Here is a 57,671-nt window from a genome sequence, read left to right as displayed (position 1 = left end):
GACGAGCTGGTTTTATATTGTGACCACCGGTATCGAAGCAAATACCTTTGCCGACAATGGCAATATTTTTATTTTGGGAATCAGGCTTACAATTATGTTGTAAATGCACAATAGCGGCATCTTCTGTTTCGCTACCTTGCGCCACTGCGACGAAAGCACCAGCTCCCATTTCTTTTAATTTATTAAAATCAAATTCTTGGTACTTCCATCCTTCATTCTCAGCCAGCTTCTTAATTTGCTGTCGATAAGTCTTTGGCATTAATTCGCTTGCAGGAAGGGCAGTGAGTCCTCTTGCTAATAGATTCCCTTCTGCTAATGCACGCTGCAAGGAAAAGTTATTAGCGTCGTGATGGCCATATAGAAACATTTTAGTCAGTGGTTTTCGAATCGGTTTGCTTTTGCGTACCGGCAGTACAGCGCCATTGATCCAAACTGTGTAAACAGCCAGTTCGGCAAAGTTTCTTTTTTGTTGCAACGTGCCATAGACAGCAATATGTATCTCAGCTGGATTTTCTAAAAGCAGTAACTTTATTGCCTTGCGTAAACAGGTCTGTTGCTCGAAAATGGATTTGTTAGTATCAAGCATAACCCAAGCACATAATTCACCATTCTGGAGATCTGCACATACAGGTATTTCGTCAAGATCTGTTAATTGCATATTTCGACGCAATAGTAGTTTATCCAGAGACTCTTCACCGGGAATACTGTATTTCTTGGGTAATTTGTCCAGCTTGGGAAGTACTACGAGAATGTGAGGTGTTTTAATTGATTGATCAATAGGTGATATATTCTGGAAAAGAGATGCCAGCATTGAGAGCTTTCCTGTCAAATATTATTTTCTGTGTAACGATATCGAGAGTCATTGCAAAAAGAGTGATTGCAGATAATGCTGCTATTATATACGTGTTATGTACGCTGTGGCTGGGATAGCCCGTTGCAGATGGATTAAAAAAATCTGAATAGGGAGTTTCAAATAAGAATGCGTCAATATCTCGAATTAATGCAACATGTTATTGATCATGGTTTTCAAAAATCAGATCGAACGGGCATTGGTACATTATCAGTTTTTGGTCATCAAATGCGTTTTGATCTAAATAATGGTTTTCCATTAATAACAACCAAGAAGTGCCATTTAAAGTCAATTGTTCACGAATTGCTATGGTTTATTCAGGGCGATACCAATATACGCTATCTACATGAACACGGTGTTTCGATCTGGGATGAGTGGGCTGATGCAAATGGTGACTTGGGACCTATTTACGGTCATCAATGGCGTTCCTGGACGCGCGCAGATGGGCGCCAAATTGATCAGCTTCAACAAATAATTGAACAGATTGGAAATACACCTGATTCACGGCGCATGTTGGTTTCTTCATGGAATGTAGGTGAATTACACGAAATGCGATTGCCTCCGTGCCATGCTCTTTTTCAATTCTATGTGGCAGATAATAGACTGTCGTGTCAGCTCTACCAGCGAAGCGCGGATATTTTCTTGGGGGTGCCATTTAATATTGCTTCGTACGCATTACTAACGATGATGATTGCGCAAGTTTGTCATCTCGAGTTAGGAGATTTCGTCCATACGTTAGGCGATGCACATCTCTATCTGAATCATTTGGAACAAGCGCGTGAACAGTTATCGCGTGAGCCACGACCATTACCCATTATGAGGTTAAATCCAGAGATACAAAAAATCTTTGATTTTGAATATGAGGATTTTGTTTTGGAGAGCTATGATCCCCATCCCGCAATAAAAGCGCCTGTGGCCGTATGATTTCAACGCGTCTGTCTATTTTGGTTGCCATGGCTAAGAATCGAGTCATTGGCAGGAATAATCAATTACCTTGGCATTTACCGGCTGATCTTAAGCATTTTAAGTTCCTGACGATGGGGCAAATCATTGTGATGGGAAGAAAAACTTATGAGTCGATTGGCAGGTCATTGCCTGGGCGAGAAAATATTATTATTACCCGACAGTTGGGTTATGAAATACCGGGAGCGACTGTAGTGAATTCACTTCAAGATGCCCTATTGATATGCGAAGAAAGCAGTACAATCAGTCGTGAAAGCTTTATTATTGGTGGTGAAAATCTATATCGGCAAACGCTTGGTATTTGTCAAAGAATGTATATTACTGAAATACAGAGTGATTTTGAGGGTGACATATTTTTCCCGGAATTTGATCGTAGTGATTGGGAAGAAATACAGCGGCATAAGCATATTTCCGAGAATGGTGCGCATATCGAGTATCATTTCGTCATTCTCGATCGTAAATAAATCAGGATTCAGGCGTCTGACGGGGTAGATCGTCGATTCTTATAAAAATTAAACGTACAAATACGAATGGTGAAATGGACATCAAATGCCATCTCACCATTTATGAGGATCGTCGTTGTATGTGTGAGTAACTGTAATTGTTTAAATTACTTTCACATCAGGCAAAGGAAATCCATTGAAATTACTTGCATATGCGGTGGTGTAAGCGCCCGCATTCGGTATATAAATGAAATCTCCTTCCTGTATGTTGTTTGGCAACATTAATTCATGCATCAGAATATCGACTGAATCACAGGTCGGGCCTGCAATTGACCATGGAATGTGATTGCCTTTTCGGTCTGTTAGGATTTCATAGCGTAAGCCTTCAGTCATTTCGATGACGCCGCCAAACATGCCGGCATCCCAGTACATCCAACGTTTCCCGTTACGCGTTGCAGTACCTACCACGCGACATACAAAATAAGCAGAATCAGAGACTAAATAACGGCCTGGTTCTGCCATAACGCGGATATTTTCCGGTAAATCCGCAATGGCTTCGTTAATGACCTCGGCGATGATTTCGATTGAGGGAATCGGTTTAACATGCCGTACTGGATAACCTCCACCTACATTCAGTAATCGAGGGTTCAAGCCGACGCGTCGCATTTCAGCAAAGACTTTTTTCGCCCGTTCGATACCCACGCGCCAATTTTGCGGGTTACGGCATTGAGAGCCGACATGAAAGGTAACACCGGCCAAATCTGCTTTGAGTCTCACAGCCTCTTGAATGATTTCATTAATATCGGCAAGGTGTGTGCCAAATTTTCCAGCCAGAGGCCAATCGCTACCAATATTCGGTGTATCGATACGCAAGTACATTTTTGCATCTGGCTTGGTGCTAACTATTTTTTGCAACTCCTCAACACTATCGAGCACGTACCATTCAACTCCTTTCGCAGCAGCATATTCTACGTAAGCTCGGGATTTCATCGGGTTACTATAAAATATTTCAGCAGCCGGTACGCCTAATTTGAGAAGCAGGTCAAGCTCGGCAATAGAGGCGATTTCAAATCCAACGCCTTCCTCGATTAGGGTTTTGAGTACACGTTCATCAGGATTTGCTTTGACAGCATAATGTGGATGAACTCGGGGCATGGCAGCGATGAAACGTCGGGACTTCTGTCGGATAATGTTGCTGTCCACCAGTAAAAAAGGTCGTTGATAACCTTTCTTCAGGGCATCTTTAACGTGTTCAAAATTTAGACTAACTTCAGGATGGGTGTCGAATAGAGCTTCAGATTGATCGTGTTTCTGAAGTGAGGGCGAGAGTTTAGGCATGCGAGTGCTCCTTTAAATAACGCTACGTTTCAGGAATATGAACATTGACTAAATCAGCTGGAGCAATAAAGTTCTTTATACTTCTCATGATGACCTCCTCGGCGATAAGTTTACTGGTGAATAAAATGCACGCATTATAGTCTGCATTGCAAGCAAATCAAGTATTTTTTTCATATTAAAATATTTTTTAGTTGTAAAGAATAAGCTATTATAAACAATATGTTGTATTAAATAAAATTGCTATCGCGTTAGACGGTTGTTTTATAAAAAAGTTTAGATAAATTTTTTGGTTTTCTAATGATTTATTAATGCCATTGTATATTTAAATAACCATCTGTTTTATCACTAAATTTGAAGTGGAATCTATTTTCTCCCCGGCGAATGGTTTTTTGTCGCATAAACGGACTAAAAGGTCCGGCCGCAGAAAATGATTGTTCGATTTTCAATCGCCCGGCGCGTGGTGAAAAAAATTTCAGTACAAATTGCCCCGGGCTTACTTCCTTTAAATGTGGAGCAAAGGGTTTGGCTAATGGTTCGCCGATGAATACGCCTTGGCCCGGCCAAGCAACACTTTTCCAATAAGCCTCAAGCGCAGAAGCACCTAGTGTGTACTGAGACATGGCAACTTCTGGGGAAGGAAATTTTTGTGAAAAACTGCAAGGTTCAACAACGGTTCCATAACTTGCTGTAGCACCGGCTTCCAGCCAGCGCAAACTGCTCATTTGCAGAGAATCAGTCAACATACCACCTGCTGACGTTAAATGATCCGCTAAAGCGCCTGGAAGAAAGTGCAGTGTTTCCAGCATCGGCACTTCTTTCAGACCGGTAAAATAGAAAAGCACATCCTTGCGCTCAGAAATGTAATCACTCGCCAGTATTTGCATAGGAAATATGCTGGCTAATTTGTTTGCAGCTTGTGTAAAGTTAGCTGCACGACTGTTGCGTACTTTATCGGATGTATTCATTAAATAGGCCTGACCTTTAGGAAAGCTATAATCTGAACGTATGCCACGGTCAATCAATGCCTTGATGTATTCGAAGGAAGCCCCGGCTAACATCATTGCAGGACGCAGCTTGTAATCATTATATGGATAAACACTGGATGAATTGAAATAGGGGCTGGGCGCGGTTGATTCACAGGGCTTGGCGCAGTATTTTTTGTCGAAACCAAAAGCCAGAGCGGATGTTAACGACATGCAGCCAACTCGATACGGAGTAGTCCAGGCAACGGCAAATGCTTGCACATGCTCAGGAGTAAGCTGGTCAATAGTTGCCTTTAGTGGTTTGAATTCCTTTGGGGTTATGATGCTACGTTTAGATGAGAAGCGTAGTTTAATGATATTGGTTTCTGGTATTTGTCGAGCGTGCAGATAGTAATTGCCTATTTGCTGGGATAAAGGATCGTTTTCATTAATGATGACAGCGATATCATTGGGTTCCAGTCCTGTCCGCGGCAACGAAATACGATTTTGTGCTTCCACTGGAAAAATTGCGGAAAGAAAAATGAGTATCAATATAACGAAGAACAGTTGGATCAATGTTAAACTTTCTCGCGTCAAATAAAAGCGTTTTTACGCTGATTATAAAAATGCAACTTTAGATCTTCGGCAGCGTCACACCATGCTGCCCTTGATATTTTCCACCTCGATCTTTGTATGAAGTTTCACAGACTTCATCTGACTCAAAAAATATTACTTGTGCGACACCTTCATCAGCATAGATTTTCGCGGGGAGTGGTGTTGTATTAGAGAACTCCAATGTGACATAGCCTTCCCACTCCGGTTCAAAAGGAGTGACGTTAACAATGATGCCGCAGCGAGCGTAGGTTGATTTGCCCAGACAAATGGTTAATACATTGCGCGGAATACGAAAATATTCGACGGTGCGCGCCAGAGCAAAGGAATTGGGTGGAATAATGCATACATCATTTTTGACATCAACAAATGAATTGGAGTCGAAATTCTTCGGATCGACAATCGTTGAGTTGATGTTGGTGAATAATTTAAATTCATCCGAACAGCGGATATCGTATCCATAGCTTGATGTGCCATAGGAAACAATACGTTGATTATCCTTTTGGCGAATCTGGTCGGGTTCGAATGGCTCAATCATGCCATATTCCAGCGCCATGCGGCGTATCCATTTGTCTGATTTAATCGTCATGTTTTAAGTGTTCCTAGTCATTTTCCATGATGATTTTGGTAAACAATTCCGAATGATCTTCGGCGCATTCGGCAACTTTAACGGCAACGCGCCGTGCAATCAAACGGTAGATTCCAGCTATTTCCCCAGCCGGTTCGGCAACGACGCTGGGTTTTCCTGCATCCGTATGTTCGCGGATTTTGATATCGAGTGGCAAAGCACCGAGAAATTCAACATTGTAGTCCCGGCACATTTTTTCGCCTCCGCCAGTGCCGAAAATAGGTTCGGTGTGTCCGCACTGCGAACAGGTATGCGTGCTCATATTTTCGACAATACCCAAAATCGGGATGCCCACTTTCTCAAACATTTTTAGACCTTTGCGAGCATCTAGTAAGGCGATATCTTGCGGCGTAGTGACAATCACCGCGCCGGTTACCGGTATTTTTTGCGCCAGCGTCAATTGAATATCACCTGTACCCGGCGGCAAATCAACAATTAAATAATCCAAGTCTTTCCAGTTGGTGTCGTTCAATAATTGCTGTAAAGCTTGTGTAACCATCGGGCCGCGCCAAACCATCGGGGTCTCGACGTCAATCAGCAAACCGATTGATATCGCCTGAATTCCGTGCGCCTGCATGGGTTCCATGGTTTTGCCATCAAACGATTCCGGATGCCCGGTTATGCCTAGCATTTGAGGTTGTGACGGTCCATAGATATCTGCATCCAAAATACCCACGGACGCGCCTTCCGCTACTAGCGCCAGAGCCAGGTTAACCGCTGTCGCCGACTTCCCGACACCACCCTTGCCGGATGCGACTGCGATGATATTTTTAACGCCGGGAATTAGTTTGACACCGCGTTGCACGCCATGCGGAATAATTTTGCTGTTGACCGTTACCTGGATATTTCCAATTCCGGGTATTGATCGTAAAGCTTCGATGATCTGGCTTTGTACCGTATCTTTAACGCTATTGGCGGGATAACCTAATTCGATGTCAATCGCGACATTGTTTTGATCAATCGCAATCGAATGCAGTGTTTTTGCGGCGATGTAATCTTTACCCGTGGTTGGATCAATAACCTGAGAAAGAATAGTTTGTATTTGTGGTTCAGAAATAGTCACTACAAAACTCCTTAATACTACCGGCTAGCGGTTAACAATTTAATAAAGGGATGGTAACAAATATCGGGAATGGACACACAGTTTGTTACAATTGGCGTTTATTCAATCCGAGCTGTGAATAGCGAATGAGCAAGCGAAAAATTCTGGTTACTTCTGCACTTCCATACGCCAACGGCAGTATCCATTTAGGTCATCTGGTGGAATATATTCAAACTGATATCTGGGTGCGATTTCAGAAAATGCGCGGACATGAGGTCTATTATGTGTGCGCCGATGATACGCATGGTACGCCGATTATGTTGCGCGCGGAAAAAGAAGGCATTACCCCGGAAGCTCTGATCGCGCGCGTTCATTCAGAACATTTGGGAGATTTTAACGGATTTCACATTCAATTTGACAACTATTACAGCACGCACTCAGCGGAAACCCGGCATTTTTCCGAAGACATCTACGCTAAACTAAAAACCGCTGGTTTAATTACTGTGCGTAGTATTGAGCAGCTATACGATCCGGTCAAAAATATGTTCCTGCCGGATCGATTTGTCAAAGGTGAATGCCCGAAGTGCAGCGCCAAAGACCAATACGGCGATTCGTGCGAAGTATGCGGCGCAGCGTATACACCGACTGAACTAAAGAATCCTTATTCTGCAGTATCCGGCGCAAAGCCGATCAGCAAATCCTCCGAACATTACTTCTTTAATTTATCTGATTCGCGTTGCGTTGATTTTTTACGACGCTGGGCTTGTGAGGGCGATCATTTACAGCCCGAAGCTGCCAATAAAATGCGCGAATGGGTTGGTGAAGTGGGGGAGAACAAGCTTTCGGATTGGGATATTTCACGTGATGCCCCCTATTTCGGTTTTGAAATTCCCGATGCGCCCGGTAAATATTTTTATGTCTGGCTTGATGCACCGGTGGGTTACATGGGCAGCTTCAAGAATTTATGCGAACGGGAAAAGATTCAGTTCGATAAGTTTTGGCAACCGCAATCCGAAACGGAACTGTATCACTTCATCGGTAAGGACATTTTATATTTCCATGCCTTATTCTGGCCCGCGATGCTGCAAAATGCTGGATACCGCACACCGACGAAGATCTTCGCGCACGGTTTTCTGACGGTAAATGGTGAAAAAATGAGCAAGTCGCGCGGCACGTTCATCACTGCGGAAAGTTATTTGAGACAGAGTTTGAATCCCGAATGGCTGCGTTACTACTACGCAGCCAAACTGAACAGTACATTGGAAGATATCGACTTGAATCTGGAAGATTTTGTCGCTCGCGTCAACTCTGATTTGGTTGGTAAGTTTATTAACATTGCAAGTCGTTGTGCGGGCTTTATCAGCAAACGATTCGAGGGCGGACTGGTTGATGGTACGCAGTATCAAATTCTGCAGCAGATGGTGAATGAGCGTTTTGCCGCATGGAGACCGGATGTTATTGAACACGCATTTGAAGCACGTGAATATTCTGCCGCCATTCGCCAAATCATGAAATTTGCTGACGAAGCAAACGAAATGATTCACCAACTTGCACCATGGGAAATCGCCAAAAATCCCGATCGTAATGATGATTTGCAACGTACTTGCAGTCTTGGCGTTCAATTGTTTTATTTGCTATCGCGCTACCTGAAACCAATCCTGCCGGCCACTGCGCAACAAATAGAAGCTTTTCTTAATTGCGCACCTTTGACCTGGCCGCAGTTGCGCGACGATCAACCGGTTTCCGATTTATTGCTGCCTGCGGGCCATAAGATCAATACTTACCAGCATTTGATGATACGCATCGATACCAAGCAAATCGATGCATTAATTGCCGCCAACACGCAGAGTTTGGCGCCTACAGTGCAAGATGCACCGATAAAGCATGCGGAGAAGCAACAACATGCAGTTGCGCCGCTTGCCGAAATCATTTCCATCGATGACTTCAGTAAAATTGATTTGCGTATCGCTAAAATTGTCAATGCGGAACACGTGCCAGGCGCGGAAAAATTATTGAAGCTAACGCTCGATATTGGCGGCGAGCAACGTGTGGTTTTTGCCGGTATTAAATCCGCTTACGATCCGCAGCTGCTTAAAGGACGGCTCACCGTGATGGTGGCTAATCTCGCGCCGCGGCAAATGAAATTCGGTTTATCGGAAGGCATGGTGTTGGCTGCAGGCGGAGGTAACCCAGGAGAATTATTCATTTTATCACCTGATACCGGCGCACAACCGGGCATGCGGGTTAAGTAGTTGCATCGTGTATGGATTTGATTACTAAACAAATTAGACAGTTGGAACTTAAATTATTGCAAAGTGATCTGATAGCGCATCCTGGTTTGATCGACGAATTGCTGGCGGAGAGTTTTGAAGAAATTGATAGTAACGGAGAAACTCATACCAGGGATGATGTGATTGACTGGTTGTTGCACAAGGATAAACACATTCAATGGAGCTTCAAGGATTTTCGCATTAAAACATTGACCAACGATGTCGTGCTGGCGGTTTATTCGTTGCACAAACCGGATCAACCGAGCATCGATTACACAGGATCCATCAGAACTTCAATTTGGCAGTACCAGAAAAACCAATGGAAAATGGTTTTTCACCAAGCATCCCGAAGAAGTTAACTTCTCGAACGACAGGAGCAGTCCGTGGAACTCAACGCAGAGCAGCAATTCAACGACATCCAGAGCAATCTCACAACCGTCAAGCAACGTATCGTCGATGCTTGCAAGAAAGCGGGACGTGATCCCGCCAGCGTGCGGCTGCTGCCGGTTACCAAAACCGTGCCTGCTGAAAGGCTACGTATTGCCTACGCCGCAGGTTGCCATGAAATGGGTGAAAACAAAATTCAGGAAGCGCGCGAGAAATCCGAGGTACTAAGCGACTTAAACATCAAATGGGCGGTCATCGGTCACTTGCAAACCAATAAAGCCAAGTATTTGGCCCGCTTTGCTAATGAATTCCAAGCACTTGATAGTCTTAAAGTTGCCGAAGAACTCGACAAACGCTTACAAAATGAGGGACGGTCGATCGATGTTTATGTACAAGTCAACAGTTCCGGCGAGGCCAGTAAATTTGGCCTTTCTCCCGAAGGTGTGCGTGACTTCGTTCAACAACTGCCCAAATATTCGTCATTACGCATTAAAGGATTGATGACGCTGGCGATTTTTTCCTCGGATCATGACCGGGTGCGCGAGTGTTTCGTTAAAATGCGCGAAGTCCAGGCTATGCTGCGCCAGGAGGCGCCGGACGGATTGTCATTTGACGAATTGTCGATGGGCATGTCGGGAGATTATGAATTGGCGATTGAAGAAGGCGCGACTGTAGTACGGGTCGGGCAAGCGATATTCGGCAAGCGGCCGCTGCCTGATAGCCATTATTGGCCCGGGATGGGGTGACGTGAACAGACTCTAGCAGGTCATTGAAAAACTGATTGCATTGCCGCTTCTCACAAAATGGTGTTGATGTTGTGCAGCGGTGTGAGTAACAGCCCCGAAACACCATAAACCATCGGATACCCCATGTGCAGTAGAAGCCAGACATTTGGTCGACCACTGCCTAAGCGCCTCATGTGTAAACCCGCCACAGGCGTTAAGCACATAAAATGTGGCTTGCCTTTGTTGTTTGTCTGTATCGCTGCTACAAATGGCGTTTTACCTGCAGCGCCTCGGCCGCGCTTTCCTTGCTTCTTGCCTCCCAAATATGCATCATCAGTCTCTACGCGCCCATCCAGACAGCGTTGCTCTTCACGCAACAGCATGGTTTGCAACAACTTATGCTTGATCGACCACGCCGTTTGTAACTTACCCCCAACTGGCGCTAAAGTTTCAAAGCACTTACCGCATTCTTGCTTTGCGTCATCAAGTATAGTGCTCGCAATTGAGGAAAACTGATAGTCACGCTCAGGCATTCCCATAGCCTGCGACTATCTTGAAGCAAACAACGCTGACTTCATCGTTCCTCTCTGCCATATCGACGCAAAAAATCATGCAGTGACAGGTCAGCTTAAAACTGGATTTTATTCATCGCCATTGTGTTTTTCTTTGTATCTGTTGTACATTCCTCATAAGTTATAGATATCTCTGAGTAGTGTAACTGATCAGGTGATTCTTTGGTTTTATAGGGGGATCAAAACCCGTGTAACACATTGAAATTAATTATTTGTTCTATTTATAGACTTCTCAATAAAATCAAAATGGTTAAAACATCATTATTGTCCATAGTCATCCCTTGCTACAATGAGGAAGAAGTTATCGATGAGACAATAAAGCAATTAAAAGCTTTTTGCGCTGAACTCATTAATCTCGATGTCGAATTAATTTTTGTCGATGACGGTAGTCGCGATCACACTCGCGAGCTTCTTAAAAGCTATACTGCAAATGATTCTCGAATTAAGTTTATCGGTTTTGCACGTAACTTTGGCCATCAAATCGCAGTGACTGCCGGTATTGATGTAGCTAGTGGTGACGCAGTTGTGCTGATTGATGCCGATCTTCAAGACCCCCCGGAAGTGATTCACGAAATGATTACCAAGTGGCATGAAGGCTATGATGTAGTCTATGGTACACGTATCGAGCGTCCCGATGAATCTATCTTTAAGTTGGTGACCGCGCATGGCTTTTATCGTCTGTTGAATTGGCTCTCCGATACGCCAATACCTCTTGATACAGGTGATTTTAGATTGATGAGCCGAGCTGTTGCCGACACACTTCGAGCCATGCCGGAACAGGGGAGGTTTTTGCGTGGCATGGTAAGCTGGGTTGGTTTCAAACAGATTGCGCTACCTTACAAACGCGCCAAGCGATTTGCGGGTGAAACTAAATATTCGTTAAGGAAAATGCTTCATTTTGCTTCTGATGGAATTTTGTCATTCTCAACGAAGCCCTTGCAAATATCAATTGGATTAGGGTTATTCTCAGCGGGCCTTGCATTTTTAGGTATCCTATATGCTTTTACCGTTCGTATTTTTACCAATGCCTGGGTAGAGGGCTGGGCTGCATTGATGATTGCGATTCTTTTTATCGGTGGTGTACAACTCATTACTGTAGGCATTTTGGGTGAATATGTTGGTCGAATATATACCGAAATAAAGCAACGTCCTCTTTATATTATTTCAGAATATCAAGGCTTTGAAAAAGATGCTTTTAAGAAAAATCGTAGCCCAGTGATTCAGCATCGTTGACCTCGATGAAACCTGCTTCTGATGAGATTCTGCGTTACGCGACGGCAGGAATCATTAATACACTGGTTGGTTATGGCGTTTTTCTGTTAGCGTTGCGCTGGGTTGGCCTCAGCCCAGAACTATCTAATGCTATCGGATACGGTATTGGATTGTGCGTTGCTTTCACGCTAAATTGTTTATTTGTTTTCAAGAATGCGCAGCTATCTCTTGGAGCTGGTATCCGGTTCGCAATTGGTTTCGTTTTTGCTTTTGCGCTAAATCAGGCGATGCTATTTTATATGATGAGTGGATTCAAAGTCATTCCTGAGATAGCTCAGATTTTTGCAATGGCCACCTATACCTTGATTTTTTATCTGATAAATAAATACTTGGTTTGGAATTAACAGAAAGTTATATCCACTGGTTTGTACGTAAACAAGATTCCCGATGATGAAGAACATTTTATTTGATCAAGCACGATCAACCACTTTGCACTATCTAGATCGCTTACCGTCATTTATTAATCCACATACCACCCGTAATCTTGCGGCGATATTGTCGCTCATTCTATTATTTAGCGCTTATTACTTGCTGCCAGGCCTGAAAGTATTTGGACTTGATGAGGTTCATTATTATCCCAGTTTAAAATTTAAGCTAGTGGAAGAAGGTAGGTGGATAAATTTCATGCTGCACCATTGGTTACGGCAGATGCCACTAGTGACATACTCCCTGCTGTTCCTTTTTTGTTCGTGGGTAATACTATTTCGTATAGCAAGCAATTTTTCTCAAGACTCTCGATACGCGGTAATAATCGCATCCGTCTTGCTGATGGCCCCTTCTTTTGTACACCAAAGCCTTTGGCCAGCAACCCATTTCCCTACAGTCATCACGTTACTAATTTTGACTTGGCTGGCTGAAAGAGGAGTTTCCCATCGGGTAATCTATTTGCTGGGTGGTATTTTGTTATTTGGCATGATGCAGAATTATTACTTTATACTTCCTTTGCTTTTTTTGAGGAGGCTTGCTTCAGAGAACCAAGATATCGGAAAAATTGGAACATATTTATTCAGCCATTTCTTTTATTGGATTTTGGGTTCAATTGTAGGCTTTGTTCTAGCACTTGTTGCAATTTTCATTATTACAGGCCAGGTCGGAATTGCTCCAGCGGAATGGCGGCAAGCTATGCCTGTTCAGGATTTTCAGGGTCTCATTCGGAATGTGTTCTTTGTTATTCAGTGCCTCAAAGCTGAAGTTCTTCTGCTTCTCATGGATGGTACTAACAACAATCCCGTTTATCTCCTTGGATTGATGCTGCTCCTTGCTTTTCGTTTCCAATTCTGGCGTTCTGGCCTTCCTAAAGTCATCATTCTTTTAGCTGTAAGCATTTCTTTTTTTGTTTTTTCTATACCGCTGGCAGCGGCTATTGCTACTCGAAGCTTGGTGGCCCTGTCATCGGCGATGATTATTTTGCTGCTCGTATCAAGTCAGTTACGCCATAGAACTTATTGGTTGAGTGTCTTTTTGCTGCTATGGATGGGGAGTAATTTTTCGATCAATGCGCATTCGTATTTAAATGCGCATAAGACTGAAACAGAATTTATTTTGCAAAAAATTGTAAATGTGTTGCCCCAGCATCCTTCAAATTACAATGCATTGGCTATCTTTGGCAAGGTAGATGAAAAATATAAAGAAGCGAAGCTATTTAATGACGGGCCGTTTACGCGACCGATTGTTCTGGCTGCGGGTTTTGACAGTTTTTGGGAATGTAGAATGAGTGTTCCTAAGGAATGCGACGCACTCGGAGAAAAACTTAATATTTCATCGATAACCGCAAATAAAGCTGTTAAATTTGTTGGTATCAGTGAGGGCATTGCTGTAATTCTTCTTGGTAGCGAATAATTATCAGGATCAAATGTAATGGCAGCATAGATGATCAAAATAACTGTTTCAAGAAACGACAATACCGATTGACGATTATACCTCACTGCTGCCCCATTAATTTTCACAGCAAGGCCATCTTATTATTGTTGGGAGGATCACCTCGCATTAGAGCCATTAGATTACGTTATTTCAAATAAATCTCTTCGAGGCTCTTTATTGAAATTTTCTAATGTAAATCTGGGATCAATAGAACTATTGATTTATGATGAAGATTTATCCACAGACTGATACAGTTTACGGTGTTCTTCATTACAAAAAAATTGCTTTTTATCTTCGATTGCCTCATCCCGCGGTACAAGCAAGTTGCAGTGTGCGCACGGAACGAGTTCACCGGAATCGGAAGCTATAATTTTGTTATCCGATGTGGAGGACTGTTGTTTTGTTTTAGCCTCGTTCTTCTGTGATTCTTCAGTGGTATCAGTCCAGCTGGCTTGTTGATAATCTTGCCCCGATTCGTTATTTTTGAATCGAAGCGGTTCACCCAGGAAAATGTCTTTATAACTAACATAAATGGAAGTAAAAATGGTAGGGATCAAAATCACGAGTCCCACACCGTAAGGCATTATGCTGAGAATGGTAAGAAGGATGAGTGTAATGCCATACAATTGGAAAGGTATAAAGTTTCTTAGGCAAGCAAAAAAGCTTCTTTGCATGGCAACAATGGGTGGAATATTATGAAAAATCACCAATAGTGGAGAAAACCAGGATGCCATCATGAGTGGAATGGAAAGTACCAGCGTAAGCAGTGATGCTGTTAACATATTGCTCATGACGCCCATCAGTTCGCTTTCATCGACTCGCTTTCCGTATAGCAGCATGTCTGTCATTTGGGAACCTCCGACTAGGATGACTAAGCCAATAATCAGAATTTGCCCGATCAGATAGATACCGCCAATAGTGATTAATGGCACCGGATTGGTTTTGAAAGCCATAAATAAATGCGATATATCCAGCGGTTTGCCTTGTTGTTCCATGTCCTTGCAGCCTATCATGATACCGGCTAGAAAGACGGGTGAAATCAAGGTAAAAATAAATTTTCCCAGTAATGGTACTAATGACATGCTGATAGCGATCAACATCAAGGTAAAGCACACAAATACCCAAGCCAGTGGCGCTTTGCGGAATAGGTAGAAGCCACTTAAGATCCACTGCAATCCTTGTTTTGCGTTAACTTGATGAATTTCCATTAATGTTTCTCCAGTTGAATTCGATGAATAGGTTAAATGATGATTTATAGCCAGAGCTGCCGCAGTCTTATTGGATCCGAAGCATGATTTTCCAATATCTCCCGGAAATGCTCCGGGTCTTTGGCATGCGTTAATTCTCCTGGACGCGGCAAATGATAGTCGTATAGCCGGGAAACCCAGAAACGCAATGCACCTGCGCGCAGCATGACAGGCCAAGCATCGTGTTCGGCTGCGGTGAGCGGGCGAATATCATGATAGGCTTTCAGCAGAGAAAGTGTACAAGTTTCATCCAGTGCTTTCTTTTCAGTCATGCACCAGTCATTTACAGTAATGGCCACGTCGTATAAAAAAGCATCATTGCAGGCAAAATAAAAATCGATGACGCCGCCTATTACATGATCGGTAAACAAAATATTATCGCGAAATAAATCGGCATGGATAATCCCATTGGGTAATGGGATCTTTTGTTGCGTTAATTGGAAATCCAGTTCAGTCTTGAGTAAATGGTTTTCTGCATCAGATAAAAAAGGCTCGATTTCGGGCGTTCTGGCTTGCCACCATGTTAGTCCGCGCGGATTATTCATTTTTCCGTGGTAGGAACCTCCTGCCACATGCATTCTGGCTAGAACATTGCCGACTTCCGCGCACTGCACGGCGGTTGGATGAGTCACTGACTGCCCGGGTAAACATGTGACAATTGTTGCTGGCTTGCCGTTCAGTTCACCTAGTAATTCTCGATCCAGTCGCGGGATTGGTGCCGGGCATGGTATTTTATGCTGCGACAAATGCGCCATCAGATTGAGATAGTACGGTAGCTCATCACTGGTAAGTTTTTCAAACAGGGTTAAAACAAACTTGCCTTGCGTGGTGGTGACCCAGTAATTGGTATTCTCAATACCCGATGTGATGCCTTGCAAGTGGATGAGTTTTCCAAGTGCATAATCTTGTAACCAAATCGTGAGCTGGTTATCGGTAACAGGTGTGAAAACAGACATGAATTAGCGAAAGATAAAAGCAGGACAGTGGAAATAAGGAGCATTCATAGCATTATAGATACCGGCGTACTAATTATCATCAGAATCTTAATATTTCCCACATCGGCGGATTAACGTCAATACCGGCTTCACCTGCGTGGTCATGGTGGCTCCTGATAGGATTCTTTTTTAAGTAATAAGGTGGGCCGATACGCGGAATCACTTTGATCATCAGAAGCTCGCCGTTAACACGGTGCTCCTCAATAGTATCTTGGCCGCGCTTAATAATGGTAACTTCAGTTTCCAATTCAGGGTCTATCGGAATCTCAGGTAATGGTGGATAGTCGGCTTCAGGGGGCAGCTCAGGAACCTCGGGTAGAGGTATGAGGTTATCGGGGTGTTTGGTTTTTTTCGATTGCTGCGAATGCTCAGATTCTGCTATGACAGGCAGTATTAAGCAGAGTGATACAATCAAAATAAGTCGGTACAGGTACATGGGTGATTCCCGGCGGGTCAGGTTTTTTGTATTCTACCTAAAATCGCTGATGAGAGTTATAAATTGAGTTGAATTTCTCGTTCAGCAGCGGAGGGTTCAAATCCACTGGTTTCATAATACTGGAAAATTGCATTGACAACTTGTTCTGGTTCATCAATAACTTGGATAAGATTCATGTCGTCAGTTGAAATAAAACCTTCTGCAATCAACGTGTGTCGGAACCAATCGAGCAAGCCGAGCCAGAATTCTGAATAAACAAGGATAATAGGCATTTTCCGGGTTTTCTCCGTTTGCACCAGGGTTAACGCTTCCATGAGCTCATCGAGTGTTCCGAAGCCACCGGGGAGCACGACGTAAGCGGTGGCAAATTTAACAAACATATATTTGCGGGCAAAAAAATGCTGGAAAGTCTGGCTGATATCCTGAAAAGCGTTACGATGTTGTTCGTGTGGTAATTGGATGTTTAAGCCGATACTGGGTGATTTCCCGTAATAAGCTCCTTTATTTGCGGCTTCCATGATGCCTGGGCCACCCCCGGAAATTACCGCAAAGCCGGCATCAGAAAGTTGTTTAGCAATTTGCTCGGCTAATTTATAGTGTGGGTTGTTGGGATGGGTGCGCGCACTGCCAAAAATACTGACGGCGGGTTGAATGGTGTCAAGTCGTTCTGTTCCTTCCACAAATTCTGCCATAATTCCAAATAGGCGCCATGACTCTTTGGCTGACCAGGGTTTATCCACAGACAAGAGCGCGGTCGGTTTAGGTTTATCTTGTAAGCTCATAGGAAACTTGTAAATGAAAACAGTGTTGCTGGTTGATGGTTCATCTTATTTATACCGGGCTTATCATGCATTGCCTGACTTACGCAATCGTAATAATGAACCAACGGGCGCTATTCATGGCGTGCTCAATATGCTGCGACGTTTGCACAAGGATTACCAGGCGGATTATAGCGCGTGTGTGTTTGATGCAAAAGGTAAAACTTTCCGGGACAAGATCTATCCCGAGTATAAAGCGCATAGACCGCCTATGCCTTTGGATCTGGCTGCCCAGATTGAGCCCTTGCATGCCTGTATTCGTGCCATGGGCTGGCCGATGTTGATTATCGACGGAGTGGAGGCGGATGATGTTATTGGTACCTTGACGAAGCAGGCGATTGAAGCTGATATGCGTTGCATCATCTCGACCGGAGATAAAGATATTGCGCAATTGGTGAATCCGCATGTTTCATTGATCAATACGATGAATAACGAAGTATTGGATCAAGCGAATGTGCTAGCCAAGTTTGGCGTGCCATCGGAACGCATGTTAGATTACCTGATGCTGGTAGGCGATACGTCTGACAATGTTCCAGGCGTGCACAAAGTAGGACCCAAAACGGCTGTCAAATGGTTAACGCAATATGGATCATTAGATAACATTATTGTGCATGCCGATGAGATAAAAGGAACGGTAGGTGACAATTTACGCAATGCATTGGATTGGTTCGATACCGCACGACAATTAATTACCATCAAATGTGATGTAGATCTGCCGGTAAAAATTACGGATCTAGCGTTGCAACCTCAGGACACGGAGCAATTGGCTCGACTTTACGAGCAGTTGGATATGAGGGCATCGCTGCGCGAATTACGCCAGCAGGCGATTACTACAAATTCCAATCAATCGGGATTAGCCCATATGAGCGAAAGCCAAGCAGCAGCGGGTGATGATGGAAACGATAAAGCCGTTATTTGTCAGTCAGGAACTTATCACACGATCTATACGGATGCGGAATTGGATGATTGGTTAACGCGATTGGATGCTGCGCAGCTGGTATCGGTAGATACTGAAACAACCAGTTTGAATCCAATGCAGGCAAAACTGGTGGGTATTTCGTTTTGCATTGAAAGTCACCACGCAGCTTATCTTCCGTTGATGCATATTTATCCGGGGGTGTCGCAGCAACTTTCGTTTGATGGCGCATTAAATAAACTGAAGCCGTGGCTGGAAAATGCGACAAAACCCAAATTGGGGCAGAATCTAAAATACGACAAACATGTTTTCGCCAATCATGGTATTCAGTTGAATGGTATTGCTCACGATACGTTGTTGCAATCTTATGTGCTGGAATCTCATCGTCCACATAATATGGATAGTTTGGCGCTGCGTCATCTTGAAGTTAAAACTATCAGTTACGACGACGTCACCGGGAAAGGCGTCAAGCGCATCGGGTTTGACGAGGTGGAGATTGAAACCGCCACGCAGTATGCTGCCGAAGATGCGGATGTCACGTTGCGTCTGCATCAGATGCTATATCCTAGCATCCAAAGTAACGAGCAATTGAATCACATCTATCGTGAAATCGAAATGCCGATTCTAAATGTGTTATTTGAAATTGAGCGGAATGGTGTTTTATTGGACTATAAACTGCTGCAAAAGCAGAGTCACGAACTGGGTGAGAAATTACATGCGCTAGAACAACAAGCGTATATTATTTCAGGGCAGCCGTTCAATTTGAATTCGCCTAAGCAAATACAGGAAATTTTGTTTAACCAGCTTAAATTACCTGTTGTCAAAAAAACACCTACTGGCGTCCCTTCTACTGATGAAGATGTATTGCAACAACTTGCATTGGATTATCCATTGCCGAAGCTATTACTTAATTATCGTAGCCTGGCTAAATTGAAATCGACGTATACGGACAAATTGCCGCTGATGATAGATCAAAATACCGGGCGGGTGCATACTAATTATTCCCAAGCCGTCGCTGTGACCGGTCGCCTGGCCAGCTCGGATCCTAATCTGCAGAATATTCCGGTGCGTACCAGCGAGGGCCGTAGAATTCGTGAAGCGTTCATTGCTCCGGCAGGACACCAGATTATTTCCGCTGATTACTCCCAAATAGAATTACGCATCATGGCACATATTTCCCAAGACGAAGGCTTGTTAAAAGCATTTGCGGCGGGAGAAGATATCCATAGCGCAACAGCTGCAGAAATTCTGGGAATACCGCTGAATCAGGTTGATCAAGAGCAGCGCCGCTACGCTAAGGTGATTAATTTTGGCTTGATTTATGGGATGTCTGAATTTGGTTTGGCGACGCAATTGGGTATTGAGCGCAGTGCTGCTCGTGCTTATATGGAGCGTTATTTTGCTCGGTATCCGAGAGTGGAAGGCTATATGCAGCAGATCCGTGAGAAAGCCAGGCGGTTGGGCTATGTTGAAACTGTATTGGGACGCCGACTATGGTTGCCCGAGATTAACAATGCCAACGGCAATCGGCGGCAAGGGGCGGAGCGGGCTGCCATTAATGCGCCCATGCAGGGAACCGCCGCCGATATTATCAAGCTGGCAATGGTCGCGGTAAGCAATTGGCTACACAAGAAGAAATTACGCAGTAAATTGATTATGCAAGTACACGATGAACTGGTTCTGGAAGTTCCAAATGATGAGGTTGCATTAATGAAATCTAGCTTGGCGGAATATATGGGCAATGTCTTGCAGCTTGATGTTCCATTAGTGATCGAGATTGGAGTCGGAGACAATTGGGAACAGGCGCATTAAGTTATATATATGCTTGTAAAATGTGCAGGTATTTAATCGCGTGTTTCAATTTGCGTTAACGGCTCAGCGGGCGCATCGATGATTTGCCTGGTTTTTCTTCTGGGTTGTTTAGGAGTAATGATTTCTTCGGCTACCATTTCAACTTTCTCGGGTGGTGTTTCTATCATGACGAGACCACTTTTCGTAAAATCTGGAAGCTCTCTAGTCACACTGGGCTCAGGTTGTTGATGTGCAACTGGTGGTTCATCCAAGCGATTATTATTGCTGGTCGTTTCAGATTCGTCAGTAGGGGGTTTTGCAACTGCTTTTCTCACAGATTGCTTCTTAGCGGGTTCAATTACCGGAGGCTCGCTGATCGGGTCTGATGATGCCTCAATATTTGGCGCAGGATCTGTTGAGTAAGCCTCATGAGTCGATGTATTATCCGGAGATGCCTGATCTTCAATCAAAGTCTTAGTGCGTGCAGATTGATCGCGATTTTTATTTCCGCGATGTCGACGTGTACGTTTACGCTCCCCAGTTTTTATATCTGCGCTGTCATGGTTTTCTTTTTCACTAATGAGAGCACTGTCTGACAGTGATTTTTCTTCAAGATCTGAGTCAGATTGTTGAGAAGGTTTGTTGCTGACACTTGTTCGCTCTGCAGAGCGTTCAAGTGGATAGTCATGTTCCGCTGGGATAGCATACTCTGCTGGCGTTGCAGCGATACTAGAATCTATCGACTCGATTGGTTTAGATCGCTTGTGCACAGAGGCATCTTTATTGCGCTCATTGCGGTTTCTTCCGCGTCGCCCTCTCGAGCGAGTGCGTTCTTGAGACGACTTGTTTTTATCAGCGTCAGTCTGTTGTTTTTTTTCAAGATCGGTTTTGGTTTCTTCGTTTTTGATGGGTTTAAACCAACCGAAGAATTTATCCAGCAGCGAAGTGTCGCGTGATTTATCTTCGCGCAAGGGCGCGGGCAAGGCAGGTGTGATACCTTGAACAGCTGCTTGCGGACGGGCAGGTTTATTTTTTTGTTCGGAAATTACTAGGTTGTTATCTTCAGTATTTTTCTCCACCATTTTATAACTCACTACCATTTCATTTGACTTGATGTCCTCTTGGCGTAAGCGAGTTATATTATAGTTAGGCGTTTCGATATGAATGTTTGGGATCAGAATAATATTGATCCTTTGACGTATTTCTATATCATAAATTTCTGCGCGTTTTTCGTTCAGTAAGAAAGTAGCTACATCAACCGGTAGTTGGACATGTAACGCATTGGTATTTTCTTTCATCGCCTCTTCTTGGATGATTCTCAGTATATGCAGCGCGGAAGAATCAGTTCCACGAATGAATCCAGTGCCTTGGCACCGCGTACATGGAATGTAATTACTTTCGCCTAACGAAGGGCGTAAGCGTTGGCGAGATAATTCCAGCAATCCAAAACGGGAGATTTTTCCAACCTGAATACGTGCGCGGTCTTGCCGCAATGCTTCGTGCAATCGTGCTTCAACTTCACGTTGATTACGCTGTACATCCATATCGATAAAATCGATAACAATTAATCCACCTAAATCCCGTAATCGCAATTGGCGAGCAATTTCATCGGCTGCTTCGAGATTGGTATTGAGCGCGGTATGCTCGATATCCAAGCCGCGGATTGCGCGCGCTGAATTAACATCAACGGAAACCAATGCTTCAGTGTGGTCGATAACAATCGCACCGCCTGAAGGAAGAGAAACCTGCCTGGAGTAAGCTGTTTCTATCTGATGTTCAATTTGGAAGCGTGAAAATAATGGTACATCATCGTGATAAAATTTAAGCCGATCCACATTCGCTGGCATAACGTGTGCCATAAATTGGCTGGCTTGTTCATAAATATCACGGCTGTCAATTAGAATTTCACCAATCTCTTGGCTAAAATAATCACGAATTGCGCGGATGACTAAGCTGCTTTCCTGATAAATCAGGAAAACGCCATCTTGATTGTTGGCAGCTTCTTCAATGGCATACCAAAGTTGTGTCAGGTAATTCAAGTCCCATTGTAGTTCTTCCCCGCTGCGGCCGATTCCAGCAGTTCTGGCGATAATGCTCATGCCTGTAGGAATTTCAAGTTTTGCTATGACTTCGCGCAAATCATTGCGCTCTTCGCCTGTGATGCGCCGCGACACGCCACCACTATTGGAATTATTGGGTATCAAGACCAAATACCGGCCAGCCAGAGAAATATAAGTGGTTAATGCAGCCCCTTTATTTCCACGTTCATCTTTGTCAACTTGAACGATTAGTTCTTGTCCTTCTTGTAGAAGATCTTGGATTCGCGCATTGGGCGTGCTACTTTCAGCAAAACACGAGGAGGCAATTTCTTTAAATGGCAGGAAGCCGTGTCGCTCACAGCCATAATCAACAAACGCGGCTTCCAGACTTGGTTCTATGCGTGTTATAACAGCTTTATAGATATTACTTTTGCGTTGTTCTTTACTTACAGATTCTATATCGAGGTCAACCAGCGTTTGACCGTTTACTATCGCAACACGCAACTCTTCAGGCTGTGTTGCATTAAATAACATTCGTTTCATTTACAAACCTTACGTGTTTTATTTATCCATACACTATCCACAATTTGTCGAGTGGATAGATTTTTTCGGTATACGTAGTTGTAATGACGAGGCTTAGGTTTATTGCTTGTATAACAGAAAATATTTATCAATTAGGTATTTCTTTTTTATTAATTTATTTAATATGTAATATGCTGATTTGCTTTGTAAAAATATTTTATAGTTATAATTTTAAGCGCAACAACAATTATGAGTACTTCGCAAGTTGTTTAAGGTATCAGATTTTACATAAAGTTCCAAATATTGCTTTGTTTAAAGTAAATTTTTAGTTAATCTAAAAGCAAACGGATTCGATTGAATACTGAGTGAATTCAAGATTCGTATTTTGTCACAAATGCTTTAATCTCTTTTGGGTTTTATTCCTCCCCGCTTGCAGCGGGATGCTTTATTTTTTACAGAAAGAGTTTAAGAAAGGACGGATTCAAGGAATAAGTAGTCGCCTTATGATTCTCCTTCCCCCGCGCTTATAATAATATTATATCCGGTATTTCATTAAATCAAATACATATTAATAAAATGCAATCTATTACATTAATAACCAAAGAGTGCGTTCAAGAAGATGGGAATGATCAGCGGATTGATAATTTTTTATTCAAACGATTTAGGACGGTACCCAAAAATCATTTGTATCAATTGATAAGAAGCGGTCAAGTGCGCGTTAACGGAAAGCGAATAAATGCAAGCTATCGCTTGCAATTAGGCGATATGGTGCGAATTCCGCCAGTTAAGATAGAAACAAAAGATGCTTTCAATCGAACTGCAATTACTCGTGCAAATTTTTTCTCTTTTACTACTTTATATGAAGATGATGCGGTGCTGGTTATTGACAAGCCAAGCGGGATGGCTGTTCATGGCGGAAGTAACATCAGCTTTGGCGTGATCGAGCAACTACGTGCGCAAAATCCATCATGGAAATTTCTAGAACTGGTGCATCGTTTAGATCGGGAAACTTCGGGTGTATTGTTACTGGCAAAGAAACGCAACGCATTGGTCGAATTACATCGACAAATCCGCGAAGGCTTAGTGGAGAAACACTATCTGGTTTTGGTCAAAGGTAAATGGCAAAACGCGAAGCAGCATGTAAAGCTGGCGCTTGACAAATATGTAACAGCAAGTGGTGAGCGGCGCGTGGCGATAGCCAGCAATGCTCACCCTAGCAGCAAACCGATGTCTGCTCACTCGATATTTAAGCTAGATAAATCTTGGGGCGATTTCAGTTTATTAGATGCAGAAATAAAAACGGGACGCACACATCAAATTCGTGTTCATCTCGCGTATATAGGTTTTCCTATCCTTGGGGATGATAAATATGGTAATTTTGAGGTCAACAAGCAGCTCGCTAAAGCTGAAATTGGTGGGAGAAGCAAGCTGACGCGTATGTTTTTGCATGCTCATTCGCTACAAATCACACATCCCGTCTCAGGACAACGTATTAATCTACATTCGCCTTTATCCAGTGATTTGCAGAAATTTATTGACGGTCTGGATAAGCTTTAACTGCTTAGTTTATGTTCTTATGAAGTTGCGATGATACAATGTGCAATTAGTCAGGATTGGTGGCGACCTGTTCGGTTTTAAACATGGTTTGCAAGACTTCCCAGACATTTTCTGCAATTTTTTTCTGTGCGACTTCGGTCGGATGTATTCCATCAGCTTGGAAGAATTCGTGTTTATCGCCAAAGCCAGCCAGTAGAAATGGAATTAAGTTGACTTGATAATTTTCAGCCAGTTGCGGAAAAATGGCTTGGAACTTTTGTGTATACGTCCTGCCATAATTGGGTGGCAACTGCATGCCGGCAAGCAAAACCAGTGCATTGTTTTGTTGGCATTCTTCTATAATGGCAGCCAGATTTTCATAAATGGATTTAATTGACGCACCGCGCAGACCGTCATTTCCGCCAAGTTCCAGAATCACAATCTCGGGGCGATGTATTTCAAGTGCTTGTCGAATTCGATTGCGTCCTCCCAGTGCCGTTTCGCCGCTGATACTTGCATTGATAATGTGATAGTCAGCATATTTTGACTGTAGTTGTTGTTCCAGCAACGTAACCCAGCCCGCTTCGGTCGGCATGCCATAATTGGCGGACAGGCTATCGCCAAAGACCATTATAGTTTTGGTCAGTGCGACTGCCGGAGCGCTGATAGTAAAAACAAAAATCAGAATAATCAGGAAATTTTTTTTCATGTTAGATAATCGTGTTGATCAACCCATTCTTTGGACTCATGCATTGACCAAACAGGTCAATACTGGCGATACACAACTTACAATATTGCAAGATATCGATTTGCAAGTAAACGCCGGTGAAGCTGTTGCAATTATAGGTGCATCTGGTTCGGGAAAGTCTACTTTATTAGGTTTACTGGCAGGATTGGATTTGCCAACTGCAGGGAAAGTTCATCTGGATGCGGTTGATATTTTTACGTTGGATGAAGATAGTCGCGCGGCTTTGCGCGGAAAAGTGCTAGGTTTTGTATTTCAATCCTTTCAATTATTACCAGCGTTAACGGCGCTTGAGAATGTGATGTTGCCTTTGGAACTTTCTCAACAGAATAAAGATGCCGGAACGATAGCACGGAGACTGTTGGAGCGCGTAGGGTTGGCCAAACGCCTGGATCATTATCCAAAACAATTGTCCGGAGGAGAGCAGCAGCGAGTTGCCATCGCACGTGCGTTTGCCACGGATCCTAAGTTATTGTTGGCCGATGAACCCACTGGAAATCTTGACTCGGCTACCGGTATACAGATCATTGATCTCATGTTTGAACTCAATCGTGAGCATGGTACGACATTGGTCCTGGTTACTCACGATGAAGCGTTGTCGCAGCGCTGCTCGCGCCAGATTCGTTTGGCGGATGGTAAATTGGTACAGTAGTTGCAGAAGCTTGGCATTATTGTTATTCATCCTATCTTTTCAGCACGTTGATAATTTTTTCTATGAGCCACTTTAAATTGTCTTTCCGTATGTTATGCCGAGACTGGCGTGCAGGTGAACTTAATGTTCTGGTGTTGGCATTGATTATTGCAGTTAGCGGTATGACCACGGTAGGTTTTTTTGCCGAGCGGGTAGAATTAGCCCTCACGCGTGAGAGCAATCAATTATTGGGCGCCGATTTATTGGTTATTTCGAGCCGGCCTTTGCCGGAGATCTATGCTGAAGAGGCCGGTCGATTGGGTTTAGCCATATCATCGTTAACTAAGTTTCCCAGTATGATCTCTGATGGTGAGAATAATTTACTCACGGAAATAAAAGCAGTAACTGAGGGATATCCATTACGTGGACGCATACATCTGGCTAGTCGGTCGTCAATGTTGCGTACTAAACAGCCAGAAATTACGACAGCAAACACAATTCCGCAACCGGGTACTATCTGGGTAGATGAAAAAGTCATGGCGCGACTCGATCTTAAAGCAAACGATATGGTCGATGTCGGAGCTGCCCAGCTAACTGTAACCGAGCTGGTTGTGCGTGAACCCGATCACTCGGTAGGGTTTATCAACATGGGCGCACGCGCCATGATCAACGCATCTGATTTATCAGAGACGGACTTGATTCAGGAAGGCAGTCGTGTTTCATATCAGTTGTTGGTAGCCGGTGAAGTAAAAATGGTGCAACAGTTCCGCGATTGGTTAAAACCTCAACTGACAAAGGCACAAAGAGTGGAAGGCATTCGCGATGCGCGTCCTGAGATTAAAGCCGCGTTGGAGCGTGCGGAAAAATTCTTAAGTCTAGCTGCATTGGCCAGTGTGGTTTTGGCGGCGGCAGCGATTGCATTGGCGGTGCGCCGGTTTACTCAGCGTCATTTGGATGGATGTGCAGTAATGCGTAGCCTAGGGGCCAGTCAGCGGCAACTGTTTTATCTTTATGGGCATTACTTTATTACCTTGGGTGTTATTGCCAGCACAATCGCCTGTTTAATAGGTTTTGCCGCACAGCAAATTCTGGCATCTTGGCTGATCGGTATCGTGGACACAGCCTTGCCTTGGCCAAGTTGGTTACCCGCGTTGCAAGGATTGCTGGTTGGCTTAGTGTTATTAGTGGGCTTTGCATTGCCGCCGGTGCTGAACTTGCGTAGCGTTCCGGCGTTGCGCGTGTTGCGTAGAGACATCGGTTTGTCCAATGCACATAGTTTGGCAGGTTATTTATTGGGATTAGTAACTTTATCGTTGTTGTTTATTTGGAAGGCGCAAGATATTAAGCTGGGGCTTTATATTGTGACGGGATTTGTTTCAGCGATTGTCATTTTTGGTTGCTTGGGTTGGTTGCTGATCAAAGTGCTTTCAGGTTTGCGTCATCAAGCTGGTGGCGCTTGGCGTTATGGTTTGGCCAGTATTCACCGTCGTGCGATTTCCAGCATATTGCAGGCCGTGGCTTTGGGGCTGGGGTTAATGTCATTGCTCGTGCTGACTTTGATTCAGAATGATCTGATTGACGATTGGCACGCTAGCTTACCTCCCGATGCGCCCAATCATTTCCTGGTGAACATACAAGCGGATGAAGTGCAATCGCTGCAAGAATTTTTTCAGCAATATGAGATAGAACCGCCGCCGATGTATCCGATGGTCAAGGGGCGATTGATCAAGATTAATGGTAAAAATATATCCCCGAAAAATTATGGGGATGATCCGCATGCTGAGAGGCATATTCGGCGTGAATTCAATTTAACTTGGGCAAGTGAACTTTCGTCGGATAATCAGATTGTTCAAGGGGCCTGGTGGAATGCCGACACCCATGAAGCCGAACTGTCGATTGAAGAAGGCATAGCCAAGACCATACGCGTTAAGCTGGGTGATGAACTGACTTATGATATTGCTGGCAGTCACTTTACAGCGAAGATCACCAGCGTGAGAAAAGTGGATTGGGATACTTTCCGGGCTAATTTCTTTGTTGTGGTGCCTCCAGGTCAGCTGGATAACTATCCCGCGAGCTTTGTCACCAGCTTTTATGTGCCGCCAGCAGAAATTGCCATGGTTCACGAGCTTGTCAGAACATTTCCGAGCATTCTGGTCGTCGATGTTGCCGTGGTTATCAATCAGGTGCAGCAAATGATTCAACAAGTGTCTCAAGCGGTTGAGTTTGTTTTCTTATTCACCTTGTTGGCAGGATTTGCTGTACTGTACGCGGCGATTGCCGCGACACAAGATGAGCGTATTTACGAAGCGGCTATTTTCAGGGCGCTGGGTGCCAGGCGAGAGCAATTGTCGCGCGCCTGGGCGGCCGAGTTTGCGATTCTGGGTGGATTGGCCGGATTATTTGCATCTGCTGGCGCCAGCGCGCTTGCTTATGTCATTAGCAAGCATGTTTTGCATTTCGACTACACATTTAATCCCTGGATCTGGGTGGTTGGTACATTAGCGGGTGTGATCGGTGTGTTGGTCGCAGGTTTGCTGGGGACACGCTCAGTACTATCCAGTCCACCGTTATTGACATTACGCAAGATTGGTTGAATCGATGTCCGATTGGCCAATTCAGAAACTTAAATCGCTGCCACCTCTAAGCTTATATGTTCATTTTCCATGGTGCCTGAAAAAATGTCCTTACTGTGATTTTAATTCACACGAAATTCGCGCAGAGGAAAGCCGGGTACCTGAGGAGGAATATGTCGCCGCGTTAATACGGGATCTTGAGTCCGCGCTTCAGCATGTTTGGGGGCGGCGACTCAGTAGCATATTTTTAGGGGGTGGCACGCCAAGTTTATTTAGTGCTCAAGCAATGGATCAAGTATTGACGGCAGTGCGTACGCTGCTACCGCTGGAACATTTCGCCGAAGTTACTCTGGAAGCTAACCCTGGAACGTTTGAAGCGCAAAAATTCGCTGATTTTCGTCAAGCGGGAATCAATCGCCTGTCAATCGGCATACAAAGCTTTAATCCGCAGCATCTGAAGGCATTAGGTCGTGTGCATGATGATCAGGAAGCGCATCGAGCCGTGGATATTGCGCTGAAGTATTTCGATAATATAAATCTCGACCTGATGTACGCACTACCTGGACAAAACTTGGAGCAAGCGCAGGCGGATATTGAAACAGCATGCTCTTACGGAGTCGCGCATATTTCAGCCTATCATTTAACGTTGGAACCGAATACGCTGTTTTACCGCTCCCCGCCTAAACTTCCCGATGATGAACAGGCAGCTGCGATGCAGGAAATGATCGAACAAATCACCTTGAGCCATCAGTACCGTAATTACGAAACTTCGGCATTTGCACGAGCAGGGAAGGAGTCGCGTCATAATATGAATTACTGGTTGTTTGGCGATTATTTGGGTATCGGCGCGGGTGCGCACAGTAAAATCAGTTTTGCCGATAAGATCGTGCGCCAAATGCGTTATAAACACCCCAAAGAATACCTAGCCAAAGCCCAAACGGGTGATTCATTAATTCCGACACAACAGGAATCGACTGTTGCAGATCGCAGCTTTGAGTTCATGATGAACGCGCTGCGACTCAGCGGCGGATTTGATACGCCGCTGTTTCAAGAACGCACCGGTTTGTCGCTTGCCGTCGTGCAGCAACAACTGGATGAAGCCGAACAGCGCGGTCTGCTGGTGCATGATCATCTGCGCATTAAACCTACTGTGCTAGGACGACGCTTTCTCAACGATCTGCTGCAAATCTTTTTACCCGAAAAATCTCCGTCGAATAATGCGCTAAAATCCCAGCCTTGAATTTGTTCGTGGGAGAGTAGGACTATGACGTATGTAAAACCGGAAGACGTCGTCGAGAACATGTTACAAGCAGGTGCCAAAAAGGCGAATCTTCCAGTCAAGCAATTGTTGATGCGAGGTTTTTTGGCGGGCGCTTTTCTCGGTTATGCCACCACATTGGCGATTTTAGCGGCGACGCAAACAGGTTGGGGCATTGCCGGCGCATTGGTGTTTCCGGTAGGTTTTGTCATGATCGTGCTGCTCGGATTGGAATTGGCCACTGGCAATTTCGCGTTAATTCCGATTGCTGTTAAAGACAGAAGAGCTCCGTTTAGCCGTTTGCTTATCAATTGGACCTGGGTGCTGATCGGCAACTTGATCGGCAGTGTCACATATGCGTATTTATATTGTGTTGTGGCAACCAAAATGGGAGTAATTGAGCCGGAAACCATTCCCGCATTGCAACGAACTATTGCGATTGCCGAGACTAAAACGCTCGAGTACGCTAAATTGGGTTTCGACGGCACGATCACGGCCTTTACCAGCGCAATATTATGTAACTGGATGGTGACGTTGGGTGCTGTGATGGCTTTCACCTCCAATACCACTGGCGGAAAAATCGCCGCCATGTGGTTGCCGATCATGACCTTTTTCGGTCTCGGCTATGAGCATGCTATCGTTAACATGTTCGTGATTCCTGCCGGGATTCTGCTGGGTGCGGATATCACCATCGCGGACTGGTGGTTGTGGAACGGATTGCCGGTGATTGCGGGTAATTTATTTGGCGGCATGCTATTTACCGGATTTATGTTGTATTGGAGTTATGGTAAAACGAGTCATCAAGACTAATCTAACCATTACTGTTAATTGCACGCTAGAGTCAATTCTTCTGATTTCATACTTAGGATTTAATAATGACACTCGATGATCATGCGAAATAACTTGGTGGATTAATGGGGAATTTCCAATCACTCGAATTTATGTTACGTTCGTTTCTGCAGAGATTACCAACAGCGCGTCCAATTGGAATTCTAGAAGGAAAAGACATCTATTCTTTTCCAGTTGGTGCTGAATTGCCTGTCAGTGAATTAACGAGCGCTGATTCGTTGGGTCCTCTGATCGATAAGTTTAATAAGGAAGTAAATAAGTACGACTTGGCTGGAATAGATAGAGAAATTGTTAAGATCCGAGATGCACTTGCACATGGAAGAATTTCCGCATGTGATCCCAGGGATAACTTGCGACTTCTTAAGCTTAGTCGACATAGAGACAATGAAAGCCAAGTGCGAGTGGAATTTAACGAAGCTATGACTGAAAGTTGGTTTGTTGATCAAAAGCGACGGGTGACTGATGCCATTCAGCTTGTTTCGGAAGCTATGAAAGTAATTTGTGGTGTTAAAGTGGAGCAGAAAAATGAAGTGATATAGTTTTTTATGCTCTTTGTATTTTAATAAAACAATAAGTAGTATTCGGTAAGCATTGTGACAATCCAGCTATTTACTTGTGTAACCATCTTTTAATCTTATGCCACGAACCGGCGCTTTACTCTCTTTATCCCGAGAACACCATACTTCGCTCGTGTTAGCACGCGCTGCCCGGAAAGCGGCAGAGAGTAATGATGCGGCTACTAACTTGGCGATGGTGGGGCACATTGAAGCGCACTGGCATGATGTGCTGGCGGCGCATTTTGCCCAAGAAGAAGCGTTATTGCGGCTTACCGAAGATATGTTGAGTGCTGAAATCGTTGCGCGTATTCGTGCTGAACATGAGGAATTACGTATGCTGATTTGCGGGCCTTGCGAACTCGATTCGGCAGTGCGACTACGCCACGTGGGCGAGTTGCTGGCTGCGCATGTGCGCTATGAAGAACGTGTGCTTTTTCCGCAATTGCAATCGCATCCTCGTATTGCGGAGGTAATTTAAAAACCTATGAATCCATTGAAAAGGAGATGAAGGTGAATTTTCCTGATTTTTATGAACAAGCCCCGGTTGTGCATACCCATGATCCATTTGCCGCCGTGCTGGGCGCCGCTCAAGATGGCCGATTCGACTATCATTATCTGGATGCGGTGCGTCTGGCCGGGCATTCCTGTCCTACCGTAGCTGGAGCATTTTTGATTGGGCGCGCGGCACTGGCTGCGCTTTATCCGGGCGAACCTGCAGAGCGCGGCAATATTGCCGTGCATATGCCCGCACCTGAGGATGAGGGCGTCACCGGGGTCATGGCACAAGTGCTGACGTTACTGACGGGCGCTGCTTCAGGTAACGGTTTCCAGGGAATACGCGGGCGTTACCGGCGCAAGGGATTGCTCAGTTTTGCGCCACAACGCGAAGGGGAAGCCATTATTTTTACCCGCCTCGATACCAACGCAAGCGTGGCGGTGACGCTCGATGTCTCGCTGATACCGACCGATCCCGCTCAAGGCGAGCGTTTGATGGCCATCTTACAGGATTGCGCTGATGCTGCGCAGCAGACTGCATTTGCCGATGCGTGGCAGGAACGCGTGCGGCGCTTGTTGCTTGAATTTGCTGATGATCCCCGGGTGATATGTGTTACATCTGTAAATTGATTAGAGGAACGCATACTTTTACGCAGCAGTACCATTCCACAAAAAGTATGGCGGAATGACTCGTGCTATTGTTACTATTTGTTTGTATAACAAAAATATACGAAAATATTTTCAGTCATTCGAGTGAGGTTTTTTTATCAAGTAGATTCTCAGTATTGCTGTGGACTTGTTCTTCTGCCACTTTCTTTTCAATGGTATTGTCCGAGCTAATATCTGCAACCGCATGAATAGGTAGTTTGGCTTGTTTGTCAGTAGAGTATGTATTGTCTTGTTCGATGTTGTCCTTTTGCACTAAATCTTTAGTTATTCCATTTAATATCTTGATTTGATAAGTAGGGTCAGGCATGCTGATGTTTGCTTGATCAAAGCCCTGTTTTATTTGTCGAATCGCTTCGCTGCGTACTTTTAAAAAGCTATGATTCGTTTGATCTACCCATCCATAAATTCGCAGCAGGATATTGGAGTCGCCCAGTGCTTCTATCGTAACGATTGGCTTGGGTTCAGGCAATACGCCTTCAATTGAATTCAGGATCTGCATAGCCAACGCTTGTGCTTCAAGTAAATCTTGTTCGGTATCAATTCCTACGTCGAATTGAAAACGTCGCTCTACATTACGGGTAAAATTGACAATGACAGCTTTAAATACAGTTGAATTAGGAATGCGAATATGATTACCATCGGGTGAAATCAGAATAGTTGCTCGCGTGGTCAAACGTACCACATTACCTTCATTTCCATCAATGTTAACCAGATCATTGACCTCAAATGGATTGCGTAAGCTTAATAAAATACTGGCAATGTAGTTCTCGACGGTATCACGAACTGCAAAACCGACTGCAAGCCCGACGATACCGGCTGCACCTAGTATAGTGCTTAGTATGGCAGTGAGATCTAGCAAGGACAGCGCAATGACAAGACCGAGCAAAATAAATAACAAGTGCGTAATCTGTCCGAACAGATTCGCAATAAAATAATTCGGTGCAATGCGTCGAAAAAGATTGCGGCGCTCAGATATCCATCCACCGAGCATCCATGATATTACGAACGCAAATATTGCTAGTAACAAAAGGGGTAAGGTGGTAATTAACTCATTTGCGGTTCCTGAGAATTTTTTCCATGTATTCTCCAGGCGTGCTTTTAAATTATGAGTGACTACGATCTCATTTTCTACCTCGACGACTCCGGCAACTTGCTGGGCAAGTTGTAAGGCTTTAGTTTTCGTGGATGAGGTGCTGACATCGCCTTGTAGCGTAACAATGCCATTGCTAACCGAAATCTTTATATTCTGTAAATTTTCCAGCTCGGAGAAAATTTTCTCGAGACGCTTTTGAATCTTTTTGTCGTCATGTGCAGAACTGTTAACCTCAATAACTTTTTCGGTGTTGGGGGCGCTTTCAGATTCTTTTTCTCCAGTTATCAGATCCGATATGGAGTCAGCGCACACAGAAATTGATATGAATAACATCCAGATTGCTGACATCTTCAATAGTACTCTCATCATTTTCGTCCTCTTCTCAGGTTCCTATATTTCAATAGCTTGTTTATATACTGATACATTGTTTTTGATCTTGCAAATAAGAATAATTGACGCTATCCAATCAAATTATTGCGACTTTTGCGGACCTTATAATATATCTCGCTGAGAGATATTATTCCATGCGCTATCCCAATCTCCTTGCAGATAATTTCGATATCTAAGGAAGAATTACCTCTTTATTCTACGAATTGAGTGCATTTGCGCGCACTGATAATGTGAGAAATTGCTTAATTATGACTGGTTCTAATTGCGCGTTGAGCATGAACAAGTTGAGCTTATTAAAGATATCAGGCTGGCATGGTATTTCTGAAGGATGGGGCGGTAAAGTATCCGATCATGTTATTCCAAGCCCTGTATTGAATACTTTAACTGTAATGGGAGCTGGAGAATGATACGAATATTGGTAATTACATTGTTGCTGACCAGTTCACACGCATCAGCCTTAGCAATTGAATGGATGCCGTTAGAAACACCGGAGAAAAGTGGCAATCCATTGAATATCAGTGGCAGTGCAGTTCTTGAATATAAAAATGCTGGACGAGGTGGAATTGATTGGGAGGCGACAGGCGATGGGCCCAGAGGAGGCTTAGGCTTACGCGAATTATGGCTGTTTGATAACTCAGCAGCAGGTGTTCCAGGAACGAGTCAAGCCACGACAACTTTTTCAGTTGCAAGTAATAGCATTGGTTTTGCCATGACCGGAGATCATAACGATGGTTTCGCACAGTTTTTCGTCGATGGTATCGATGTGGGGACTTACGATATGTATCACACCGGAAATAGAATACTGGTTGTGACAGGTTTGGACTCAATAGCACATTCTTTAAAAGTGTTGCAACTCGGCCTGCATAATCCACTCTCAACCAAGGGCGATGTAGCAATCTTTGGTGGTGCAGCTTTCAATACGATTGCGGCAGCTATTCCAGAGCCAGGAACATATGCGATGTTGTTGGCCGGATTGGGATTGCTCAGTTTTGTGACACGCTTTAGAAAGCAAAGTGTTTAGCTGAATAATCTATTCATCATCAGACCCCGTCATTTGGCGGGGTTTTTATTTTTCAGGATCATTTGTTGCATTCCATTCCTTAATCAGTACTATTCTTACACTTGATACGAGACTGACTGTGTTGGCGCTTGAATACGCGTAAGCTATTCTTAGACTCAATCTGAGTTGTGATATGCTTCCAAAAAGTCATATTGTAATGACAAATCAGGAGGGTTCCTTATGAAAAAATCGATCAAACAATTTATTTTGTCTGCCTGTACAGTTACCCTGATGGGTGGCGCGCATTCGGTATCGGCTGATATCAACAGCGACACCGAAACACTTTTAAATTGGGCTGAAAATACTTATCCGGAGCTTTTTCCACGTCACCAGGCGACACAAAGCTTAGACCCATGGCTATACCGGTTTTATCCGGAGACCGGCATTTATGCTGGAGTGAACGTCGGAGATAATGGCGCTTACGTATTAGGCGGGCCTTATGGATCTAATCCAACCCGGGTCGCGGGACTGGCGGAATTAATTGCACAAATTATTGAAAGTGGAGGAAACAGCAGCATTCCGGGATGTAATACTTCGAGCGCGCCGCCCGGGTTGTTGTACACGCAAAGTGGCAATGTGGTCAATATCAGCACGGGGGCGTCTTGCGTGGCTTTACCCACTACTAACAATCTTTGCGCAACACCTCAGGAACCGACTGCAACTGGGATTTCTGTATTGACGACTTCGACGGTCAATTCATCGTCATTTGGTGGAATTTCCACTGGTTCGCTTGGTTTCAATCCATTGCAGTCTTTTGTTGCAAACGGGTTTGCCAATAAGCATTGCACTGTGCATGTTCCAGCCGATACAGCTAACTTGATCATTAATTCCAATGTGTGTTTTGATATTACAGAGCAGAGTAGCGGATTTGTAGGCATACCAGAAATCACTATTACTCCCCCGGTTACGATGAATCTTAATACTACGTCCACTAATGTGATTGTGCCTGATTGTTTCGATACTGATGCGGATACGATCTACAATACAGTGACCGATGAATCCTGGATCAATGAAGAGGGTGTTTTTATCCCTCTGGGGACAAGCGGTAGCTAGTTGGTTGTAAACCGACTTTAGTTCGATTACTGCAATATAAATCAGAAACTCAAAGTGCGCCGCATCATGCGGCGCACTTTCTTTAGTAATATTTTTACCGGAATTCTCAGATGATTCCGAGGTATCCTCATCAATCATCATTGGTTTGTTATCCTGCCAAATCACACCATACCTAACCTAGATTATCGTACATTGTAAATCTACTGTTATTCCAGAAGACTCTGCTGCTGCGAACACCGGATTATTAATCCAAGCCCAAAAAGTAAATCCAGCCTAAATATCTCACTCGCACATTTTGTGTGATAATCAATTAGCCATACCAAAGATAGAAAGTTTTTATATAAAAATTAGTCAATTAATCTTTTTCATCCTCGGGAAGGCTCTCCGAAATTCAACTCAATAGTAAGGTGATAACTATGACTCCATTTCTTGGTGAATTGATTGGTACTTTTATTTTAGTGTTATTAGGTAACGGCGTGGTCGCTAACGTCGTACTGAATAAATCCAAAGGCAATAATGCCGGATGGTTAACCATCGCAGCCGGCTGGGGAGTTGCCCTTTTCGTGGCGGTTTATGCAGTGGCTGCTTCCAGTGGTGCGCATTTGAACCCTGCGGTCAGTATCGGCCTCGCAGCGGTAGGCAAGTTTGCCTGGGGCGATGTACCTGTTTATGCGCTGGGACAAATGTTGGGCGCCATGCTGGGCGCATTGATTGTATGGATCACCTATCGTCAGCATTTTGACGCAACAACCGATCCCGATATGCAGTTGGCGGCATTCTGCACCGGGCCGGCGATCAGAAGTCCGATGAATAACATCATTACTGAAGCGGTCGGTACATTCATGCTGGTGTTTGGCGTGATGATGATTGTCTCACCACAGGCAAGCCTGGGCGCGTTGGATGCGTTGCCGGTTGCGCTGCTACTGTTTGGTATCGGTTTGTCACTAGGCGGACCGACCGGCTTTGCAGTCAATCCCGCACGTGATCTGGGCCCGCGCATCATGCATGCAATCCTCCCCATAGCCAATAAACGCGATAGCGACTGGGGTTATGCTCTTGTCCCGGTAGTGGGCGGCATTCTCGGTGGATTGGCTGCTGCCGTGGTGTATTCGCTGCTGTAGAGCTTTGTTGAAGTGAAATACTGGGTTTTGCTAGCGCTTAATCCAGTTTATGGGTTATCGGGTGGAATTTTCCGATGATTCCGGCGCATCTTCGCCGATCATCACCGGCTTGCCATTCTGCCAAATCACAGCGTACTGACCTAGGCGGCGTTTTCTTTCAAGCGTCTTGGTTACAGCTTGTTGCAGCGAATCCAGAATGATTTGCCCCTTATCGGAGAGATTTTCTTTTGGCGTAATTTTCATTGTTCAACCTCCATTATAAATTGTTGAAAATAAGTATCGTGAAGAATATTACGGTTATCACCTCTTTGTTCAAATACGGGAATCGGTTTTTCGCCATCATACATAAAAAAACACAATGATCGACCTTGTGGCTGAATATATTGAATAAATTACTAAGACTGCGCGCGAGAAAAGTTGCTCAATGTAGGGTCATGAGTATTTTTCTGTGTTAGCTTGGCAGTGCTTTCTCACTTCTTCGATCCATTGATCATACCAATGCCAGGATTTCCCCGCAACCAATGCACCAAAACCTCTTGCAATATTCTTTGCATCAAGTGATTGCCACAGTTGTGCATGGTAATGGAGTGAAAACTTCGGAAAACCTTCCTCTTTCATTAAGTCAACAATTTGTTTAGGGAAACACTGATTAATTCACCGCACACCAAGGGCTAATCGAGCGGTTTTGGGATATTGGGTTAAAATTTGCCATATTCTGGCTTGAATTGTGCTATTTCTTGCATTATTCCCCTTATTTCTTATCTTTAAGACGCAATCTGGCTGTCAGATCTACATAACCACCGGCGAGCCAGCAGCAAGTTGGCAAGCCCAAACAGTGAAAACATCTGAGCATTATTTTTGGCCATTCCTTTGTAGCGGGTTTTGCGATGCATGAACAGATTCTTTACGACATGGAAGGGATGCTCAACCTTGGCGCGAATGCTGGCTTTTGCATGCTCAAGCTTCTCCATCAGTTCGCCAGCTGCTGTTTTGGGCAATGCCTTACGCTTGGAAGGGCGCATCGCAATATGCCAGGTTACGGGCAATGCAAGATTCTCTTCTCGCTTTTCAACACCCAGATAGCCCGCATCACCAAACACATCGGTTTCATCACCATGCAGCAGCGCCCGTGCCTGAGTAACATCGTGGACATTGGCTGCCGTTGCGATCAGGGTATGAACAAGCCCTGATTGCGCATCGACACCGATGTGTACCTTCATACCGAAGTACCACTGCTTGCCTTTCTTGGTTTGATGCATTTCGCTATCGCGCTTTCCTTCTCTATTCTTGGTCGAAGGCGGAGCGGCAATCAGCGTAGCATCAACAATCGTGCCTTCACGAAGAAACAAGCCCCGTTCAGCCAAATGCGCGTTGATCGCATTGAAAATAGATTCGGTCAGACAATGTTCTTCCAACAGATGTCGGAATTTCAGCAGAGTCGTCGCATCCGGTGCCGCTTCCCGATTCAGATCAATACCAACAAAGCGACGAATTGCTTGGCTATCGTATACAGCATCTTCCGCGCCTTCATCCGAAAAACCAAAGCACTGTTGCACAATATACATCCGCAGTATCCGTTCCAGACCAATCGGTGGATGACCTCGCCTACCGCTAACCGGATAGTACGGAGCAATAACATTCAACAGAGATGTCCAGGGTGTGGCAGCTTCAATTTCAACCAGAAAACGATCTCGTCGGGTTTGTTTCTTCTTTGCCGCATATTCCAGGTCAGAAAAGCTTGATTGCATCGCTCTATTCCATATTTATCAATATGGGATCTATTTTATCAAACCTCTGCATGTCTATTCGATGTGATCGAATAGATCAGCGTTTCCTTAGGATTATCGAGAGCTATTATTTTCTCCTGATGTGATGTATGAGGATAATTTGTTGGTATTGACAGAAAGGCGTGCGAATATTTACATATTCATCTTGTTGATTTCTTTATTTCTTGCTAGAGGGTGCTATTTTTACCAGTTCTGTACTATTGTGGCGAACGCCAAGGTGCAATATCACGCTCAGTTATCAACCGGTGCTTGCTGATATCGGCATCATCAAAATCAGCTTGTTCAAACGCACTGATCTGATAAACCCCAGAAGCCACGTGGATCTTGATATGTCCATCGGCAACTGCAATATGGCTGCTGCCGCCCTTGTGCAATCGGATACTAAAGCGGGTTCCAGAATTTTTAATGATGGCATTGCCGACTTTTACTTCAAGCTGATTGACGGCATTTTTATGAATGTCAAAATAAATATTCCCTTTGAGCAACTCAACCTGGAGTGGTTGATTATCTTTCACTGTTACAGAGCTATGCATATCCAGCGCCATGTCAATACCCGGTGCTATCGAAGTGACAGGTTGTGCATCACTGTTGGTTTCATAGAAACGGATACTATGGGGTTTGCCAAAATGCCAAGTCATCAGACCTAGTAGTACACAAATGCCGATGATCGCGCAATGTACTAAGAAGCGTCGCCAACTAAAAACAAAATTAAAGGGTTGTATTACGGGTGGCTCAGGTTCCTGCATTTGTAATTAGCAAGCGGCAAGTGAACGGAAAGTATAAATTATATACCGTGGATAGTTTCTTTGCTTCGTCATTTAGAACTAGATTAAGTTTGCTGCAGATGAAAGTATATTGAGGCGTTGCTAATTATGTTAAGAAGTTCAGGTTTCTGGCTATCTTTAGGCTGCCAGGATACGCGAAATATTTTGCTTGAGTGTATCTGGGTAGAAGGGTTTTATGATAAAGCCTACAGCTCCTGCGTTAGTAGCTTGTTTAAATAATTCACGGCTAGCTAAGGCTGTGATCATAACGACCTTTGTTGCATCATTTTGACTCTTGATAATTTTCAAGGCTTCTAATCCATCCATCATTGGCATTTCAAAATCTATGCATGCAATGCCAGGTTTGTGTTCTGCTACCAGTTCGGTGGCTTGCATCCCATCATAGGCTTCCCCGATTACTTCAATTCCCATTTGTGTCAGAATTGCTATCAACAGTCGTCGCATTGCCAGACTATCATCGGCAACAACTGCTTTTGCGTGATATGCCTTATTCTCTAAGAAATTATGCTCTTTAGTTAGAATGAGTAACTGTTTTTTTGCATGGGTCACTTCTTGCAGTACATCAAAGATTTTTTTCTGAGAGAATGGTTTGTAGATAAATCCATCAACACCCAACATGGCCGCAACCTGTTTCAGCATGGCATCTTCACTGCCGGTAATCATTACCACGAGGAGGTCTGGATATACAGCGCGAATCTCGCCCAAAAGATGCATACCATCTTTGTTGGGTAATAAGTGGTCAAGACAGACGACATCTGGATCTAGCTTCTCAATTGTAGGAAGAAGTTTTTCACCATTGCTAAGTTCTCCTACAACCAGATATTCATTGCTGTTTAGCATTGCCCGTAGCGTGGTACGAATGACAACACAATCGTCCACGATAAGAACTCTTATTCTTTTGAATAATTGATTCATGATGGTTATCTTATAACATAGATATTAACAAGAGAATTGTTGTAATCATTCTGGAGTAGATTAAATGACATGCATGGGTAGAATTATTCTAAGTTCTTATAATGAAAAAATTACTGAGAAATTTTGTGTAATTAACTAATATATTAATCTCTACCGGGTTTAATTCCTCGCCCCTTGGGGCGAAGGCTGGTTGAAAACCGGTAGTCTGAAGAGCGCTTTAATACCTCGCTGCTTGCGGCGGAGTGCTTTATTTAATGAAATAATATTGCGGCAGAATTACGAAAAAGTATATAAAATATGATGCTTTATCTATAGAAATATTCTTATGTTTTTATGGTAATGTCAATGATTTTGTGTCTGAGGAAGGCCAAATAAGATCTTCTGCATGTGATGTTTGAAGGGATAGAAACTTGTTATAGGTATTCGATTTTTTGTGCTCAATAAGCTCAATGTCCGAAGGCAGATAGCGTTTTGAACAAGATGATGCACTCGATAGATTGGAAGAAATTACGGCTGATATGTGCTGTCAAAGATGGAGTCCATTGGTTTAAGCGGCAAGCAAATTTGGATAGTATTGCTGCGTAAATTGTGCTGGTGACAAATAGCCTAGTCTTTTCTGTTTTCTCTGCCGGTTATAGAAGATTTCTATATATTCGGTAATCTCCTGAATGGCTTGTTGCCGTGTTTTGAATCTTCTATGATGCACCCACTCGGTTTTAAGTATTCCCCAGAAACTTTCCATCGGAACATTATCATAGCAATCACCCTTACGACTCATGGAAGTGATCATGCCAAATTGTTGCAATAAATTCTGGTAATCATGTGCACAGTATTGACTGCTGCGGCGAGTCCTTTGGACATGAAAGCCGCTCTCAGAAACATCAAATGCCCGGCACTCGCGAAATGCTTCGCACACTTTTTTATGAAGTCACGCTCCATCTTAACTTCAGCCAATTCACGCTTTACTCTGGATAATTCTAATTCAAGCTCGGCAAGTAGTCTCTGGTGTTTGCCTACCGTAACGAATTCACCTTGTTTATCCGCATAAACCCAATTCTTTAATGCTCCTTTCGGTAAAGACAGTCGTTTGGCTGCTTCAACTAAAGTTAATCCACTTGCTTTAAAGAACTTAACTGATTGTTCCCTAAATTCCTGGCTATATTGTGCGCGGAGTAATGCCATCTCTATCCTCTATTTCATGTCCTCATTTTATGAAACTTCGGACGCCATGAAAATAAGCATCCCTCACGATATTTCCCGCTAACCTTTTCTTCCCGACTTCCAGATATTCCTTCGACCCGCGGTAATATATATTCGTATTGACACCTTCTCGACGACATAACTCCGCTATGCTGTCTTCGCTACGAAGACCTTCCAGCATTATGCGTACTTTTTCTTCGGCTGAATAATTACGGTGGGTTGCACGACGAATATCTCGTACAGTCTTCTCAGTACTGTGGTTTTGATTATCCTTCTTTGTCATCGTCGTTCCTCTTTCTTTGGGGTAACGATGAACTAAATATGTCTCTTAAGCAATTACGCTATTTTGTCCAACTTGGGTTGGCGGTATACACAATTGCATTGCCGGATGCTGTCAACAAGTTTAAAGTTAGTGATGGCGCGAAGGCCAACATTAGCTCTTATTCTTCAGCCATTCATCGCGTAGGCCTCGTGCTTGAGAAAAATATTGTTCTAGTGCCACTGCATCATTATGTTTTAGTATTGCATGCAATGCTTTCATTTCATTCTGATACATATCAATTTGCTTGAGCAGTGCCTCGTGATTTGCTAAACAGATATCGCGCCACATTTCCGGGGAACTGCTAGCGATGCGAGTAAAGTCACGGAAACCGCTGCCCGCGAAACGAAGCATATTTTCAGGTTGATTAGTGTTGCTGAGGTGATTCATCAACGTGAAAGCGAGAATATGTGGTAAATGGCTAGTTGCGGCGAGAACTTGATCGTGTTCATCGGCGGGCATCAACGAGACTTGTGCGCCGCAGGCTTGCCATAATTGCTCGACTCGTGTGACAGCGTCGGTGCTGGTTTCCGGTAGAGGAGTGAGGATGACATGTTTGTTAAGATACAAATCAGGTTGCGCGGCTTGTACGCCGCTTTGTTCGGCACCGGCAATCGGGTGGCCAGGGACAAAATGATGCCGACTTTGCATCGAAAGATAGTGGCGTGCTGCAGCCATCACATCCTGTTTGGTGCTGCCGGCGTCGGTAACGATGGTGTTGGCGTGCAAATGTGGAGCGATTCTCTCCATGATGTACCTGGTTTGGCCCACCGGCATCGCAAGGAACACCAAATCTGCATTGTGCAGAGCGCAAGCGATATCGCTTGCGATTTCATCAATCACGCCGAGCTCAATGGCACATTGCATGTTTTGTTGGCTACGGCCAACGCCGACGATATGTTTAGTCAGGCCGGCGTTGCGTAAGGCTTGTGCAAATGACCCGCCAATCAGGCCAACGCCGATAATAACCAGCTTATTGAGTGGTGCGATATTTGTCATTGGCAGCGCTTGATCGAGTTTTTGATTAATCCAATTCGCTTAATGCCAGTTCCAGTGCTTCCAAGAATCGTTTGTTTTGCGATTCCAATCCAACGGTAACTCGGAGATGATTGGGCATTTCGTAAATACTGAGTGGGCGGACGATGATGCCATGTTGCAGCAATTTTTGATAAACCTTCAAGGTGTTGGATGCATCACCTTTGACGCGAAAACTGATGAAATTACCATACGAGGGAATGCATTCGATACTCAGTTTGCGAAAACCATCTGTGAGTTGTAGCATGCCTGCGCGATTTAGCGCATATGAGCGCTGTACGAATTCGGCGTCGTGTAATGCGGCCAAAGCACCTACCAAACCAATGCTGCTGACATTGAACGGCTGGCGTACGCGATTCATCAGGTTAGCAACATCTGGATGGGCCAGACCGAATCCAACGCGTACACCGGCCAAGCCGTAGGCCTTAGAGAAAGTGCGTGTGATCAGCAAGTTGGAAAACCGTTTCAACCAGCTGATACTGTTCGGTTTGTTTGTCTCAGGTAAGTATTCGTAATAGGCTTCATCTATAACGACTAATACATCACGGGAGACGCGCTCCATAAATCGGAATAGCTCATCTTCGCTGGATAAGGTGCCAGTCGGGTTATTCGGACTGGCGATAAATACGATGCGTGTTTCCGGTGTGATGGCATCTAGCATCGCTGGCAAGTCATGGCCATAATCACGGGCAGGAACCGATATGCCATTGGCACCGATCATCTGCACTACCAGTGGATAAACGGCAAAAGCATGTTGTGAATACACGGCGGCGGCACCCGGTTTCAGGAATACACGTGCGGCCAGGTCTAAAACATCATTGGAACCATTGCCCAGAATAATTTGTTCCGGATCAATTTCATAGCGTTTAGAAAGTGCGGCTTTCAATTCGTAGCCGCTGCCGTCTGGATAGAGTGCGACATCGTGCAATGCGTTTATTATCGCATCTAATGCGAGCGGACTGGTTCCCAGTGGATTCTCGTTGGAGGCCAGTTTGATTACATGCGCTTCATCCAGTCCCATTTCTCGTGCTAGTTCTGAAATGGGCTTGCCCGGCTGATAGGGTTGGATAGAACGGATATATTCCGGAGCAAAGTCGCAGAGATTCATAATATTAAGTGTGTTAGCGAGTAAAAATATCGAGAGTTGAGTAATTCAATCGTGTGACTATGGGGTGATGGTGAATCGTTACGTCGCCGGATACGATCCTAAGATTTTTAGAAAAGCTGCTTTGTTGCGTAATTCTACCAGTGCAGCAGCCACGTTTTGATCTTGCTGGTGTCCTTCAATATCCACAAAAAAAACATATTGCCATAGACCTGCGCGCGACGGGCGCGACTCTAAACGGCTCATACTGACGCCATACTGCGCCAGCGGCTCAAGCAATTTATAGATTGCCCCGGAATGATTGTTGGTTGACATGATGAGAGAAGTTTTATCTTTTCCTGAAACATCCACCATCTGCTTACCAATAACTAGAAAGCGCGTAGTATTTTTCGGATCATCCTCGATGTTTTCAGCGCAGATGGAAAGTCCGAACAGTTCGGCTGCTCTCTTGCTTGCTATCGCCGCTCCATGCTTGTCTGCTGCTGCTTGCCGGGCTGCATCGGCATTGCTGGCGGTTGTGACAAAAGCAATATCAGAAATTTGTGGTAAATTGATTCTTAGCCACTGATGACATTGTGCGAAAGACTGTGGGTGAGTATAGATTTTTTTGATGTGTGATAATCCGGTTTGCTGGGCCATGAGAAATTGATGGATAGCTAGTTGGATTTCGCCACAAATGATCAGCGAAGTTTGCAGCAATAAATCCATGGTTCTGCTAACTGCGCCCTCGGTAGAGTTCTCCACTGGTACCACCCCATAATTAGCTGCATCCGATTCCACAGTACGAAATACTTCGTCGATAGAATCGCATGCTAGGGTTGTAATGGCGCTGCCAAAACGTTTTAATGCTGCATCTTCAGAGAAAGTGCCACTAGGCCCTAGATAAGCTACGCTCATTGGTTTTTCCAATGCACGGCATACCGACATGATTTCTATGAACAATTGTTTGATTTGTTTGTTGCTGATGGGACCGCGATTTTGTTCTTGCATGCGTGTCAGTATTTGCGCCTCACGTTCAGGGCGATAAATAATGTCGCTCTTTTTGATCTTGCCGATTTGCTGTGCCAGTTCGGCACGTTTGCTCACCAGTTGAAGTAGTTCATTGTCAATGGTGTCAATCTGGTCGCGTAATTTTTTGAGTTCTTCTGACATGAGCGGTGAGAATTTTAGCTGAACAATAAGGTATTGAAGTCTATTGAGTAAGTGGTAGATATCGCGCCATGAGCACGCCGGCTATGGCGGTGATTTCATCCAATGCATGTTGTGGTACCGGGCTGTCGACATCGACCAGTGTGAAAGCCACTTCTCCTCGTGACTTATTGATCATGTTGTGGATGTTCAACCCGGCCTTGGCCATGCTGGTGGATATTTGTCCCACAATATTGGGCACGTTGGCATTGGCAACTGCCACCCGATAAGGTGATTCCCGCTCCATCTGTATATCGGGAAAATTGACCGTATGAGTGATGTTGCCGTTTTGCAGATAATCGATGAGTTGATCTGCAACCATAACGGCACAATTTTCTTCCGATTCCTGTGTTGATGCGCCAATATGCGGTAACGTAATGATCGATCTCTGATGTTGCAATTTCTGACTGGGAAAGTCACTGACATAAGTTTTGATTTTGTTCGTTGCAATACCGGTCAGAACAGCTTCTTCATCGACAATCGCACTGCGCGAAAAGTTTAATAGAATCACATTATGTTTCATTAACTTGATGCTTTTGTCATCGATCAGGTGACGGGTGGAGTCGAGCAGTGGAACATGCACGCTGACAAACTCGCTGTGGCGCAAGAGATCTTCTATGCTATTGGCTTTCTTGACTTCGGCTGACAAGTTCCACGCTGAATCCACAGTAATTTGGGGATCATAACCGATTACTTTCATACCTAGCTTGAGAGCAGAATTGGCCACCAGCCGACCGATTTCACCCAACCCAATGATACCGAGTGTGCGTCCGGGCAATTCAATGCCGGAAAAAAGATTTTTTCCATCTTCAGCTTGTTTGTTCAACATCACATCATCGCCTTGCAGATTTTCAACAAACTGCAACGCAGGTACCAAATTCCGCGCAGCCAAAAACAGGCTGGCTAAAACCAGTTCTTTAACTGCATTGGCATTCGCACCAGGGGTATTAAACACGGGAATGCCACGGTTATTCATATCGGGTACCGGAATGTTGTTGGTACCGGCACCGGCGCGGCCAATTGCTTTAACACTGACAGGGATATGCTGATTTAACATGTTATGCGAACGCACCAGAATTGCATCCGGCTCAGTAATATCTTTGCCAATCTGATAAGTTTCCGCTGGAAAACGGCACAATCCATGATGAGAAATCTGGTTGAGTGTGAGAATCTTGAAGGTATTATGTCGATGTTCAGGCATACTGATTGGCGAATTCTTTCATGAACGCAACTAATTTCTCCACACCTTCAATCGGCATGGCATTGTATATTGACGCACGCATACCACCTACGGAACGGTGGCCTTTTAACTGAATCAGACCATTGTTACTGGCCTGCTTGAGAAATTCTTCGTCCAGCGCAGGGTTTTTCAATGTGAAGGGAACATTCATCAGCGATCGATCTGCTTTGGCTACTGGGCAGTGATAAGAATCATTGTCATCCAGCAAGTCATACAGCAAATTGGCCTTGGTAATATTAGTTTTTTCCATTGCGACCAATCCGCCTTTGCTTTTCAGCCATGCAAATACCAATCCGGTAATATACATGGCGTAAGTAGGTGGCGTGTTGTACATCGAGTCATTTTGCGCATGGATCTGATAATTATATAGCGTTGGCGTGCCCGGTAGTGGTTTACCTAATAAATCTTCGCGGACGACGACCAGTGTTAATCCAGCAGGCCCGAGGTTTTTTTGCGCACCTGCATAGATCAATCCAAACCGCGTGATATCCAACGGTCTTGACAAGATATCGGATGACATATCGACTACCAGTGGAATGCCGTTGTGTGAATCAATTTCTGGTATCCAATGAAACTCGACACCACCAATAGTCTCATTGCTGGTGTAGTGAATATAGGCTGCTTCAGGATCCAGATGCCATTTATCTTGCGCGGGCACATAAGTGAAATTAGTGTCTGCCGAGGAAGCGGCGACGTTGATCGTGCAATAACGGGCAGCCTCTTCGATGGCTTTGGTTGACCACTGACCGGTATTAATATAGTCCGCTTTTATTTTGCCGCGCAACAGATTCATTGGCACCATGGAGAATTGACTGGAAGCGCCACCTTGTAGAAATAATACTTTGTAGTTTTCTGGAATGCCAATCAGTTCACGAAAATCGCTTTCGGTTTTTTCGGCAATTGACATGAATTCCTTGCCTCGATGACTCATTTCCATCACGGACATGCCGCTACCGTGCCAATCTAGCATTTCTTCGCGTGCTTGCTGTAGTACTTCTTTGGGAAGAACTGCAGGGCCTGCGCTAAAGTTATAGATCTGATCCATCGCGTTATTTGCGGTTAAGTTTCGGTGAGTTATTAACTTTCATCATCGTCGTCGTCGCTTTCCACCACTCGCTCTAGGCCGGCAAGTTTCTCGCCGGGGTCCAAGTTGATGAGAGTAACGCCTTGCGTGGCACGACTCATTTCCCGCACTTCATTAACACGGGTGCGAATCAATACGCCGCCGGAAGTGATCAGCATGATTTCGTCGTCGGGTTTTACCAGTTTTGCCGTAACGACCTTGCCGTTACGCGCGCTGGTAATGATTGCGATCATGCCTTGCGTGCCGCGGTTATGGCGTGTGTATTCGCCAATCGGAGTGCGCTTGCCGTAACCGTTCTCAGTGGCTGTTAATACTGCGAGATCTTCATTCTCAGCGACCAGCATAGATATGACTTTATGTCCTGAACCTAACTTCATGCCGCGCACGCCACGGGCGGTACGTCCCATCGGACGTACGTCATTTTCGCTGAAGCGCATGGCTTTACCATTGTCTGAGAACAGCATCACATCATGTTTGCCTTCGGTTAATTCAACGCCAATGAGGAAGTCCCCTACATTCAATCCAATCGCAATAATGCCATTGTTGCGCGGACGGGAAAAGTCTGATAACGGTGTTTTCTTGACCGTACCAAAAGAGGTCGCCATAAAGACAAAGCGATTTTCATCAAAGGTTTTGACCGGTAGAATTGCGTTGATTTTTTCGCCTTCCTCTAGTTGTACCCAGTTGATGATGGGTTTGCCACGGGATTGTCGGCCGCCTTGCGGCACTTCATACACCTTGATCCAATACACACGTCCCAAGCTTGAGAAACACAGAATATAGTCGTGCGTGTTGGCGATGAATAATTTGTCAATGAAGTCATCTTCCTTGGTGCTGGTTGCCAGCTTGCCGCGCCCGCCACGCTTTTGTGCGCGGTAATCGTCCAGCAGCTGGGACTTGATATAACCAGTATGTGACAGTGTAACAACGACATCTGCTGGTGTGATCAGGTCTTCCATGCTTAAATCTTGTGTATCGACAATGATTTCACTACGGCGTTTGTCGCCGAATTGTTGTTTGATTGCATCCAGCTCTTCGGTAATGATCTGGGTGATGCGTCCTGGATTCGCCAGAATGTCGAGATAGTCAATAATCTTTTCAATTACATCCTTATATTCATCGACAATCTTTTCTTGTTCGAGACCGGTGAGGCGTTGCAAACGTAATTCCAGAATGGCTTGTGCTTGGGCATCAGATAAACGGTAACCCTGTGCTTGCAATCCGAACATGTTATCCAAACCCTCAGGGCGCAGTGCGCCAGCGTCCGCCATTGCTCGCGTCAGCATTTCTGAAACCAATTGAGAATGCCAGAGTCTTGCCATCAGCGCTTCCTTGGCATCAGCCGGTGTCGGGGCCGCTTTGATTAAGGCGATAATTTCATCAACATTGGATAATGCGACTGCCAAGCCTTCGAGTAAATGGCCGCGTTCCCGGGCTTTCTTTAGTTCGAACACGGTGCGGCGCGTGACAACTTCGCGGCGATGACGCAGGAAAGCATCCAGAATCTGCTTTAAATTTAACAGTCGTGGCTGGCCATCGAGCAAAGCTACCATGTTCATGCCAAACGTGTCTTGCATTTGTGTTTCTTTATACAAGTTGTTCAGAATGACCTCGGGCATTTCTCCGCGTTTTAGCTCAATGACAACACGCATGCCGGATTTGTCGGACTCGTCACGTAAATCAGAGATGCCTTCAATTTTTTTATCGCGGACCAGTTCTCCAATGCGAATTAGTAAGTTCGCTTTGTTAACTTGGTAGGGTAATTCGTCAATGATGATAGATTGACGACTGCCTTTCTCCAGATCTTCGAAGTGAGTGCGTGCACGCATAACAACACGACCACGGCCCGTACGGTAGCCGTCTCGCACACCATTTACACCATAAATAATGCCAGCAGTGGGAAAATCTGGTGCTGGAATTAAGTCAATGAGCTCATCAATACTGATATCGGGGCTTTTGAGTAAGGCGAGACAGGCTTCTATCACTTCGTTGAGGTTATGCGGCGGAATGTTGGTTGCCATACCAACGGCGATGCCAGATGAACCGTTGATCAGCAGATTGGGGATTTTCGCCGGCAGTATGAGTGGCTCCTTTTCGGAGTCATCATAATTGGGGCCGAAATCCACTGTTTCCTTGTCAAGATCAACCAACAGTTCATGTGCAATACGTGACATACGGATTTCGGTATAGCGCATTGCAGCAGCGTTATCACCATCTACTGAACCGAAGTTGCCTTGTCCATCAATGAGCATATAGCGCAGCGAAAAGTGCTGCGCCATGCGTACAATCGTGTCATAGACGGCAGTATCGCCGTGCGGGTGGTATTTACCAATGACATCGCCGACGATACGCGCAGATTTTTTGTACGGTCTGTTCCAGTCATTAGAGAGTTCATGCATGGCAAATAACACGCGCCGATGAACCGGTTTTAAACCATCACGAACATCAGGTAAGGCGCGACCTACAATCACACTCATCGCGTAATCAAGATAGGAACGCCGCATTTCTTCTTCAAGACTGATGGGCAGGGTTTCCTTGGCAAATTGATTCATATCTTATGATTTTTGTGAGAACAGCGGGTTATGATGCAGAGGTGTATCTTCTTATTAAAGTTTAATATAAGAAAATTTATAAACCGCAGCATTCTAACATGCTGTCATAATTTCTTAGTTCTTTGCGGTGTAAAATTGTAAAAATAAGCTGAACACTGGAGAATAAAGCTTGAAAAAGCAGATTAAATAAGTAACTATAATAGTTTTTCCAAATTTTTCTTACTTTGAACATTGAGCTGAGTTAGGGCGCGTAATTGAATTTTCCATCTAAAATTAAAATAAATGTGAGTCTAGTGCTGTGTCTAATTTGATGAATACTTATTCGCGGTTACCCGTTACCTTTGTGAAAGGGGAGGGAGTGTGGTTGTGGGATAATCGCGGTGAGCGGTATCTGGATGCGTTGGCAGGTGTTGCTGTGTGCGGGTTGGGGCATTGTCATCCAAAATTGACTAAAGCTATTTGTGAGCAAGCTGGCGCGTTAATCCATACATCTAATCTTTATAACATTGAGAAGCAGGAGCAATTGGCTAATCGTCTGATTGAATTATCAGGGATGGATAATGCTTTCTTCTGTAATTCCGGAGCTGAGGCCAACGAAGCAGCGATTAAACTAGCTCGTTTGCATGGGCATAATAAAGGAATTTCGTTGCCTACAATTGTAGTCATGGAGCGCTCATTTCATGGCCGCACCATGGCAACCCTGACGGCTAGTGGAAATCGCAAGGTGCAGGCGGGATTTGAACCCCTGCTATCGGGATTTGTACGTGTTCCCTATAACAGTATGGAGGCGATCACGCAAGTCGCTACTAACAATAAGGATGTTGTGGCGGTATTGGTGGAGCCTTTTCAGGGTGAAGGTGGGGTTAATATTCCTGAGGCGCATTATCTGCAAAAGTTACGTAATCTCTGCGATCAAAACGGATGGTTTTTGATGTTGGATGAGATACAGTCTGGAATCGGACGCAGTGGTAAATGGTTTGCGTTTCAGCATAGCGATATTATGCCGGATGTAATAACATTGGCTAAGGGTTTGGCGGGAGGAGTTCCGATTGGCGCTTGCTTGGCTAGAGGTGCAGCTGCAGAAGTTTTCAAACCGGGCAATCATGCTTCCACCTTCGGGGGTAATCCGTTGGCTTGCGCTGCTGCGATTGAAACCCTGAACGTAATTGCCGATACAAATCTTCTTGATCATATAACGAGACTGGGTGACTTTATACGTGATAGGCTGAAGAAACAGCTGGCCGGTGTGGTAGGAGTCGTGCAGATCAGAGGTCAGGGTTTGATTGTAGGTATCGAGCTTTCAGTGCCTTGTGGTGAGCTGGTCCAAGAAGCCTTGGAGAGGAAATTACTAATTAATGTAACATCCGATAAAGTGGTGCGCTTGCTGCCTGCATTTGTGATGCAGCAAAACGAAGCTGGGCAGGTGGTTGACATCACTTGCTCATTAATAAAGGAGTTTTTGAATAACTAATCAGTGTGCATCAAGTTTTGGCGACTGATTGGTTGTTTATTTTGTTATGCAATTTAAGCATTTTTTGCAATTTAATGATTTTTGCCGCGATGAATACGAGTATCTATTTGAACGTGCGCGCTGGATAAAACAGGAGTTCAAACAATACCGGCAATACTGGCCATTGAATGATCGAACATTGGCGATGATTTTTGACAAAAATTCGACGCGCACACGATTATCATTTGAGGCAGGTATGCATCAGTTGGGTGGTGCGGCAATTTATTTGTCAACGCGAGACACGCAATTGGGGCGGGGGGAGCCTGTAGAAGATGCTGCGCGCGTGATTTCTCGTATGGTAGATCTGGTCATGGTCCGAACTTATCAACATGATACTATCAAACGCTTTGCTGAGAATTCGAGAGTGCCGGTAATCAATGGTTTAACTGATGAATATCATCCGTGTCAAATTATGAGTGATATTTTTACTTATATCGAATATAGAGGCAGCATAGAAGGCAAAATTGTAGCGTGGATCGGTGATTCCAACAATATGTGCAATACTTGGTTGCAAGCGGCCGAAATTTTTAATTTTCAAGTGCATGTATCAACACCGCCTGGTTACGATATTGATCCTAAACGGATAGGATTAAGCGGTGCTAAACATTACGAAGTCTATGCGAATCCACGCGAAGCTGTAAGGGATGCGGACCTTGTTACAACAGATGTGTGGACGAGTATGGGATTCGAGGAGGAAATAGAGCAAAGGAAAAATGATTTTGCTGCATTTTGTGTTAATACAGAAATGATGTCATTGGCTAAATCGGATGCGTTATTTATGCATTGTTTGCCAGCACACCGTGATGAAGAAGTAAGTGCCGAAGTTTTGGATGGGCCGCAATCGGTAGTATGGGATGAGGCGGAAAACCGGCTGCATACGCAAAAAGCACTTATGGAGTATTTGCTTCTGGGTAAAATAGATACTGGAATATAGCTTGGAGTTTAGAATTTTTAGTTGACCTATTTATTCGTTTAATTCGCTAAACAAAAATGTGATAAGAAAGAAGAATGAAAAAAATAAATAAAGTGGTTTTGGCATTTTCTGGAGGGCTGGACACATCAGTTATCTTGAAGTGGTTGCAAGATACGTATCAGTGTGAAGTAGTGACATTTACTGCTGATATTGGGCAGGGAGAGGAAGTTGAGCCAGCGCGCGCAAAAGCAAAGCAGCTTGGTGTCAAAGAGATTTATATTGATGATTTGCGGGAAGAATTTGTGCGAGATTTTGTATTTCCAATGTTTCGGGCGAATACGATTTATGAAGGAGAATATTTGCTGGGTACGAGCATTGCGCGTCCATTAATTGCAAAGCGGCAGATTGAAATCGCCGAGGAGACGGGTGCCGATGCGGTTTCGCATGGTGCTACAGGGAAAGGTAACGATCAGGTGCGTTTTGAGCTGGGATACTACGCATTGCAGCCAGATATCCAAGTAATCGCACCTTGGCGCGAATGGAATTTAACTTCGCGAGAAAAGTTACTGCAATATGCTGAGCAACATGGTATTCCGGTTGAAATGAAAAAAAAGACTGGCTCACCTTATAGCATGGATGCAAATTTACTGCATATTTCATATGAAGGAAGGGTTCTTGAAGATCCAGCGGCTGAGCCAGAAGAATCAATGTGGCGTTGGAGCGTTTCACCTGAAAACGCACCCGATGTGCCTGAATATTTAGATGTAGAGTTTAAATGCGGAGATGTCGTGGCCCTAAATGGCGTTAAATTGTCACCGGTTGATGTATTAGAAAAACTTAATATGTTGGGCGGTAAGCACGGAATTGGCAGGCTAGACTTAGTAGAAAATCGATATGTTGGTATGAAATCCCGAGGATGCTATGAGACTCCTGGTGGATCAATTCTGCTGCGTGCGCATCGCGCAATTGAATCAATTACTTTGGATCGAGAGGTTGCACACTTAAAAGATGATCTAATGCCGCGTTACGCTGAGCTGATTTACAACGGTTATTGGTGGAGTCCAGAGCGGAAGATGCTGCAAGCGATGATTGATGCGAGCCAGCAAAATGTCAATGGATGGGTGAGACTGAAACTGTACAAAGGGAATATTATTGTGGTCGGTAGAGACTCTCATGCTGATTCATTATTCGATCCAAATATTGCGACATTTGAAGACGATGCCGGAACTTATAATCAAGGGGATGCGGCAGGATTCATCAAATTGAACGCATTAAGGTTGCGCATTGCAGCTAAGCGCAAACTTGGTCAGCTTAATTGAATAGCCAGGAATACTCGATAAAATGCACACTAGTATGTGTAAGAAATCTGGATCATTTGCTTAGTTTATATAGAAATAAAATGCCAACATTTGACATAGTTTCGGAAGTTGATAAGCAGGAAGTCAGGAATGCGGTTGAGCAAGTTAATAAAGAAGTAAGTGCGCGTTTTGACTTTAAGGGTTCGGATGCACGGGTGGAGCAGGCTGATTATCAATTAACGATATTTGCAGATGATGAATTCAAATTGGAGCAGGTTTTAGATATTCTCAGAATTAAATTGACAAAACGGAATGTGGATGTGCGATGTTTGGACAAGAATCCGATTGATAAAATTAGTGGGAATAAAGTAAAGCAGTTAGTGATAATTAAGACGGGGATTGAAGTAGGGCTAGCTAAAAGAATTATAAAAAATATTAAAGATAGTAAGCTTAAGGTGCAAGCCAGTATCCAGGGAGAAGTCGTGCGTGTAGTCGGTGCAAAGAAAGATGTGTTGCAGGATGTAATACAATTAGTAAAAAAATCAATTGATAGTTTTCCATTACAATTCCATAACTTTAGAGATTGATGGAGTTCGTTGATTATATTCTTCGTATAACGCAAGAAATGAATGGTAAAACATAGCAAGATACTGGTAAAATGATGCTTGTGTTAACGATGTTTGTCTTGACACAAAAATATAAACCCAATAGAATCCGCTCTCTTTTTTGATGCATCTTTCCTTTCGTGAAAATAAAGATGACGAATAATTAATTTTACGCCATTGGTAAAATAGAAATAGGGTTTAGCAATAGGTTAGTTGCAGACGGCTTAGAAGCCGTCGCAGTTTTTTAGGATATAGAAATGCCGACAATCAGTCAGTTAGTTCGAAAGCCGCGTATAGCTAAGCGGGTTAAAAGTAGCGTTCCTGCATTGGAAAATAGTCCGCAAAAGCGGGGTGTTTGTACAAGGGTATATACGACTACGCCAAAGAAGCCAAATTCTGCATTGCGCAAAGTAGCCAGAGTGAGATTGACTAATGGATTTGAGGTCTCGAGTTATATTGGTGGCGAAGGACATAATCTTCAGGAGCATTCGGTTGTGCTGATTCGTGGGGGGCGTGTCAAAGACTTGCCGGGTGTGCGCTATCACACAGTGAGGGGAAGTCTGGATACGGCGGGTGTTAAAGATCGTAAGCAGGGAAGATCAAAGTATGGTTCCAAAAAACCAAAAACTGCATAGAGTCTTATCTGAATATAACGCAAGTATTTATATAGTAAGAAACGAGCAGAAAAGTAATAAATCTGAAGAGGTTGCATAATGCCAAGACGTAGAGAGGTTCCAAAGCGGGAAATTTTACCGGATCCAAAATATCACAATGTAGAGTTAGCAAAATTTGTTAATGTTCTCATGACGAGAGGTAAAAAGTCGGTGGCTGAAAGAATTATCTATGGCGCACTAGAGCACATCGGGAAGAAAACCGGAAATGATCCGTTGGAAATCTTCACGCAAGCATTAACCAATGTGCGTCCAATTGTGGAGGTAAAGAGTCGTCGAGTGGGCGGTGCTAATTATCAGGTTCCGGTAGAGGTGCGTTCTGTGCGGCGTAATGCGCTAGCCATGAGGTGGCTTAGAGATGCTGCAAGAAAAAGAAGCGAAAAGTCAATGGATGCAAGGTTGGCGAATGAATTGACTGAAGCGGCTGAGGGGCGTGGAGGTGCAGTTAAGAAGCGTGAAGAGGTTCATAGGATGGCTGAATCTAATAAGGCATTCTCGCATTTTAGATTCTAGTTGAGGAAAACTGAAAGAGTAACATTCATTAATTGGATATTCGTAAGGCATTCAAACTGTGGCAAGAAAAACTCCTATAGAGCGTTATAGAAATATCGGCATCATGGCACACATTGATGCGGGTAAGACAACTACTACTGAGCGTGTGCTATTTTATACCGGCGTGTCGCATAAATTAGGCGAGGTTCATGATGGTGCGGCTACAATGGACTGGATGGAGCAGGAGCAGGAAAGAGGTATTACGATAACATCGGCTGCTACAACTTGCTTCTGGAGGGGGATGGGTGGTAATTATCCTGAGCATAGAATTAATATTATTGATACTCCAGGGCACGTCGATTTTACAATTGAAGTGGAGCGTTCGCTTCGGGTATTGGATGGAGCTTGTACAGTTTTTTGCGCGGTTGGTGGAGTTCAGCCTCAGACTGAAACAGTTTGGAGGCAAGCAAATAAATATAAGGTTCCGCGACTTGCTTTTGTGAATAAGATGGATCGCTCAGGCGCGAATTTTATGCGTGTTTATGAACAGATTAAAGCGCGACTTAAGGCAGTGCCGGTGCCGATACAGTTGCCGATAGGGGCCGAAGATAAATTCGAAGGTATAGTTGATTTGGTCAAAATGAAGGCTATTTATTGGGATGAAGAAAGCAGGGGGATGAAGTTTGAAGAGCGTGATATTCCTGAGGCGCTGCAGGTAGACGCGAAAGCCTGGCGTGAGAAAATGCTGGAATCGGCAGCTGAAGCCAATGAAGAGTTGATGAATAAATATCTAGAGAGTGGAGATCTGGATATTTCCGAAATAAAGTTTGGTTTGCGGATGCGGACAATTAACAATGAAATAGTGCCAATGATGTGCGGGACTGCCTTTAAAAACAAAGGAGTTCAGGCAATGTTGGATGCAGTTATAGATTATATGCCTTCGCCGACAGATATCGTGGCTGTTCAGGGTGAAAAGGAAAATGGTGAGGCGGACAAAAGAATAGCTGATGATGGCGAGCCTTTTTCAGCGCTGGCATTTAAGGTTGCAACAGATCCATACGTGGGGCAACTTATTTTCTTCAGGGTGTATTCAGGTATTGTGGTGTCAGGCGATACGGTTTATAACCCGATTAAAGGAAGAAAAGAAAGAATTGGCAGAATATTGCAAATGCATGCAAATCAGCGCGAAGAAATCAAAGAGGTGCGAGCGGGAGATATTGCTGCAGCGGTAGGTTTGAAAGATGTGGTTACTGGGGATACGTTGTGTGATACTCAAAATGTAATCACGCTAGAAAGAATGGATTTTCCAGAGCCTGTAATTCATGTTGCGGTTGAGCCAAAAACAAAAATAGATCAAGAGAAAATGGGTATGGCGCTCAATAGATTGGCTCAAGAAGATCCTTCATTTAGAGTTAGAACAGATGAGGAGTCTGGGCAAACGATTATTTCTGGTATGGGTGAGCTACATCTTGAGATTATTGTTGACCGCATGAGGCGTGAATTTGGCGTGGAAGCGAATGTGGGTGCTCCACAAGTGGCGTATCGTGAAGCAATAAGGAAATTAGTCGAGATTGAAGGGAAATTTGTAAAGCAATCCGGGGGGCGCGGGCAGTATGGTCATGTCTGGCTGAGAATGGAGCCAAATGAAACTGGTAAGGGTTTTGAGTTTGTGGATGAAATAAAAGGTGGAGCGGTGCCACGAGAATATATACCGGCAGTTGAAAAAGGATTGTTGGAGACACTTCCAAGCGGTGTGTTAGCAGGGTATCCTGTAGTGGACGTGAAGGTTACTCTCTTCGATGGTTCGTATCATGATGTGGATTCGAATGAGAACGCTTTTAAAATGGCTGCATCAATAGCATTTAAGGATGGTATGCGTAAAGCCAATCCAGCGTTGCTAGAGCCTATGATGGCTGTTGAAGTGGAATCGCCGGAAGATTTTATGGGAAATGTTGTGGGTGATTTATCATCAAGGCGCGGCATGATACAAGGAATGGATGATATTCCTGGCTTCAAAGTCATTCGAGCAGAAGTGCCACTTGCAGAAATGTTTGGTTATTCAACAGCATTGAGATCTGCAACACAGGGGAGGGCGACTTATTCGATGGAATTTAAGCATTATTCCGAGGCACCAAAGAATGTAGCGGAAGCTATAATAAGTAAGAAATAGTGAATTGTATAGAGTGTAAAAGGATAAGACATGGCAAAGAGTAAATTTGAGCGGTCGAAGCCACATGTAAATGTTGGAACGATA

The 57,671-nt window shown here is 44.3% G+C and carries 51 protein-coding genes and 3 pseudogenes (1 of these 54 running past the window's edge); 28 read left to right on the top strand and 26 right to left on the bottom strand.

The features are described from left to right. Window positions 1–811, bottom strand: partial view of a leucyl aminopeptidase family protein gene (locus QZV86_RS02030; protein WP_295623612.1) — the 5' portion only. Its footprint begins 650 nt before the window's first position; the window shows 811 of its 1,461 coding nt (coding positions 1–811); it begins with the start codon at window positions 809–811; its stop codon lies beyond the left edge, outside the window. A 168-nt stretch (window positions 812–979) separates the two neighbouring features. On the opposite strand from QZV86_RS02030, the gene QZV86_RS02025 reads away from it, so the two are divergent. Together QZV86_RS02025 and QZV86_RS02020 are read left to right on the top strand one after the other, a co-directional pair. Then, window positions 980–1,774 carry a thymidylate synthase gene (locus QZV86_RS02025; RefSeq protein ID WP_295623611.1) on the top strand — a complete coding sequence of 265 codons (795 nt, stop codon included), beginning with the start codon at window positions 980–982 and terminating at the stop codon, window positions 1,772–1,774. Further along, window positions 1,771–2,277: a dihydrofolate reductase gene (locus tag QZV86_RS02020; protein ID WP_295623610.1), complete on the top strand. Its 507-nt coding sequence runs from the start codon at window positions 1,771–1,773 to the stop codon at window positions 2,275–2,277. Before QZV86_RS02025 ends, QZV86_RS02020 begins: the two co-directional genes overlap by 4 nt. 141 nt (window positions 2,278–2,418) lie before the next feature. On the opposite strand, the gene QZV86_RS02015 is transcribed toward QZV86_RS02020, so the two are convergent. The 4 genes from QZV86_RS02015 to apbC all read right to left on the bottom strand — a co-directional run bounded on the left by QZV86_RS02015 (window position 2,419) and on the right by apbC (window position 6,859). Then, window positions 2,419–3,594 (bottom strand): type III PLP-dependent enzyme, encoded by a 1,176-nt coding sequence (locus QZV86_RS02015; protein WP_295623609.1) that lies wholly within the window; start codon window positions 3,592–3,594, stop codon window positions 2,419–2,421. Between the two features lie 305 nt (window positions 3,595–3,899). Further along, complete coding sequence (locus QZV86_RS02010) at window positions 3,900–5,075, bottom strand: TIGR03790 family protein (protein ID WP_295623608.1); 1,176 nt, start codon at window positions 5,073–5,075, stop codon at window positions 3,900–3,902. A gap of 115 nt (window positions 5,076–5,190) precedes the next feature. Next, window positions 5,191–5,757: a dCTP deaminase gene (gene dcd, locus QZV86_RS02005; RefSeq protein WP_295623607.1), complete on the bottom strand. Its 567-nt coding sequence runs from the start codon at window positions 5,755–5,757 to the stop codon at window positions 5,191–5,193. Window positions 5,758–5,770: 13 nt separating this feature from the next. Continuing rightward, complete coding sequence (gene apbC / locus QZV86_RS02000; RefSeq protein ID WP_295623606.1) at window positions 5,771–6,859, bottom strand: iron-sulfur cluster carrier protein ApbC; 1,089 nt, start codon at window positions 6,857–6,859, stop codon at window positions 5,771–5,773. 125 nt (window positions 6,860–6,984) lie between these two features. On the opposite strand from apbC, the gene metG reads away from it, so the two are divergent. From metG to QZV86_RS01985, 3 genes are read left to right on the top strand one after another with little or no spacing between them, the layout of a single operon-like run. After that, window positions 6,985–9,090 carry a methionine--tRNA ligase gene (metG, locus tag QZV86_RS01995; RefSeq protein ID WP_295623605.1) on the top strand — a complete coding sequence of 702 codons (2,106 nt, stop codon included), beginning with the start codon at window positions 6,985–6,987 and terminating at the stop codon, window positions 9,088–9,090. Window positions 9,091–9,101: 11 nt separating this feature from the next. Then, window positions 9,102–9,467 (top strand): DUF4440 domain-containing protein, encoded by a 366-nt coding sequence (locus QZV86_RS01990; RefSeq protein WP_295623604.1) that lies wholly within the window; start codon window positions 9,102–9,104, stop codon window positions 9,465–9,467. A gap of 24 nt (window positions 9,468–9,491) precedes the next feature. Next, the gene (locus tag QZV86_RS01985) at window positions 9,492–10,241 is read left to right on the top strand and encodes a YggS family pyridoxal phosphate-dependent enzyme (RefSeq protein ID WP_295623603.1); all 750 of its coding nucleotides are present in this window, start codon (window positions 9,492–9,494) and stop codon (window positions 10,239–10,241) included. 224 nt (window positions 10,242–10,465) lie between these two features. Here QZV86_RS01985 and QZV86_RS01980 read toward each other — a convergent pair. Next, window positions 10,466–10,716: pseudogene (locus tag QZV86_RS01980) on the bottom strand (IS1595 family transposase); the annotation flags it as partial. Between the two features lie 274 nt (window positions 10,717–10,990). Here QZV86_RS01980 and QZV86_RS01975 point away from each other — a divergent pair. Genes QZV86_RS01975 through QZV86_RS01965 form a run of 3 tightly spaced genes read left to right on the top strand, consistent with a single transcriptional unit; the run spans window position 10,991 to window position 13,903 of the window. Next, on the top strand, window positions 10,991–12,025 hold the full coding sequence (locus tag QZV86_RS01975) for a glycosyltransferase family 2 protein (RefSeq protein WP_295623602.1): 1,035 nt from the start codon (window positions 10,991–10,993) through the stop codon (window positions 12,023–12,025). Between the two features lie 5 nt (window positions 12,026–12,030). Next, entirely contained in the window at window positions 12,031–12,408 is a 378-nt protein-coding gene (locus QZV86_RS01970) for a GtrA family protein (protein ID WP_295623601.1), read from the top strand. Between the two features lie 43 nt (window positions 12,409–12,451). Then, complete coding sequence (locus QZV86_RS01965; protein WP_295623600.1) at window positions 12,452–13,903, top strand: hypothetical protein; 1,452 nt, start codon at window positions 12,452–12,454, stop codon at window positions 13,901–13,903. Between the two features lie 242 nt (window positions 13,904–14,145). On the opposite strand, the gene QZV86_RS01960 is transcribed toward QZV86_RS01965, so the two are convergent. From QZV86_RS01960 to QZV86_RS01945, 4 genes are all read right to left on the bottom strand, one after another. After that, complete coding sequence (locus QZV86_RS01960; RefSeq protein ID WP_295623599.1) at window positions 14,146–15,132, bottom strand: BPSS1780 family membrane protein; 987 nt, start codon at window positions 15,130–15,132, stop codon at window positions 14,146–14,148. A gap of 44 nt (window positions 15,133–15,176) precedes the next feature. Further along, a complete protein-coding gene (locus tag QZV86_RS01955) occupies window positions 15,177–16,127 on the bottom strand; it encodes a homoserine kinase (protein WP_295623598.1) in 951 nt (316 codons plus the stop codon). A gap of 79 nt (window positions 16,128–16,206) precedes the next feature. Then, a complete protein-coding gene (locus QZV86_RS01950) occupies window positions 16,207–16,602 on the bottom strand; it encodes a DUF2782 domain-containing protein (protein ID WP_295623597.1) in 396 nt (131 codons plus the stop codon). Window positions 16,603–16,658: 56 nt separating this feature from the next. Beyond that, window positions 16,659–17,384 carry a TIGR00730 family Rossman fold protein gene (locus QZV86_RS01945; protein ID WP_295623596.1) on the bottom strand — a complete coding sequence of 242 codons (726 nt, stop codon included), beginning with the start codon at window positions 17,382–17,384 and terminating at the stop codon, window positions 16,659–16,661. Window positions 17,385–17,397: 13 nt separating this feature from the next. On the opposite strand from QZV86_RS01945, the gene polA reads away from it, so the two are divergent. Continuing rightward, window positions 17,398–20,148 (top strand): DNA polymerase I, encoded by a 2,751-nt coding sequence (polA, locus tag QZV86_RS01940; protein WP_295623595.1) that lies wholly within the window; start codon window positions 17,398–17,400, stop codon window positions 20,146–20,148. 32 nt (window positions 20,149–20,180) lie between these two features. Here the strand turns inward: polA and QZV86_RS01935 are convergent, their stop codons facing one another. Beyond that, window positions 20,181–22,709 carry an Rne/Rng family ribonuclease gene (locus QZV86_RS01935; RefSeq protein WP_295623594.1) on the bottom strand — a complete coding sequence of 843 codons (2,529 nt, stop codon included), beginning with the start codon at window positions 22,707–22,709 and terminating at the stop codon, window positions 20,181–20,183. Window positions 22,710–23,264: 555 nt separating this feature from the next. On the opposite strand from QZV86_RS01935, the gene QZV86_RS01930 reads away from it, so the two are divergent. Beyond that, window positions 23,265–24,245 carry an RluA family pseudouridine synthase gene (locus tag QZV86_RS01930; RefSeq protein ID WP_295623593.1) on the top strand — a complete coding sequence of 327 codons (981 nt, stop codon included), beginning with the start codon at window positions 23,265–23,267 and terminating at the stop codon, window positions 24,243–24,245. Between the two features lie 46 nt (window positions 24,246–24,291). Here the strand turns inward: QZV86_RS01930 and QZV86_RS01925 are convergent, their stop codons facing one another. After that, window positions 24,292–24,933, bottom strand: a complete 642-nt coding sequence (locus QZV86_RS01925; protein ID WP_295623592.1) for an arylesterase — start codon at window positions 24,931–24,933, stop codon at window positions 24,292–24,294. Between QZV86_RS01925 and QZV86_RS01920 the strand changes: the two genes are divergently transcribed. From QZV86_RS01920 to QZV86_RS01890, 7 genes are all read left to right on the top strand, one after another. After that, the gene (locus tag QZV86_RS01920) at window positions 24,932–25,621 is read left to right on the top strand and encodes an ABC transporter ATP-binding protein (protein WP_295623591.1); all 690 of its coding nucleotides are present in this window, start codon (window positions 24,932–24,934) and stop codon (window positions 25,619–25,621) included. The genes QZV86_RS01925 and QZV86_RS01920 overlap by 2 nt on opposite strands. A 62-nt stretch (window positions 25,622–25,683) precedes the next feature. Next, entirely contained in the window at window positions 25,684–28,194 is a 2,511-nt protein-coding gene (locus tag QZV86_RS01915; RefSeq protein WP_295623590.1) for an FtsX-like permease family protein, read from the top strand. A gap of 4 nt (window positions 28,195–28,198) precedes the next feature. Further along, on the top strand, window positions 28,199–29,413 hold the full coding sequence (gene hemW, locus QZV86_RS01910; protein ID WP_295623589.1) for a radical SAM family heme chaperone HemW: 1,215 nt from the start codon (window positions 28,199–28,201) through the stop codon (window positions 29,411–29,413). Between the two features lie 24 nt (window positions 29,414–29,437). Beyond that, window positions 29,438–30,241 carry a formate/nitrite transporter family protein gene (locus QZV86_RS01905; RefSeq protein WP_295623588.1) on the top strand — a complete coding sequence of 268 codons (804 nt, stop codon included), beginning with the start codon at window positions 29,438–29,440 and terminating at the stop codon, window positions 30,239–30,241. Window positions 30,242–30,372: 131 nt separating this feature from the next. Further along, on the top strand, window positions 30,373–30,819 hold the full coding sequence (locus QZV86_RS01900) for a hypothetical protein (protein ID WP_295623587.1): 447 nt from the start codon (window positions 30,373–30,375) through the stop codon (window positions 30,817–30,819). Between the two features lie 97 nt (window positions 30,820–30,916). Continuing rightward, complete coding sequence (locus tag QZV86_RS01895; RefSeq protein ID WP_295623586.1) at window positions 30,917–31,315, top strand: hemerythrin domain-containing protein; 399 nt, start codon at window positions 30,917–30,919, stop codon at window positions 31,313–31,315. 32 nt (window positions 31,316–31,347) lie between these two features. Then, entirely contained in the window at window positions 31,348–31,962 is a 615-nt protein-coding gene (locus tag QZV86_RS01890) for a hypothetical protein (RefSeq protein WP_295623585.1), read from the top strand. 115 nt (window positions 31,963–32,077) lie between these two features. Here QZV86_RS01890 and QZV86_RS01885 read toward each other — a convergent pair whose 3' ends face one another. Further along, window positions 32,078–33,460 (bottom strand): mechanosensitive ion channel family protein, encoded by a 1,383-nt coding sequence (locus tag QZV86_RS01885; RefSeq protein WP_295623584.1) that lies wholly within the window; start codon window positions 33,458–33,460, stop codon window positions 32,078–32,080. A gap of 299 nt (window positions 33,461–33,759) precedes the next feature. Between QZV86_RS01885 and QZV86_RS01880 the strand changes: the two genes are divergently transcribed. The 4 genes from QZV86_RS01880 to QZV86_RS01865 all read left to right on the top strand — a co-directional run bounded on the left by QZV86_RS01880 (window position 33,760) and on the right by QZV86_RS01865 (window position 36,718). Beyond that, entirely contained in the window at window positions 33,760–33,891 is a 132-nt protein-coding gene (locus QZV86_RS01880; protein WP_295623583.1) for a hypothetical protein, read from the top strand. Next, a complete protein-coding gene (locus tag QZV86_RS01875; RefSeq protein ID WP_295623582.1) occupies window positions 33,888–34,505 on the top strand; it encodes a PEP-CTERM sorting domain-containing protein in 618 nt (205 codons plus the stop codon). Before QZV86_RS01880 ends, QZV86_RS01875 begins: the two co-directional genes overlap by 4 nt. Before the next feature lie 219 nt (window positions 34,506–34,724). Continuing rightward, window positions 34,725–35,597 carry a hypothetical protein gene (locus QZV86_RS01870; protein ID WP_295623581.1) on the top strand — a complete coding sequence of 291 codons (873 nt, stop codon included), beginning with the start codon at window positions 34,725–34,727 and terminating at the stop codon, window positions 35,595–35,597. Between the two features lie 416 nt (window positions 35,598–36,013). Beyond that, on the top strand, window positions 36,014–36,718 hold the full coding sequence (locus tag QZV86_RS01865) for an MIP/aquaporin family protein (protein ID WP_295623580.1): 705 nt from the start codon (window positions 36,014–36,016) through the stop codon (window positions 36,716–36,718). A gap of 54 nt (window positions 36,719–36,772) precedes the next feature. Here the strand turns inward: QZV86_RS01865 and QZV86_RS01860 are convergent, their stop codons facing one another. From QZV86_RS01860 to gyrA, 13 genes and pseudogenes are all read right to left on the bottom strand, one after another. Beyond that, window positions 36,773–36,961: a hypothetical protein gene (locus QZV86_RS01860; protein WP_295623579.1), complete on the bottom strand. Its 189-nt coding sequence runs from the start codon at window positions 36,959–36,961 to the stop codon at window positions 36,773–36,775. Between the two features lie 189 nt (window positions 36,962–37,150). Continuing rightward, window positions 37,151–37,336, bottom strand: coding sequence for a hypothetical protein (locus QZV86_RS01855; RefSeq protein WP_295623578.1), 186 nt, complete (start codon window positions 37,334–37,336; stop codon window positions 37,151–37,153). A 146-nt stretch (window positions 37,337–37,482) separates the two neighbouring features. Further along, a complete protein-coding gene (locus QZV86_RS01850) occupies window positions 37,483–38,466 on the bottom strand; it encodes an IS5 family transposase (protein ID WP_295623577.1) in 984 nt (327 codons plus the stop codon). A gap of 236 nt (window positions 38,467–38,702) precedes the next feature. Continuing rightward, window positions 38,703–39,251, bottom strand: a complete 549-nt coding sequence (locus tag QZV86_RS01845) for a FecR family protein (protein WP_295623576.1) — start codon at window positions 39,249–39,251, stop codon at window positions 38,703–38,705. Window positions 39,252–39,407: 156 nt separating this feature from the next. Then, complete coding sequence (locus tag QZV86_RS01840) at window positions 39,408–40,205, bottom strand: response regulator (RefSeq protein ID WP_295623575.1); 798 nt, start codon at window positions 40,203–40,205, stop codon at window positions 39,408–39,410. Between the two features lie 547 nt (window positions 40,206–40,752). Beyond that, window positions 40,753–41,387 (bottom strand): annotated as a pseudogene (locus tag QZV86_RS01835) (IS3 family transposase). Window positions 41,388–41,457: 70 nt separating this feature from the next. After that, window positions 41,458–41,688: pseudogene (locus QZV86_RS01830) on the bottom strand (transposase); the annotation flags it as partial. Between the two features lie 150 nt (window positions 41,689–41,838). Next, a complete protein-coding gene (locus QZV86_RS01825) occupies window positions 41,839–42,723 on the bottom strand; it encodes a prephenate dehydrogenase/arogenate dehydrogenase family protein (RefSeq protein ID WP_295623574.1) in 885 nt (294 codons plus the stop codon). 25 nt (window positions 42,724–42,748) lie between these two features. Beyond that, complete coding sequence (gene hisC / locus QZV86_RS01820) at window positions 42,749–43,867, bottom strand: histidinol-phosphate transaminase (protein WP_295623573.1); 1,119 nt, start codon at window positions 43,865–43,867, stop codon at window positions 42,749–42,751. A 78-nt stretch (window positions 43,868–43,945) separates the two neighbouring features. Then, window positions 43,946–45,016: a prephenate dehydratase gene (gene pheA / locus QZV86_RS01815; RefSeq protein ID WP_295623572.1), complete on the bottom strand. Its 1,071-nt coding sequence runs from the start codon at window positions 45,014–45,016 to the stop codon at window positions 43,946–43,948. A 40-nt stretch (window positions 45,017–45,056) separates the two neighbouring features. Beyond that, window positions 45,057–46,253 carry a 3-phosphoglycerate dehydrogenase family protein gene (locus QZV86_RS01810; RefSeq protein ID WP_295623571.1) on the bottom strand — a complete coding sequence of 399 codons (1,197 nt, stop codon included), beginning with the start codon at window positions 46,251–46,253 and terminating at the stop codon, window positions 45,057–45,059. Then, window positions 46,246–47,337 carry a 3-phosphoserine/phosphohydroxythreonine transaminase gene (gene serC / locus QZV86_RS01805; protein ID WP_295623570.1) on the bottom strand — a complete coding sequence of 364 codons (1,092 nt, stop codon included), beginning with the start codon at window positions 47,335–47,337 and terminating at the stop codon, window positions 46,246–46,248. The genes QZV86_RS01810 and serC overlap by 8 nt, the downstream gene beginning before the upstream one ends. 32 nt (window positions 47,338–47,369) lie before the next feature. Further along, window positions 47,370–49,928 (bottom strand): DNA gyrase subunit A, encoded by a 2,559-nt coding sequence (gyrA, locus tag QZV86_RS01800; protein ID WP_295623569.1) that lies wholly within the window; start codon window positions 49,926–49,928, stop codon window positions 47,370–47,372. Between the two features lie 298 nt (window positions 49,929–50,226). On the opposite strand from gyrA, the gene QZV86_RS01795 reads away from it, so the two are divergent. The 7 genes from QZV86_RS01795 (at window position 50,227) to fusA (ending at window position 57,587) form a co-directional block, all read left to right on the top strand. Next, window positions 50,227–51,399, top strand: a complete 1,173-nt coding sequence (locus QZV86_RS01795) for an aspartate aminotransferase family protein (RefSeq protein ID WP_295623568.1) — start codon at window positions 50,227–50,229, stop codon at window positions 51,397–51,399. A 46-nt stretch (window positions 51,400–51,445) separates the two neighbouring features. Further along, window positions 51,446–52,372 carry an ornithine carbamoyltransferase gene (gene argF, locus QZV86_RS01790; protein ID WP_295623567.1) on the top strand — a complete coding sequence of 309 codons (927 nt, stop codon included), beginning with the start codon at window positions 51,446–51,448 and terminating at the stop codon, window positions 52,370–52,372. 74 nt (window positions 52,373–52,446) lie between these two features. Then, entirely contained in the window at window positions 52,447–53,670 is a 1,224-nt protein-coding gene (locus QZV86_RS01785) for an argininosuccinate synthase (RefSeq protein WP_295623566.1), read from the top strand. A gap of 80 nt (window positions 53,671–53,750) precedes the next feature. Beyond that, the gene (locus tag QZV86_RS01780) at window positions 53,751–54,236 is read left to right on the top strand and encodes a YajQ family cyclic di-GMP-binding protein (protein WP_295623565.1); all 486 of its coding nucleotides are present in this window, start codon (window positions 53,751–53,753) and stop codon (window positions 54,234–54,236) included. A 275-nt stretch (window positions 54,237–54,511) separates the two neighbouring features. Next, on the top strand, window positions 54,512–54,889 hold the full coding sequence (gene rpsL / locus QZV86_RS01775) for a 30S ribosomal protein S12 (RefSeq protein ID WP_062558929.1): 378 nt from the start codon (window positions 54,512–54,514) through the stop codon (window positions 54,887–54,889). A gap of 78 nt (window positions 54,890–54,967) precedes the next feature. Next, complete coding sequence (gene rpsG / locus QZV86_RS01770) at window positions 54,968–55,438, top strand: 30S ribosomal protein S7 (protein WP_103966276.1); 471 nt, start codon at window positions 54,968–54,970, stop codon at window positions 55,436–55,438. Between the two features lie 58 nt (window positions 55,439–55,496). Further along, window positions 55,497–57,587, top strand: coding sequence for an elongation factor G (fusA, locus tag QZV86_RS01765; RefSeq protein ID WP_295623564.1), 2,091 nt, complete (start codon window positions 55,497–55,499; stop codon window positions 57,585–57,587). Window positions 57,588–57,671 lie beyond the last annotated feature (84 nt).

Origin of the sequence: uncultured Nitrosomonas sp. (genome assembly GCF_902826915.1) — a bacterium.
Taxonomy (GTDB): domain Bacteria; phylum Pseudomonadota; class Gammaproteobacteria; order Burkholderiales; family Nitrosomonadaceae; genus Nitrosomonas.
This window is presented reverse-complemented; position numbering and strand designations above follow the sequence as displayed.

Excerpts from the sequence above, each read along its gene's own strand:
- QZV86_RS01895 (WP_295623586.1), top strand. The coding sequence starts at position 30,917 with ATGCCACGAACCGGCGCTTTACTCTCTTTATCCCGAGAACACCATACT.
- QZV86_RS01855 (WP_295623578.1), bottom strand. The coding sequence starts at position 37,336 with ATGAAAGAGGAAGGTTTTCCGAAGTTTTCACTCCATTACCATGCACAA.
- hemW (WP_295623589.1), top strand. The coding sequence starts at position 28,199 with ATGTCCGATTGGCCAATTCAGAAACTTAAATCGCTGCCACCTCTAAGC.
- QZV86_RS02015 (WP_295623609.1), bottom strand. The coding sequence starts at position 3,594 with ATGCCTAAACTCTCGCCCTCACTTCAGAAACACGATCAATCTGAAGCT.
- dcd (WP_295623607.1), bottom strand. The coding sequence starts at position 5,757 with ATGACGATTAAATCAGACAAATGGATACGCCGCATGGCGCTGGAATAT.
- QZV86_RS01865 (WP_295623580.1), top strand. The coding sequence starts at position 36,014 with ATGACTCCATTTCTTGGTGAATTGATTGGTACTTTTATTTTAGTGTTA.
- serC (WP_295623570.1), bottom strand. The coding sequence starts at position 47,337 with ATGGATCAGATCTATAACTTTAGCGCAGGCCCTGCAGTTCTTCCCAAA.
- QZV86_RS01950 (WP_295623597.1), bottom strand. The coding sequence starts at position 16,602 with ATGTACCTGTACCGACTTATTTTGATTGTATCACTCTGCTTAATACTG.
- pheA (WP_295623572.1), bottom strand. The coding sequence starts at position 45,016 with ATGTCAGAAGAACTCAAAAAATTACGCGACCAGATTGACACCATTGAC.
- QZV86_RS01990 (WP_295623604.1), top strand. The coding sequence starts at position 9,102 with ATGGATTTGATTACTAAACAAATTAGACAGTTGGAACTTAAATTATTG.
- QZV86_RS01885 (WP_295623584.1), bottom strand. The coding sequence starts at position 33,460 with ATGAGAGTACTATTGAAGATGTCAGCAATCTGGATGTTATTCATATCA.
- QZV86_RS01920 (WP_295623591.1), top strand. The coding sequence starts at position 24,932 with ATGTTAGATAATCGTGTTGATCAACCCATTCTTTGGACTCATGCATTG.
- QZV86_RS01960 (WP_295623599.1), bottom strand. The coding sequence starts at position 15,132 with ATGGAAATTCATCAAGTTAACGCAAAACAAGGATTGCAGTGGATCTTA.
- QZV86_RS01930 (WP_295623593.1), top strand. The coding sequence starts at position 23,265 with ATGCAATCTATTACATTAATAACCAAAGAGTGCGTTCAAGAAGATGGG.
- QZV86_RS01905 (WP_295623588.1), top strand. The coding sequence starts at position 29,438 with ATGACGTATGTAAAACCGGAAGACGTCGTCGAGAACATGTTACAAGCA.
- QZV86_RS01875 (WP_295623582.1), top strand. The coding sequence starts at position 33,888 with ATGATACGAATATTGGTAATTACATTGTTGCTGACCAGTTCACACGCA.
- QZV86_RS01860 (WP_295623579.1), bottom strand. The coding sequence starts at position 36,961 with ATGAAAATTACGCCAAAAGAAAATCTCTCCGATAAGGGGCAAATCATT.
- QZV86_RS01785 (WP_295623566.1), top strand. The coding sequence starts at position 52,447 with ATGAAAAAAATAAATAAAGTGGTTTTGGCATTTTCTGGAGGGCTGGAC.
- QZV86_RS01810 (WP_295623571.1), bottom strand. The coding sequence starts at position 46,253 with ATGCCTGAACATCGACATAATACCTTCAAGATTCTCACACTCAACCAG.
- QZV86_RS01970 (WP_295623601.1), top strand. The coding sequence starts at position 12,031 with ATGAAACCTGCTTCTGATGAGATTCTGCGTTACGCGACGGCAGGAATC.
- QZV86_RS01825 (WP_295623574.1), bottom strand. The coding sequence starts at position 42,723 with ATGACAAATATCGCACCACTCAATAAGCTGGTTATTATCGGCGTTGGC.
- rpsG (WP_103966276.1), top strand. The coding sequence starts at position 54,968 with ATGCCAAGACGTAGAGAGGTTCCAAAGCGGGAAATTTTACCGGATCCA.
- hisC (WP_295623573.1), bottom strand. The coding sequence starts at position 43,867 with ATGAATCTCTGCGACTTTGCTCCGGAATATATCCGTTCTATCCAACCC.
- QZV86_RS01915 (WP_295623590.1), top strand. The coding sequence starts at position 25,684 with ATGAGCCACTTTAAATTGTCTTTCCGTATGTTATGCCGAGACTGGCGT.
- QZV86_RS01880 (WP_295623583.1), top strand. The coding sequence starts at position 33,760 with ATGAACAAGTTGAGCTTATTAAAGATATCAGGCTGGCATGGTATTTCT.
- QZV86_RS01945 (WP_295623596.1), bottom strand. The coding sequence starts at position 17,384 with ATGAGCTTACAAGATAAACCTAAACCGACCGCGCTCTTGTCTGTGGAT.
- QZV86_RS01900 (WP_295623587.1), top strand. The coding sequence starts at position 30,373 with ATGTTACGTTCGTTTCTGCAGAGATTACCAACAGCGCGTCCAATTGGA.
- rpsL (WP_062558929.1), top strand. The coding sequence starts at position 54,512 with ATGCCGACAATCAGTCAGTTAGTTCGAAAGCCGCGTATAGCTAAGCGG.
- QZV86_RS01955 (WP_295623598.1), bottom strand. The coding sequence starts at position 16,127 with ATGTCTGTTTTCACACCTGTTACCGATAACCAGCTCACGATTTGGTTA.
- metG (WP_295623605.1), top strand. The coding sequence starts at position 6,985 with ATGAGCAAGCGAAAAATTCTGGTTACTTCTGCACTTCCATACGCCAAC.
- gyrA (WP_295623569.1), bottom strand. The coding sequence starts at position 49,928 with ATGAATCAATTTGCCAAGGAAACCCTGCCCATCAGTCTTGAAGAAGAA.
- QZV86_RS01935 (WP_295623594.1), bottom strand. The coding sequence starts at position 22,709 with ATGAAACGAATGTTATTTAATGCAACACAGCCTGAAGAGTTGCGTGTT.
- QZV86_RS01780 (WP_295623565.1), top strand. The coding sequence starts at position 53,751 with ATGCCAACATTTGACATAGTTTCGGAAGTTGATAAGCAGGAAGTCAGG.
- QZV86_RS02025 (WP_295623611.1), top strand. The coding sequence starts at position 980 with ATGCGTCAATATCTCGAATTAATGCAACATGTTATTGATCATGGTTTT.
- QZV86_RS01925 (WP_295623592.1), bottom strand. The coding sequence starts at position 24,933 with ATGAAAAAAAATTTCCTGATTATTCTGATTTTTGTTTTTACTATCAGC.
- polA (WP_295623595.1), top strand. The coding sequence starts at position 17,398 with ATGAAAACAGTGTTGCTGGTTGATGGTTCATCTTATTTATACCGGGCT.
- QZV86_RS01870 (WP_295623581.1), top strand. The coding sequence starts at position 34,725 with ATGAAAAAATCGATCAAACAATTTATTTTGTCTGCCTGTACAGTTACC.
- QZV86_RS01965 (WP_295623600.1), top strand. The coding sequence starts at position 12,452 with ATGATGAAGAACATTTTATTTGATCAAGCACGATCAACCACTTTGCAC.
- QZV86_RS02020 (WP_295623610.1), top strand. The coding sequence starts at position 1,771 with ATGATTTCAACGCGTCTGTCTATTTTGGTTGCCATGGCTAAGAATCGA.
- QZV86_RS01845 (WP_295623576.1), bottom strand. The coding sequence starts at position 39,251 with ATGCAGGAACCTGAGCCACCCGTAATACAACCCTTTAATTTTGTTTTT.
- QZV86_RS01850 (WP_295623577.1), bottom strand. The coding sequence starts at position 38,466 with ATGCAATCAAGCTTTTCTGACCTGGAATATGCGGCAAAGAAGAAACAA.
- argF (WP_295623567.1), top strand. The coding sequence starts at position 51,446 with ATGCAATTTAAGCATTTTTTGCAATTTAATGATTTTTGCCGCGATGAA.
- QZV86_RS01840 (WP_295623575.1), bottom strand. The coding sequence starts at position 40,205 with ATGAATCAATTATTCAAAAGAATAAGAGTTCTTATCGTGGACGATTGT.